The sequence below is a fragment of the Rheinheimera sp. genome (assembly GCF_965283995.1).
Classification (GTDB): domain Bacteria; phylum Pseudomonadota; class Gammaproteobacteria; order Enterobacterales; family Alteromonadaceae; genus Pararheinheimera.
The window spans coordinates 3,114,261-3,171,931 of the sequence record NZ_CBDIQG010000001.1 but is presented as its reverse complement, the minus strand read 5'-3'; the positions used below and the strand labels follow the sequence as shown (position 1 = coordinate 3,171,931).

Annotated in this window: 51 protein-coding genes and 1 riboswitch (2 of these 52 cut by a window edge); of the genes, 14 read left to right on the top strand and 37 right to left on the bottom strand. The window is 52.4% G+C overall.

Annotation, left to right across the window (positions count from 1 at the left end; all coding sequences use genetic code 11):
* A protein-coding gene (rlmD, locus tag ACQ66Q_RS14140; protein WP_430457393.1) for a 23S rRNA (uracil(1939)-C(5))-methyltransferase RlmD crosses the window boundary here: on the bottom strand, positions 1 to 439 show its start. Its footprint begins 884 nt before the window's first position; only the first 439 of its 1,323 coding nucleotides appear in the window; it begins with the start codon at positions 437 to 439; its stop codon lies beyond the left edge, outside the window.
* A 123-nt stretch (positions 440 to 562) separates the two neighbouring features.
* Here rlmD and barA point away from each other — a divergent pair, with 123 nt between their 5' ends.
* Positions 563 to 3,373, top strand: a complete 2,811-nt coding sequence (gene barA / locus ACQ66Q_RS14135; RefSeq protein ID WP_430457392.1) for a two-component sensor histidine kinase BarA — start codon at positions 563 to 565, stop codon at positions 3,371 to 3,373.
* 25 nt (positions 3,374 to 3,398) lie between these two features.
* Here barA and acpS read toward each other — a convergent pair whose 3' ends face one another.
* The 11 genes from acpS to rpoE all read right to left on the bottom strand — a co-directional run bounded on the left by acpS (position 3,399) and on the right by rpoE (position 12,608).
* Positions 3,399 to 3,776 carry a holo-ACP synthase gene (gene acpS, locus ACQ66Q_RS14130; RefSeq protein ID WP_377243583.1) on the bottom strand — a complete coding sequence of 126 codons (378 nt, stop codon included), beginning with the start codon at positions 3,774 to 3,776 and terminating at the stop codon, positions 3,399 to 3,401.
* A complete protein-coding gene (pdxJ, locus tag ACQ66Q_RS14125) occupies positions 3,776 to 4,507 on the bottom strand; it encodes a pyridoxine 5'-phosphate synthase (protein ID WP_430457391.1) in 732 nt (243 codons plus the stop codon). The genes acpS and pdxJ overlap by 1 nt, the downstream gene beginning before the upstream one ends.
* Before the next feature lie 38 nt (positions 4,508 to 4,545).
* Positions 4,546 to 5,250, bottom strand: a complete 705-nt coding sequence (gene recO / locus ACQ66Q_RS14120) for a DNA repair protein RecO (RefSeq protein ID WP_430457390.1) — start codon at positions 5,248 to 5,250, stop codon at positions 4,546 to 4,548.
* Positions 5,250 to 6,167, bottom strand: coding sequence for a GTPase Era (gene era, locus ACQ66Q_RS14115; protein ID WP_430457389.1), 918 nt, complete (start codon positions 6,165 to 6,167; stop codon positions 5,250 to 5,252). Before era ends, recO begins: the two co-directional genes overlap by 1 nt.
* Complete coding sequence (rnc, locus tag ACQ66Q_RS14110) at positions 6,160 to 6,831, bottom strand: ribonuclease III (RefSeq protein WP_377243595.1); 672 nt, start codon at positions 6,829 to 6,831, stop codon at positions 6,160 to 6,162. Before rnc ends, era begins: the two co-directional genes overlap by 8 nt.
* Positions 6,832 to 6,839: 8 nt before the next feature.
* A complete protein-coding gene (gene lepB, locus ACQ66Q_RS14105) occupies positions 6,840 to 7,703 on the bottom strand; it encodes a signal peptidase I (protein ID WP_377243598.1) in 864 nt (287 codons plus the stop codon).
* Between the two features lie 137 nt (positions 7,704 to 7,840).
* Entirely contained in the window at positions 7,841 to 9,640 is a 1,800-nt protein-coding gene (lepA, locus tag ACQ66Q_RS14100) for a translation elongation factor 4 (RefSeq protein WP_208931626.1), read from the bottom strand.
* A gap of 127 nt (positions 9,641 to 9,767) precedes the next feature.
* Entirely contained in the window at positions 9,768 to 10,301 is a 534-nt protein-coding gene (locus ACQ66Q_RS14095) for a SoxR reducing system RseC family protein (protein WP_430457388.1), read from the bottom strand.
* A gap of 105 nt (positions 10,302 to 10,406) precedes the next feature.
* A complete protein-coding gene (locus ACQ66Q_RS14090; protein ID WP_430457387.1) occupies positions 10,407 to 11,363 on the bottom strand; it encodes a MucB/RseB C-terminal domain-containing protein in 957 nt (318 codons plus the stop codon).
* 2 nt (positions 11,364 to 11,365) lie between these two features.
* Positions 11,366 to 12,007, bottom strand: coding sequence for a sigma-E factor negative regulatory protein (locus tag ACQ66Q_RS14085; protein WP_430457386.1), 642 nt, complete (start codon positions 12,005 to 12,007; stop codon positions 11,366 to 11,368).
* Positions 12,008 to 12,032: 25 nt separating this feature from the next.
* Positions 12,033 to 12,608: an RNA polymerase sigma factor RpoE gene (gene rpoE / locus ACQ66Q_RS14080; protein WP_430457385.1), complete on the bottom strand. Its 576-nt coding sequence runs from the start codon at positions 12,606 to 12,608 to the stop codon at positions 12,033 to 12,035.
* A gap of 258 nt (positions 12,609 to 12,866) precedes the next feature.
* Between rpoE and nadB the strand changes: the two genes are divergently transcribed.
* Entirely contained in the window at positions 12,867 to 14,468 is a 1,602-nt protein-coding gene (gene nadB / locus ACQ66Q_RS14075) for an L-aspartate oxidase (RefSeq protein ID WP_430457384.1), read from the top strand.
* A 64-nt stretch (positions 14,469 to 14,532) separates the two neighbouring features.
* Here the strand turns inward: nadB and ACQ66Q_RS14070 are convergent, their stop codons facing one another.
* From ACQ66Q_RS14070 to ACQ66Q_RS14060, 3 genes are read right to left on the bottom strand one after another with little or no spacing between them, the layout of a single operon-like run.
* Positions 14,533 to 14,826, bottom strand: coding sequence for a hypothetical protein (locus tag ACQ66Q_RS14070; RefSeq protein ID WP_430457383.1), 294 nt, complete (start codon positions 14,824 to 14,826; stop codon positions 14,533 to 14,535).
* A gap of 60 nt (positions 14,827 to 14,886) precedes the next feature.
* Entirely contained in the window at positions 14,887 to 15,375 is a 489-nt protein-coding gene (locus tag ACQ66Q_RS14065) for a hypothetical protein (RefSeq protein WP_430457382.1), read from the bottom strand.
* A 3-nt stretch (positions 15,376 to 15,378) separates the two neighbouring features.
* Positions 15,379 to 15,630, bottom strand: coding sequence for a succinate dehydrogenase assembly factor 2 (locus tag ACQ66Q_RS14060; protein ID WP_208931633.1), 252 nt, complete (start codon positions 15,628 to 15,630; stop codon positions 15,379 to 15,381).
* A gap of 82 nt (positions 15,631 to 15,712) precedes the next feature.
* Here ACQ66Q_RS14060 and ygfZ point away from each other — a divergent pair, with 82 nt between their 5' ends.
* From ygfZ to ACQ66Q_RS14040, 4 genes are all read left to right on the top strand, one after another.
* Complete coding sequence (gene ygfZ / locus ACQ66Q_RS14055) at positions 15,713 to 16,750, top strand: tRNA-modifying protein YgfZ (protein WP_430457381.1); 1,038 nt, start codon at positions 15,713 to 15,715, stop codon at positions 16,748 to 16,750.
* Positions 16,751 to 16,757: 7 nt separating this feature from the next.
* Positions 16,758 to 17,246 carry an FKBP-type peptidyl-prolyl cis-trans isomerase gene (locus ACQ66Q_RS14050; protein WP_430457380.1) on the top strand — a complete coding sequence of 163 codons (489 nt, stop codon included), beginning with the start codon at positions 16,758 to 16,760 and terminating at the stop codon, positions 17,244 to 17,246.
* Between the two features lie 150 nt (positions 17,247 to 17,396).
* The gene (locus tag ACQ66Q_RS14045; RefSeq protein WP_430457379.1) at positions 17,397 to 18,428 is read left to right on the top strand and encodes a DUF2804 domain-containing protein; all 1,032 of its coding nucleotides are present in this window, start codon (positions 17,397 to 17,399) and stop codon (positions 18,426 to 18,428) included.
* A gap of 93 nt (positions 18,429 to 18,521) precedes the next feature.
* Positions 18,522 to 19,019, top strand: a complete 498-nt coding sequence (locus ACQ66Q_RS14040) for a CreA family protein (protein WP_430457378.1) — start codon at positions 18,522 to 18,524, stop codon at positions 19,017 to 19,019.
* Between the two features lie 101 nt (positions 19,020 to 19,120).
* Here the strand turns inward: ACQ66Q_RS14040 and ACQ66Q_RS14035 are convergent, their stop codons facing one another.
* From ACQ66Q_RS14035 to xerD, 9 genes are all read right to left on the bottom strand, one after another.
* Positions 19,121 to 22,678, bottom strand: a complete 3,558-nt coding sequence (locus ACQ66Q_RS14035; protein ID WP_430457377.1) for a M1 family aminopeptidase — start codon at positions 22,676 to 22,678, stop codon at positions 19,121 to 19,123.
* Between the two features lie 10 nt (positions 22,679 to 22,688).
* Positions 22,689 to 23,570: an ABC transporter ATP-binding protein gene (locus ACQ66Q_RS14030; protein WP_430457376.1), complete on the bottom strand. Its 882-nt coding sequence runs from the start codon at positions 23,568 to 23,570 to the stop codon at positions 22,689 to 22,691.
* 106 nt (positions 23,571 to 23,676) lie between these two features.
* Complete coding sequence (locus ACQ66Q_RS14025) at positions 23,677 to 24,357, bottom strand: Fe2+-dependent dioxygenase (RefSeq protein WP_430457375.1); 681 nt, start codon at positions 24,355 to 24,357, stop codon at positions 23,677 to 23,679.
* A 63-nt stretch (positions 24,358 to 24,420) separates the two neighbouring features.
* The gene (locus ACQ66Q_RS14020) at positions 24,421 to 26,706 is read right to left on the bottom strand and encodes a catecholate siderophore receptor Fiu (protein WP_430457374.1); all 2,286 of its coding nucleotides are present in this window, start codon (positions 26,704 to 26,706) and stop codon (positions 24,421 to 24,423) included.
* Positions 26,707 to 27,107: 401 nt separating this feature from the next.
* Complete coding sequence (lysS, locus tag ACQ66Q_RS14015; RefSeq protein ID WP_430457373.1) at positions 27,108 to 28,634, bottom strand: lysine--tRNA ligase; 1,527 nt, start codon at positions 28,632 to 28,634, stop codon at positions 27,108 to 27,110.
* Positions 28,635 to 28,660: 26 nt separating this feature from the next.
* Positions 28,661 to 29,759, bottom strand: a protein-coding gene (gene prfB / locus ACQ66Q_RS14010; RefSeq protein WP_430457372.1) for a peptide chain release factor 2 whose coding sequence is annotated in 2 segments (ribosomal slippage) — positions 28,661 to 29,683 and positions 29,685 to 29,759 — 1,098 coding nt in all. Because the reading frame shifts where the segments join, the coding sequence is not laid out codon by codon here.
* 109 nt (positions 29,760 to 29,868) lie between these two features.
* Complete coding sequence (gene recJ / locus ACQ66Q_RS14005) at positions 29,869 to 31,593, bottom strand: single-stranded-DNA-specific exonuclease RecJ (RefSeq protein ID WP_430457371.1); 1,725 nt, start codon at positions 31,591 to 31,593, stop codon at positions 29,869 to 29,871.
* 5 nt (positions 31,594 to 31,598) lie between these two features.
* On the bottom strand, positions 31,599 to 32,330 hold the full coding sequence (dsbC, locus tag ACQ66Q_RS14000) for a bifunctional protein-disulfide isomerase/oxidoreductase DsbC (RefSeq protein WP_430457370.1): 732 nt from the start codon (positions 32,328 to 32,330) through the stop codon (positions 31,599 to 31,601).
* 14 nt (positions 32,331 to 32,344) lie between these two features.
* Positions 32,345 to 33,268, bottom strand: coding sequence for a site-specific tyrosine recombinase XerD (xerD, locus tag ACQ66Q_RS13995; protein WP_430457369.1), 924 nt, complete (start codon positions 33,266 to 33,268; stop codon positions 32,345 to 32,347).
* Between the two features lie 121 nt (positions 33,269 to 33,389).
* Between xerD and fldB the strand changes: the two genes are divergently transcribed.
* Complete coding sequence (gene fldB / locus ACQ66Q_RS13990; RefSeq protein ID WP_430457368.1) at positions 33,390 to 33,929, top strand: flavodoxin FldB; 540 nt, start codon at positions 33,390 to 33,392, stop codon at positions 33,927 to 33,929.
* Between the two features lie 158 nt (positions 33,930 to 34,087).
* Positions 34,088 to 34,175: riboswitch (cyclic di-GMP riboswitch) on the top strand.
* A gap of 124 nt (positions 34,176 to 34,299) precedes the next feature.
* Positions 34,300 to 34,671 (top strand): DUF3718 domain-containing protein, encoded by a 372-nt coding sequence (locus tag ACQ66Q_RS13985; protein WP_430457367.1) that lies wholly within the window; start codon positions 34,300 to 34,302, stop codon positions 34,669 to 34,671.
* A 26-nt stretch (positions 34,672 to 34,697) separates the two neighbouring features.
* Here the strand turns inward: ACQ66Q_RS13985 and ACQ66Q_RS13980 are convergent, their stop codons facing one another.
* Entirely contained in the window at positions 34,698 to 35,894 is a 1,197-nt protein-coding gene (locus ACQ66Q_RS13980; protein ID WP_430457366.1) for a winged helix-turn-helix domain-containing protein, read from the bottom strand.
* Between the two features lie 9 nt (positions 35,895 to 35,903).
* Positions 35,904 to 36,578, bottom strand: coding sequence for a tRNA1(Val) (adenine(37)-N6)-methyltransferase (locus ACQ66Q_RS13975; protein WP_430457365.1), 675 nt, complete (start codon positions 36,576 to 36,578; stop codon positions 35,904 to 35,906).
* Between the two features lie 145 nt (positions 36,579 to 36,723).
* Between ACQ66Q_RS13975 and srmB the strand changes: the two genes are divergently transcribed.
* Complete coding sequence (gene srmB / locus ACQ66Q_RS13970; RefSeq protein WP_430457364.1) at positions 36,724 to 37,980, top strand: ATP-dependent RNA helicase SrmB; 1,257 nt, start codon at positions 36,724 to 36,726, stop codon at positions 37,978 to 37,980.
* Between the two features lie 108 nt (positions 37,981 to 38,088).
* On the opposite strand, the gene ACQ66Q_RS13965 is transcribed toward srmB, so the two are convergent.
* The 4 genes from ACQ66Q_RS13965 to ACQ66Q_RS13950 all read right to left on the bottom strand — a co-directional run bounded on the left by ACQ66Q_RS13965 (position 38,089) and on the right by ACQ66Q_RS13950 (position 44,327).
* Positions 38,089 to 40,362, bottom strand: a complete 2,274-nt coding sequence (locus ACQ66Q_RS13965) for a DUF5916 domain-containing protein (RefSeq protein WP_430457363.1) — start codon at positions 40,360 to 40,362, stop codon at positions 38,089 to 38,091.
* A 160-nt stretch (positions 40,363 to 40,522) separates the two neighbouring features.
* Positions 40,523 to 41,821, bottom strand: coding sequence for an inosine/guanosine kinase (locus tag ACQ66Q_RS13960; RefSeq protein ID WP_430457362.1), 1,299 nt, complete (start codon positions 41,819 to 41,821; stop codon positions 40,523 to 40,525).
* A 93-nt stretch (positions 41,822 to 41,914) separates the two neighbouring features.
* Complete coding sequence (yaaA, locus tag ACQ66Q_RS13955; protein WP_430457361.1) at positions 41,915 to 42,697, bottom strand: peroxide stress protein YaaA; 783 nt, start codon at positions 42,695 to 42,697, stop codon at positions 41,915 to 41,917.
* A gap of 49 nt (positions 42,698 to 42,746) precedes the next feature.
* The gene (locus tag ACQ66Q_RS13950) at positions 42,747 to 44,327 is read right to left on the bottom strand and encodes a response regulator (protein WP_430457360.1); all 1,581 of its coding nucleotides are present in this window, start codon (positions 44,325 to 44,327) and stop codon (positions 42,747 to 42,749) included.
* Positions 44,328 to 44,596: 269 nt separating this feature from the next.
* Between ACQ66Q_RS13950 and tal the strand changes: the two genes are divergently transcribed.
* The 3 genes from tal to ACQ66Q_RS13935 all read left to right on the top strand — a co-directional run bounded on the left by tal (position 44,597) and on the right by ACQ66Q_RS13935 (position 47,542).
* Complete coding sequence (tal, locus tag ACQ66Q_RS13945; protein WP_430457359.1) at positions 44,597 to 45,550, top strand: transaldolase; 954 nt, start codon at positions 44,597 to 44,599, stop codon at positions 45,548 to 45,550.
* Between the two features lie 27 nt (positions 45,551 to 45,577).
* Positions 45,578 to 47,194, top strand: coding sequence for a glucose-6-phosphate isomerase (gene pgi, locus ACQ66Q_RS13940; protein ID WP_430457358.1), 1,617 nt, complete (start codon positions 45,578 to 45,580; stop codon positions 47,192 to 47,194).
* Between the two features lie 174 nt (positions 47,195 to 47,368).
* On the top strand, positions 47,369 to 47,542 hold the full coding sequence (locus ACQ66Q_RS13935) for a DUF3545 family protein (protein ID WP_208931659.1): 174 nt from the start codon (positions 47,369 to 47,371) through the stop codon (positions 47,540 to 47,542).
* Between the two features lie 188 nt (positions 47,543 to 47,730).
* Here the strand turns inward: ACQ66Q_RS13935 and ung are convergent, their stop codons facing one another.
* The 7 genes from ung to ACQ66Q_RS13900 form a co-directional block, all read right to left on the bottom strand.
* Positions 47,731 to 48,396, bottom strand: coding sequence for a uracil-DNA glycosylase (gene ung, locus ACQ66Q_RS13930; protein ID WP_430457357.1), 666 nt, complete (start codon positions 48,394 to 48,396; stop codon positions 47,731 to 47,733).
* Positions 48,397 to 48,399: 3 nt separating this feature from the next.
* Positions 48,400 to 49,686, bottom strand: coding sequence for a threonine synthase (gene thrC, locus ACQ66Q_RS13925; RefSeq protein WP_430457356.1), 1,287 nt, complete (start codon positions 49,684 to 49,686; stop codon positions 48,400 to 48,402).
* 81 nt (positions 49,687 to 49,767) lie between these two features.
* Positions 49,768 to 50,700, bottom strand: a complete 933-nt coding sequence (gene thrB / locus ACQ66Q_RS13920; protein ID WP_430457355.1) for a homoserine kinase — start codon at positions 50,698 to 50,700, stop codon at positions 49,768 to 49,770.
* A gap of 2 nt (positions 50,701 to 50,702) precedes the next feature.
* Positions 50,703 to 53,162 (bottom strand): bifunctional aspartate kinase/homoserine dehydrogenase I, encoded by a 2,460-nt coding sequence (gene thrA, locus ACQ66Q_RS13915; RefSeq protein WP_430457354.1) that lies wholly within the window; start codon positions 53,160 to 53,162, stop codon positions 50,703 to 50,705.
* Between the two features lie 202 nt (positions 53,163 to 53,364).
* On the bottom strand, positions 53,365 to 54,336 hold the full coding sequence (locus ACQ66Q_RS13910) for a diguanylate cyclase (protein ID WP_430457353.1): 972 nt from the start codon (positions 54,334 to 54,336) through the stop codon (positions 53,365 to 53,367).
* Positions 54,336 to 54,950, bottom strand: coding sequence for a chemotaxis protein (locus ACQ66Q_RS13905; protein WP_377243716.1), 615 nt, complete (start codon positions 54,948 to 54,950; stop codon positions 54,336 to 54,338). Before ACQ66Q_RS13905 ends, ACQ66Q_RS13910 begins: the two co-directional genes overlap by 1 nt.
* Positions 54,947 to 55,312: a response regulator gene (locus ACQ66Q_RS13900; protein ID WP_430457352.1), complete on the bottom strand. Its 366-nt coding sequence runs from the start codon at positions 55,310 to 55,312 to the stop codon at positions 54,947 to 54,949. The genes ACQ66Q_RS13905 and ACQ66Q_RS13900 overlap by 4 nt, the downstream gene beginning before the upstream one ends.
* Positions 55,313 to 55,641: 329 nt before the next feature.
* Here ACQ66Q_RS13900 and ACQ66Q_RS13895 point away from each other — a divergent pair, with 329 nt between their 5' ends.
* Together ACQ66Q_RS13895 and ACQ66Q_RS13890 are read left to right on the top strand one after the other, a co-directional pair.
* Entirely contained in the window at positions 55,642 to 57,384 is a 1,743-nt protein-coding gene (locus tag ACQ66Q_RS13895; protein ID WP_430457351.1) for an ATP-binding protein, read from the top strand.
* Between the two features lie 102 nt (positions 57,385 to 57,486).
* Positions 57,487 to 57,671 carry the start of a recombination-associated protein RdgC gene (locus ACQ66Q_RS13890; protein WP_430457350.1) on the top strand. The gene runs 721 nt beyond the window's last position, so 185 of the gene's 906 nt are visible here — the first part of the coding sequence; its start codon is at positions 57,487 to 57,489; its stop codon lies beyond the right edge, outside the window.

Here is a 57,671-nt window from a genome sequence, read left to right as displayed (position 1 = left end):
TTTTATCAAACCAGACACCGATGCGGGCTTTACGCCGATAGCCGGCAGCGTCCGCCGACAACGCCGGTTGCCACGGCAAATCACTGAGTTTCAGCTGATGTTGTAACAGCGCAGCGACGGCGTCCTGTTTTAACGCCAACGCTGACTCCGGCGCCAGATATTGCAACTGACACCCGCCACATAAAGCGGCGGAAGGACACAACGCTTTGATCCGCAGCGCTGAGGGCTGTAATACTTTTTGTACCACGGCGCGACTGTAGTCTTTTTTCTGTTCGGTGAAGCGGACCTGGACTTGTTCGCCCGGTAAAGCACCGTCGACAAAACAGATATTGCCCTGGTGCGTACTGATGCCTTGCGCTTCGTGATCCCAGCGTTGGATTGTCACAGCGCCATGTTGCGGCAAATTGGATTTTTTCTTTGTCTGATAGATGCTTACCATAATTTCGGGTCGGGCTCAGCCTGGAAAATTGACACCAGTTCCGGCACAAAACACCATAGGATTTTGCCGGAGCTTATGTCATGATAAATGATAGATAGCCCATTGTAGCAAGCAGCGCCCCAGATGACGAAAATTGCTTTACGCGATTGGATCCTGCTAATCACCTTATTGCCAACCCTGCTGGCCAGCGCCGGTCTTGGTGGCTATTTCAGTTATATGCGTTTCGCCGATTTATCGCGTAATCTGGCCGATCAGGCGAGCAATATCGCCGAACCTCTGGCGATCGCCTCGGCTTACGGCCTATTGGCCGACGACAAGGCTTATCTGCAACGATTGGTCAATGTAAGCCATCGGAAAAACTCACCACGGGTACGCACTATTGCTGTGTTTGACCATCGGCATCAGCTGATCGCCAGCTCCAATCTGCATAAAGATTTCGCTGATTTACATTTACCGGCAAAAAGCCTGTTACCCGACCTGCCGCAAATTGTGCAACAAGACAATTATTTGCTGATCCGGGCGCCAATCCAGCTGGAGAGCAGTGAGATCCAGGCGCTGGCGCTAAGCGCACGCAGCAATGATGCGCAGACCAGCCGATTGCTGGCCACTGAGGGCCGGCTCGGTTATGTGCTGGTGCAGGTCGACAAGGACAAGGTAATGCTGGCGCAGCAAAGTTCGATGCTGGTGACCATCTTGTTGGTATTGCTGGCGCTCAGTCTGGCACTGGTGCTGAGCCTGCGTCTGCTCAGCCGGCTCAGTCAGCCGCTGCAACAACTGATCCTGCAGATTGAACGTCTGGCCGAAGGCCGGTTTGAGAAACATCTGGATCAGCCCTTTATCGGCGAATTTGATCTGATGCGCCTCGGCGTCAATCAGCTGGCGAATGAGCTGAAACATTACAAAGACGAAATGCAGCATGCGGTGGACCAGTCGACCAGTGATCTGGTGCAGACCATGGAACAGCTGGAAATGCAAAACGTCGCGCTGGACATGGCCAGACGGAAGGCACAGGACGACAACAGGCTCAAATCCGAATTCCTCGCCAAGATGAGTCATGAACTACGCACCCCGCTCAATGGTGTGCTCGGCTTTACCCGGCAATTATTAAAAACCCAGCTGACCCATCACCAGCAGGATTATCTCAATACCATTCAGAAATCGGCCAACAGTTTGTTGTCGCTGGTCAACGATGTGCTGGATTATGCCAAACTCGAAGAAGGCCGGATGCCAATTAATCCGGAGCCTTTTTCGATCCGCGACCTGGTGTACGACGCGGTCGAACTGTTGTCAGTCAATGCGTTTGACAAGCAGCTGGAACTGGCACTGCAAATCGATGCTGATGTGCCGGATTCACTGATTGGCGATCCATTGCGGATTAATCAGATCCTGATGAACATCGCCGGCAACGCGATTAAATTTACTGAACACGGCAGCATTGTGATCCGGTTGCAGTATCAGCCCAGCACTGACGACGCGGTACTGCTGCATTTTGAAGTGCAGGATACCGGCATCGGCATCGCGCCTGCGCAGCAGGAGCAGTTGTTTCATGGTTTTGCCCAGGCCGACGGCAGTATTGGCCGGCGCTATGGCGGCACTGGTCTTGGTCTGATTATTTCGCAGCGCTTAGTCGCAGCGATGGGGGGCCAGATTGGATTCCACAGCAAGGCCACTGAAGGGTCGACATTCTGGTTCAGTCTGGCATTACCGGCCCATCCACTGAGTGCCAGCGACCCGTTGCCGGTCGCGTTATTAACTGGCAAAACTGTGCTGTACATCGAACCACAACAATACTCGCGCGAATCAACATTAAGTTTATTAAACAGTTGGGGTATGCAGGTCTCAGCTTGTGCGACGCCGGGCCAATTACAACAGGCGCTGGCGCACCAGGACCAGTTTGATATCGCGCTGATTGGCCGCACCGTGTCACTGGACCAGCTCAATCCGATCATTGAACTGATCAGGCAAATTAAACCGCATTGTCAGTATCTGTATCTGTTGGTGAATTCGTTGTCGCCAAACCTGCGTGAAGCCTTGCTGCAAAGCGGCGCTATGGCTTGTCTGGCCAAACCGGCACATCAACGCAAGCTGGCAGCCACACTGGCGCGGCCATACAACCAGCACCAGGCCGTTACGTTGCCGTCACCGACTGCGCCCAAAGCAAGGTTGCGGGTGCTGACGGTTGATGATAACGAGGCGAATCTGAAACTGATTAATACCTTACTCGGCGAGTTGGTTGAATCTGTCGATTCCGCCAGTCAGGGGGCAGAAGCCTGGCAACTGGCTTCGCATGTCCATTACGACATTATTTTTATGGACATTAATATGCCGGTCATGGACGGGATCAGCGCCTGCCAGCGTATCCAGCAAAGTTCGTTAAACGAAGACACACCGATCATCGCCGTGACTGCCCATACCTTGCCGGGTGAGCGCGAGCGGTTGTTAGGACTGGGATTCTGTGAGTTTTTAAGTAAGCCGCTCGATGAACAAATGCTGCAGTATACGCTGAAAGAATGTTGTCCGGCCTTTAGCCAGGCCAGTATGCAGCCTGTCTATGCGGCAACAGAGCCTGCGGCAGAAATTCCGGCCTTGCCGCAAAGCCGGCATGTTGATTGGGAGCTGGCATTGCAGCGCGCTGCCGGTAAAACTGAGCTGGCGCGGGAAATGTTGCAACTATTGCTGGCTAGTCTGCCGCAGACATTAGCAGACTTAGAAAAGTATCGGGAAAGTAATCAGCGCGATGCATTGATCCAGCTGGTACACAAGCTGCACGGCGCCACTTGTTATACCGGCGTGCCGCACATTAAAGCACTGAGTGAAACCATTGAAACTCAACTTAAAACCGGCGCCAGCCTGTTACAGCTGGAACCAGAATTATTTGATTTAACCGATCAGCTGCAGGATTTACTCGCCGAATCACAACAATGGTCGCATTAAAACAGGGTCGCAATAGAACGCAGCCTCAGGATTCAAAAATCACCGTTGCCATGGCAAAGGCCTGCTCGTCGCTGATCGACAACCAGGTCTGACGCAAGCCTAATTTCGCCGCTAAATCTGCCGCGGCGCCATGTAATTCCAGCATCGGACGACCGAACTCGTCGTTGCGGATATTAAAATGCTGAAAAGAAATACCACGGCCGATGCCGGTCCCCAGTGCTTTCGCTGCCGCTTCTTTGGCAGCAAAGCGTTTGGCAAAATAGCGGGCCGGCTGCGCATGAGCCTGGTAAATGACCTGCTCGTCCGCCGTCAGCACCCGTTCAATCAGCCGCGGCGAGCGCGCCAGACTTTGCTCAATCCGGCTGATCTCAACAATATCAGTGCCAAGACCCAGGATCGCCATTAGCGGCGCGCCTCCACCATCAGGCGTTTCATCTCTGCCACCGCCGGACCCAGACCAGTGAAAATCGCCTGCGCAATTAACGCATGGCCAATGTTCAGTTCATGCATTTGTGGAATGGCAGCAATCGGCTGCACATTATGCACATGCAAACCATGGCCAGCGTTGACGATTAAGCCAAGCGAAGCCGCATATTCAGCCGCTACGCGGATGCGCTCCAGCTCAGCTTTCTGCTGTTTGGGACAGGTGGCGTCGGCGTAAGCGCCGGTATGGATTTCGATATAAGGGGCGCCTGAGCGCGCCGCTGCTTCAATCTGGCGCTGGTCAGCGTCAATGAATAACGACACCATGATGTTGTTGTTGCTGAGCTCATCAACGGCAGTTTTGATACGGTCGAACTGACCGGCGATCTCAAGACCCCCTTCAGTGGTCAGTTCCTGGCGTTTTTCCGGCACCAGACAACAAAAGTGTGGTTTGAGTTCGAGTGCGATGCGCAGCATTTCATCGGTCAGCCCCATCTCAAAATTCAGCCGGGTCTGGATGGTCTGGCGCAATAAAAACACATCCCGGTCCTGAATATGCCGGCGATCTTCGCGTAAATGCACGGTGATCCCATCAGCGCCATATTGTTCTGCCAACAATGCCGCATGCACCGGCTCTGGATACTGACTACCGCGAGCCTGACGGACGGTGGCGACGTGATCGATGTTGACGCCTAAATAAATTGGTTGCATGAGATCTCCCTGACGCCTGCGGGCGTGATTTAAATGCGTTAATCCTGACGGAATAATTGTCGGCTATGCAGCGGTGCCTGGCCCAATAATGGCCGCAACAGCTGGCGGTTTAATTGTTTGGCGCAGCGCAGACTGCTGCTCTGCCAGTCAGCTTGACTGATGGCCAGTAAATCGGCGCCAGACCAGCCCTGCAGTGCGGCGACAAAACCATATTCGTGTTGCCACTGATAGCAGCCATCGTTTAGCAGTGGCAAACCTTCAGCATCAACACTGCAGTCCACCGGAATGCCCAGTTCCTGCAACAATGCCAGTTCAGCTTCGCGCAGCAGCTGCTCCAATAAAGGCCTGGCAGTTTGCGCGTTGCCTTGCAGTTGCAACTGCCACAACGCCTGCACACTGTGCTGATAAATCTCGAATAATTCATCGGCCTGTGTATTGGCAGGAAACAACCGGCAAATCAGTTCGTTCAGATACAAAGCGCTGAACAGCCATTCACCTTGCAGTGGCAGCGCGGCCTGTTGTTCTTCAATCCGGCGTACCGTGCGTAATTCGCCCTGACCACTGAGTTCAACCCAGCACAAACAAAACAGCGGCCATGTACTGCGGCCGCTGTGTTTTTTCGCTGGCCGGCGAGCAACTGCCCGCACTCTGCCTTGATTTGGTAGCAATAAATCCAGGATCAATTTCTGGTCCTGGAACGCAGTACTGTGCAGCAAGAACGCTGAGACTGCGCCTTCAGCCATTAATCTTCGCCGTAACCAAGACTGCGCAACGCACGTTCATCATCGGCCCAGCCAGATTTCACTTTGACCCACATCTGTAAAAACACCGGCTGCTCAAACAAATCTTCCATATCTTTACGCGCTTCAGAGGCGATGGTTTTTATACGCTCACCGCCTTTGCCGATCACCATGCGTTTTTGCGTGTCACGCTCAACCAGGATCAGCGCCGCGATATGGTAGTGTTTTTCTTCCCATTTAAAGCGTTCAATTTCCACCGTGACCGAATACGGCAATTCATCGCCCAGAAAACGCATCAGCTTTTCGCGGACGATTTCTGAGGCCATGAACCGTTGCGAGCGGTCCGTAATATAGTCTTCCGGGAAAAAGAACTCACAAGGTGGCAGCTGGGTGTGCACGATTTCGCGCAACTTACTGACATTAGTGCCTTTTTCTGCCGACAACGGCACAATTTCCAGAAACTGCAATTGTGCGCCAAGCCATTGTAAGTGCGGTAATAAATCTTCTTTGTCTTTGTACAAATCGACTTTATTGACCGCCAGGATCACTGGTTTTTTCGCCACGATCAGCCGGTTTAACACCATCTGGTCATCGTCGGTCCAGCGGGTACCTTCCACCACGAACACCACCAGTTCTACATCCAGAATCGACGTGGCAGCCGCTTTATTCATCAGTCGGTTAATCGCACGCTTTTCTTCACTGTGCAGACCCGGAGTATCCACATAGACCGTCTGGTACTTGCCAACGGTATCAATACCGACAATACGGTGGCGGGTCGTTTGTGGTTTTTTCGAAGTGATACTAACTTTCTGGCCAATCAGCTGATTGAGCAGAGTCGATTTACCGACATTTGGCCGGCCAACGATGGCGACCAGACCGGCAAAGGTATCACCGGCAGTTTCTTGTAACAGATCATTCATGTTTTAATTGCTCCAGGATGGCCTGAGCACAATCCTGCTCGGCTTTGCGTCTTGAACTGCCGCTGGCTTGCACCGCCTCACGTCCGGCCACAGTGCAGCGCACTGTAAAAGTCTGATCATGAGCGTCGCCTTCCACCGCTACCACATCATATTGCGGCAGCGCCAGACGCCGGCCTTGCAGGTATTCCTGCAACAAGGTTTTTGAATCTTTTTGTACGCCGGGTTCGATGCTGTGTAACCGGCTGCCAAACCACTGCAGGATCCGATCTTTACAGGCTTCAGCGCCGGCATCGAGATAAATCGCCCCTAACACGGCTTCCACCGCATCAGCCTGGATAGACTCCCGCCGCGAACCACCACTTTTCAGCTCACCGGGGCCAAGGCGCAGATGTTGGGCGATCTCAAGTTCTTTGGCAATTTCTGCCAAAGTCACGCCTTTGACCAAAGACGCCCGCATCCGGGTCAAATCGCCTTCACGAGTTTTGGGGAAATTCTGAAACAACGCCTCGGCGATGACCAGACCTAAAATGGCATCGCCCAGGAACTCCAGCCGCTCATTGTGCTGGCCTTTACAACTACGGTGCGTCAGCGCCTGCTCAAGCAGGGCGCTGTTGCTGAACTGATAACCGAGCTTTTTCTCAAGTTTACTTAAAGGAGGTAACATTCCCGACCTTATTTAATAGTGCCAAGGCGTTCAAACCGCACGCCAACCGGTACCCAACTAGGTAACCAGTGATTCGGATCTTCACTGAATTCAAAACTCATCCAGATAAACACCGCTTTGCCGACCAGATTCTGCTCCGGCACAAAACCCCAATACCGACTGTCACGGCTGTTGTCACGATTATCGCCCATGACGAAATAATGACCGTCCGGTACGACAAATTCGTTGGTTGCCACGCCTGGTTGACGGTAGTAATTATGGATCGGTTCCGGCAACATCGCATTTTGCAGGATGTCATAAGACTTCGTCAGATTCTGCTCGGTGAAACGTTTTAATGGATATGGTCCTAAGAAGAACTCACCTTCATTGTTAAATTCCTGCCGCAGCGGTTCCACCGTCGGACACGGCTGGTTACTGGCTTTGTCACAAGCGCGCTGAATAAACAACTGCTTGTTTTTATAAATAATTTTATCGCCTGGCAAGCCAATCACCCGTTTAATAAAATCGGAGGTCGGGTCTTCCGGATATTTAAACACGGCAATATCACCATGGTCAGGTTTACCGGTTTCCAGCAAGGTGCTGCGCCACACCGGATCTTTGACGTCATAAGAAAACTTTTCGACCAGAATAAAATCGCCAACCAATAACGTCGGCATCATCGAGCCAGACGGAATTTGGAATGGTTCGTAAATGAATGAACGGAAAATAGTGATGATGGCGATTAAAGGGAAAATATCCCGCGCCGTTTCCGCGGCATATGGCAGCGGCGCATCTTTTTCACGTTTTGGTTTGAACAGCAGCGTGTCAATTAACCAAATCAGACCTGACACCAGCGTCAGGACCACTAACAGAATTGCAAAATATCCAGCCATGAGATTAAGGTTCCTCGTTCAGAAAACGTTCTGAGCTTACTGAAAATTGCAGGGCGCTGGCGAGCGCCGTGATGGACTTTATTGTTACCAGCTGTAAGACCCGGAGCGCGGCATGGGCTGGCTCCGGGATGGGCTGCTTATTTCCCGACTTTCAGAATGGCGAGGAAGGCTTCCTGCGGGACTTCTACGTTCCCCACTTGCTTCATCCGCTTTTTACCGTCTTTCTGCTTCTGTAACAGCTTTTTCTTCCGACTGATATCGCCGCCATAACACTTGGCTAAGACGTTTTTCCGCAGCTGTTTGACCGTCGTCCGTGCTATCACGTGCGCGCCAATCGCTGCCTGAATGGCAATATCAAACATCTGGCGTGGGATCAGCTCTTTCAGTTTTTCCGCCAGCTCACGGCCACGGCCCTGAGCAAAATCACGGTGACTGATAATCGCCAGTGCATCGACGCGCTCACCGTTGATCAAAATATCAACCCGTGACATATCAGATACCTGGAAGCGTTTGAAGGCGTAATCCAGTGAAGCATAACCACGGCTGGTCGATTTTAACCGGTCGAAGAAATCCATCACGACTTCTGCCATCGGCAGTTCATAAACCACCGCAACCTGACGGCCGTGGTAGGTCATATTCATTTGTACGCCACGTTTTTCGATACAAAGATTGATGACGTTGCCTAAGTATTCTTGCGGTACCAGAATGTGCGCTTCGACGATAGGTTCGCGAATTTCGTCGATGTTACCAACCGGTGGCAGGTCACTTGGGTTGTCGACCATCACCAGCTCGCCGCCTTTAGTCAGCACTTCGTACACTACTGTTGGTGCGGTGGTGATCAGATCCAGATCGTATTCACGTTCCAGTCGTTCCTGAATGATTTCCATGTGCAGCATGCCGAGGAAACCAATGCGAAAGCCAAAGCCTAAGGCGCCGGAACTTTCTGGTTCGTAGAACAATGAAGAGTCGTTTAAGCTGAGCTTTTCCAGTGCGTCACGGAAATCTTCGTAGTCGTCTGAAGATACCGGGAACACCCCGGCATAAACCTGTGGTTTGATGCGTTTAAAGCCAGGTAACGGCTCTGTCGCGGCGTTTTTCGCCAGCGTCAGCGTGTCGCCGACTGGTGCACCTTTGATTTCTTTGATACCGGCGATGATAAAACCGACTTCGCCGGTGCTCAGAATACCGGTGTTGGTCGCTTTTGGCGTGAAGATACCGACTTTGTCGACTTCATACACGGCACCGCTCGACATAATTTTGATTTTGTCTTTGGCCTGGATTTTACCGTGTTTGACGCGGACCAGCGAGACGACGCCCTGGTACGGGTCAAACCAGGAATCGATGATCAGGGCCTGGGTTGGCGCATCCACATCGCCTTCCGGACATGGAATGCCTTTAACAATAGTTTCCAGCACATCTTCAATGCCAAGGCCGGTTTTGGCCGAACATTGCACAGCACCGATGGCTTCAATGCCGATAATATCTTCAATTTCTTCGGCGACGCGCTCAGGCTCGGCCTGCGGTAAGTCGATTTTGTTCAGAACTGGTAAAACTTCCAGATTCATTTCCAGCGCGGTGTAGCAGTTCGCCACCGTCTGCGCTTCAACGCCCTGACCCGCGTCGACCACCAACAAGGCACCTTCACAGGCGGCCAGCGAACGGCTGACTTCATAAGTGAAGTCGACGTGGCCCGGTGTATCGATAAAATTCAGCTGATAGGTTTCGCCATCTTTGGCTTTGTAATTCAGCGTCACACTTTGCGCTTTGATCGTGATGCCACGCTCACGTTCCAAATCCATGGAATCCAGCACCTGCTCCTGCATTTCGCGATCAGACAGACCGCCGCAGAATTGGATCAGCCGATCTGATAAAGTCGATTTACCGTGGTCGATGTGTGCGATGACCGAAAAGTTACGGATATGAGATATTTTAGACATTTTTTCCAATCAAAACTGAGCTGTAAAGCAGCAAGTGATATGGCAGGCGACATCGCCGCTGCCCCTTGCGGCAGATTAAAATTGCCGCGAATTGTACTCTAATTCCCAAATGCTTGCACTGTGTTCTTCATGCAGGCGCGCAGCCTGCCGGCTGTTGCAATACACTGATGTCTGGCAGGACCCGCACTAACTGCACCTGCAATTGGTCGGCACGGCCCGATTCAACCCGGCGCACACACCACAATGTCAGCGCAGTGCTGATAACAGCACTGCCAAGTTGCAGTAATTCGTGCCACGATTGCAGATGCCCCAGAGCCAAAGTGCAGATAAATACGCACAAAGGTAACAGGTAGACCAACAACGCTGACTGCAAGACAGCACCGGGTTCCAGACAAATCTCGACCTGCTGACCGGGCAGCAGGTCGGCGCCCCCCGCTAAAAACAACTGTTGCTGACGTACCGGCAACGCTTTTGCAACCAAACCACTACTGCAACTGTCTTGTTGTTGACAGCCGCTGCAGCTGGTCGATACCGGCGTTGACAGCCAGACGCCACCTGCATCCTGACGTAACACAGTCGCTTTGACTATCAGCCGTTGCGACGACGAAGTATCACTGGGGTGTGGGCTGTGGCAGGCTTTATCTTCAGGGGAACTGGTCATGGCATCTACCGGTACAGGAGAGACTGTCGATTTTAGAGCAGTGACAGGCTGAACTCAATGCTATAGCCGATAAAGGTCCGGCCATAGCATTGCAGACAAAGATGGTTATTCGACAGATGCAGCCAGCTTTGCCGCCAGCTCAGGTCGCAACGGTCCAATCACTGTCACATCTAGGTTTTGCTGCGTCGTCACCAGAATGGTCACGGCGCCATCACGTAGTTGCTGCTGTGGCAACCGGGCGGTGGGCTGCACAAACACGGAGATTTGATGCAAACCGTCACTGAGCAACCAGTTCGCCAGCACCGGCACACTGCGGGTACTGATTGGCGCCTGTTCGGCCAATAACTGATAACCAGGTGGGATCCAGTTTAATTTAAACTGGTCCTGCGGCGCCGGGCGACTGACCAGAGCGTGCGGTTGTTCCGGCAGCTGCGCGCTAATCAGGCTTTGCAGTTCAGGTGGCAAGCTGGTTTTTAATTGCAAATGCACCACCATCCAACGGTCCAGCACTTCGTTTTGTTCGTCGACAGTATCGACCCGCAGTGGAAAACCGGTTTCGGCGTCCTGCCACAACCAATAACTGTAACGGCTGGCATCGCGCGCGCTCAGGCGCAGTAACTGCGCGGTACGGCCCGACAGCGGTACACTGCTGCCTGGCACAATGTCATACAGCTGTTTGATCACAGCCAGAGGTTCGAACAATATCGCCGGTAGTTCTTTGATCGAGTCGTTTTGCGTCACGATGACCGGCGCATCCGGTGCAGCGTAATACACTTTGTCGCCGCGACGGAACGTATCAGTACCGACACCGTCTTGTAGCAATAACCGCTCCAGTTCAAGCGGCACAGACAAAGCGCCGGATTGTTCATGCAAACCATGTAACCAGCGATAGGTGATCAGCTGGTTTGGCCGAACCTGGACAAAAGACACGTCAAAATTGAATTTACGGACCGCTTGTTGGGTCCGTTCAAATTGTTGCCAGTCGTCGGCTTGCGCCGACAGACTGCACAGTGATAACAACAGGCTGACGGACAGCCTGCCTAACCAACTTCCCTGGCTCAATATCACTGCTGCTGACCTTTACCCTCGTCCGCTGCAGCGTTTTTCGCCTGCTGCGCAGCAGCCTGTTCCATCAGTCGGATTTGTTGTTGGCGTGCCTGCATCAGTTCCTGCAAACGGCGTTGTTGCTCCAGCTGCAACTGCTGTTGCTGCGGCGTAAAACGCGATTCAACCGAAGTCTGACTCAGACTGACCGGCGCTGCGACACCGCCGATTGGGCTGGTTTGCAATACCGGCAGCGGCGTGGTGAGCGCGTCGTCCGGTTTTTGTTGAGTTTGTTGCACACCGACCACAGCGATAAGCGCGACGCTGGCCGCAATTGCGCCCTGCATCAGCATTTTCCACCAGCCTTGATTAGCAGCAGGTTGTGAGCCTGTCACTGCGGTAGCTGCCACTGGCTGTAACACTGGCACAGTTTCCGCCACTAATTGATGGGCTTCTTCCTGTTCCAGCACTGCCGAGAACCGGTCGGCGAAGTTGATATCGAGTTGGGGCGTCAGTTCCTGCCTCAGCACAGTGCCTGCTAATTGGTAACGCAACCAGCTGGCCTGCAGATCAGGATCAGACAATAACAAGTCGAGCTGCTGCGCACTGACGCTTTGATTGTCACTGGCGGCGGAAAGCCATTCTTGATGTTCAGACGACATACTAATTCCTGTCTTCGTTGATAAATCAGCCAATAAGTGGCTTCAACTGGGTATCTATCGCTTCTCGGGCTCTGAAAATACGGCTGCGGACGGTGCCAATCGGACACCCCATCACTTCAGCAATCTCTTCATAACTCAGCCCATCCAACTCACGTAACGTAATCGCCGTGCGTAATTCTTCAGGTAACTTTTCAATGGTTTCGAACACCACCTGACGGATCTCTTCGGTCAGTAATAACTTTTCCGGTGAGTCCTGTACTTTTAATGCGTCACTGCCCTCATAAGATTCGGCATCTTCAGCATCGACATCAGTTGACGGCGGCTTGCGGCCGTTAGCAACTAGGTAATTCTTGGCGCTGTTTACAGCGATCCGGTACAACCAGGTATAAAAGGCACTGTCGCCACGAAATCCGGGCAGTGCCCGGTAGGCTTTGATAAAAGCATCTTGTGCCACATCAGCCACATCGCCGTGATTAGAGACGTACCTTGAGATTAAGTTCGCTAATCTGTGCTGATATTTTCTGACCAGCAAGTTAAAAGCAGCTTTATCTCCTTGTTGCACCCGTTGGACAATTTGCCAATCTAATTCTTGCTCGCTCATCTGGGAGCCATTCCCCTGTCTCATTACTGCTTTAAAATGTCATTGGCTCTTCTCAAGCGTATTCACTCAGATGAAGGGCGGCGGAAAAAGTTCGGTTTCACCGATAAAAAAGTTACAATAAAATGATCGCCATGCTGCTTTTCGGCATAAAAAGGCGTTTTTCGTTCAGATCATTTGCATTCTGCAGGCCGTCCGAACGGCGGCTAAAAGGCTACAGATCTGATTAAGATCCTGTTTTTTGTCGGGTAAGTGTATCGCATGCATCATCAAAAAGAACATCGCTGTGACGTTTTAATTGTCGGCAGTGGCGCGGCAGGCCTGAGCCTGGCGCTGCAGCTTGCACAAGATTTAAGTGTCATCGTGCTGAGTAAAGGCCCGCTGCGCGAAGGTTCAACTTTGTATGCGCAAGGTGGTATTGCCGCAGTGTTCGACGAAAACGACAGTATTGCCTCACACGTCAATGATACGCTGATTGCCGGTGCGGGCCTGTGTGAAGACGCTGCCGTGCAGTTTACCGCTGAAAACGCCAAAACCGCGATGGAATGGCTGATTGCGCAAGGCGTCCCTTTTGATCAGTACCGTGACGACGACGGCGTGCTGAAATATCACCTGACGCGCGAAGGTGGCCACAGTCACCGGCGGATCCTGCATGCAGCAGATGCAACTGGCCGCGCTGTGCAAATCACGTTGGTAGACCAGGTGCGCCGCCACCCCAACATCCGCTTGCTGGAAAACTACAACGCCATTGATCTCATCACCGATACCAAGCTGGGCCATGACGGCAATAAGTGCCATGGCGCTTATGTCTGGAATCGCGACAACGAGCAGGTCGAAGTGATTGCCGCGCGATTTGTTGCTCTGGCGACAGGCGGGGCCAGCAAAGTGTATCTGTACACATCCAATCCGGATGTTGCATCAGGCGATGGCATTGCGATGGCATGGCGTGCCGGTTGCCGTGTCGCCAATATGGAATTTAATCAGTTCCACCCGACCAGTCTGTATCATCCGGATGCACAGAATTACCTGATCACTGAAGCGATGCGCGGCGAAGGTGCTTATTTAAAACGGCCCGATGGCACCCGTTTTATGCCTGACTTTGATGAACGTGCCGAGCTGGCGCCGCGGGATATCGTTGCCCGCGCCATTGATTTTGAGATGAAACGCCTGGGCGTCGCCTGTGTGTATCTCGACATCAGCCATCAGCCGAAAGATTTTATTATCGAACACTTCCCGACTATTTACGCCAAGTGTTTAAGTGTCGGTATCGACATCACTAAACAGCCGATCCCGGTGGTCCCGGCCGCGCACTATACCTGCGGCGGCGTGATGACCAACCTGAACGGTCAGACTGATATTCCGAATCTGTATGCGATTGGCGAAGTGGCTTATACCGGTCTGCATGGTGCCAACCGGATGGCCAGCAATTCACTGCTGGAGTGTGTCGTGTTTGCCCAAAGTGCGGCGCGCAATATCCTGCAACAATGGCCAACATCAACAGCCACGCCGGAGTTGCCGGCCTGGGATGAAAGCCGCGTCAGTAACTCGGATGAAGAAGTGGTGATCACCCACAACTGGCATGAACTACGGATGTTTATGTGGGATTTTGTCGGCATTGTCCGTACCACTAAACGGCTGGAACGCGCGCTACACCGGGTTGAACTGCTGCAGCGCGAAATTCAGGAATACTACCGGCATTTCCGCGTCAGCAATAACTTACTGGAACTGCGCAATCTGACCATGGTTGCAGAACTGATTATCAAAAGCGCGATGCGCCGCAAGGAAAGCCGCGGCCTGCATTACACGCTGGATTATCCGGAGCAGGCGGCACATAGTAGCCCGACGATTTTAAAACCCGATTAATCTCAGTGCCTGTTGCAGCAAAAAGCCGGAACTCAGTTCCGGCTTTTTGTTGTGGTCCCAATGCCTATTCAGGCGTAGTGCTGTTAGCAGCTAGCGCCGGCTTTTTCCGGTATTTCAGAATTAGCATCACGACGTAAATCTGCAGCGCCGCAGTCGCCAGTTGACCAAGGATAGACTGCAACTCAAGATATTTTTCCGCATAGATATACAGACTGATGTTACCAATCGCAAAAGCGGCCCAGGTCAACGCCGGAACACCGGCAGACTCTTTGGTGCGGAGCAGATGAAACAGCTGCATTAAGGTCGCAACCGGAAAAATAATCGCCGGTATGTAACCGACCAGTTCAACAAAACTCATAGGAGCTCCTTGCTCGGAAAATAAAAAACGCGGTAGTACATTGCAGATCCCACACAGCGATTAACGCAACCATTGTGAGAGTCCGCGCAGCTCAGATGCTGCTTGCAATTGCCGTTGCTGCCAACGCAACTGGCAAAGAGTGCGGGCCAGCGTGCGAAAACCGCTTTCTGAAAAGGCGTCACGAAATAACCAGCATCGCTTGATTTGGCCGTCCGCTGTCTGCCAGACCAACCAGACCCCGAGCCAGCAAATCAAACTCTGTGCTAACAACTGTCCACCGCTGGGCTGCAGCACCGGCGGCTCTGCGGTTCTATAACGGCGCAGCTGTAATGCGGGTTCCAGCTTCAGTACCAAGTCTTTCTCCGCCTCAGTTGAAGCAGCCAACAGATAAAACACCGGCAGCCAACCGCATTGCAACCACCAGGGGGCTGCTGTTGATATATACCAGCCTGCACCAGACCAGGCAAACCAGAGTGCCAGCAACACCGTCAGCCAGCTTAGCCGGCGCGGCCAGGCTGAACTCTGCACCACCAGTTGCCGGCATTGCATTGGTTACACCCGAACCCGATTCAGGATCACTTGTACCAGCGCCTGTAGCTGTGGATCCGGCGCTTGCGCATGGCCCATAAACCAGGCAAACAGGTCTGGATCGTCACAGGCCAGCAATCGCTCAAAAATGTGTTTTTCCGGCTCAGTCAGGGCGTCATAACCGTGTTCAACAAACGGTGCCAGTAACACATCCAGCTCGAGCATGCCACGACGGCAGGCCCAGCGTAATCTTGGTTTAATCATCAATGTGGTCATAACATTCCTGTATTTACTGCGTTGAACTGCGGTGCAGCCCGAAGCCAAATTCTAACAAAAAATCCGGCCAGGGGTTGTGCTTTTGCCGGGAACACCCAATGATCTGGCCATTGTGAACGGTTTTGGTCGGGAGCCCGGCGGTTTTATGCAAAGTTTCTGGATGAGTGCTGAGCAACTGGCTCAGCTGTCAAATAATCTGTCTTCGGCCTTTATCAGCCCGCTGCCTGCATTTCATTTACTGAAAATCAGCGGGGCCGATCAACAAAAATTTCTGCAGGGCCAAGTCACCTGTGATGTGGCACAAATCAGTGCTGAACGTTTCCTGCGTGGCGCACACTGTGACGCCAAAGGCAAGATGTGGAGCACCTTCCACTTACTGCAAGCCGGCGATGATTTACTGTGGCTGGCATTTCGTGACGAACTGCAGGCCTCACTGCTGCAACTGAAAAAATATGGGGTCTTTGCCAAAATCAGCTTCACTGAAGTGCAGGACCAATATGCTGTGTTTGGCATCGGCGGTGCCGACAGTGCAGCCTTACTCAGCAAGCTGGGTTACCCGCAACCGGCCATTGGCCAGCAACTCACAGTGGCAGGTGGATACTTATTAGGTCTGGCCGCCGATCACTTTTTGCTGGTTTTAGCCATTGATGAAGCCAAAGCCCTGTGGCAACAGCAGCAGGCTTTCATGGCTGCACCCACCCGCTGGTTGGCGCAACATATCGCCCACGGTATCCCTTATCTGGAGCAACCCTTGCTCGGCGAATATGTGCCGCAGCAGCTGAATCTGCAGGCTTTGGATGCCATCAGCTTCACCAAAGGCTGCTATATGGGCCAGGAAATGGTGGCACGGATGAAGTACCTTGGCAAAAATAAACGCGCGATGTATCTGCTGCAGGCTAACACCGAGCATACGCCGGTGGCCGGCACCGATCTTGAGATCCAACTGGAGCAGAACTGGCGGCGCAGCGGCGTGGTCGTGAACGCGGTGAACATTCAGGGTCAGCTGCAGTTGCTGGCCGTATTACCGAATGATATCAGCCCAACCGACCATTTCCGGCTGGCGACAGAGCCGGATGTCAGCTTACAATTACAACCTTTACCTTATTCAATCACCCCCTGAGGTCCTCATGACTATTCAACACAACAAAGTCGTCGCCATGCACTACAGCGTCAGCGATGCCAATGGCAACGAACTCGACAGCTCTTTTGGCGCCGAGCCTTTAGTGTTTATTCACGGCACTGGTTCATTGATCAGCGGTCTGGAACAAGCACTGACTGGCAAACAGGCCGGTGATAAATTCACAGTTGCGATCGCGGCTGCCGATGCTTATGGCGAGCGTCACGATGAGCTGACACAGGCCGTACCACGTGCCCTGTTTGAAGGTATGGATGTTGCCGTCGGTATGCGTTTTCGCGCTGCCGGTCCGGATGGTCACGAGCAATCCGTGATTGTACTGGATGTGACCGAAGACGAAGTGGTTGTTGATGGTAATCACCCGCTGTCAGGTATTGATTTGACGTTTGAAGTCGAAGTCTTGGTGGTGCGCGATGCCACCGCTGATGAACTGGCACACGGTCATGCGCATGGCATGGACGGTCACTCCGGTCACGACTAATCGATCCGGCGGGCGGCCGGTTCCCGGCGGCCCGCTATCTTCCTGCCCATTCCTGCAAATACCTGCAGCACAAAATCCCAGCGCTGCCCCGCTTGGTCAGACCAGAAGAAACTGTTATAAACCAGACATCATCACTGCCGGATAAAGCCGATGTCGCCGTCTTTGAGTTACCAGCCCATTATCAGCCCTGCCCCAGCGACGCTGATTGACCAACATGGCAAGCTACAGCAAGGCCTGTTTGACGCTTCTGTTGCCAACCTGAACGTTGCCGCGTTCAGACTGCATTCGGTGATGGACAAACCGGTCAGCCGCTTGGCGCAGCATTTTGCCTATAAACAGTTTCAGTTTGTTTGTATCAGCGGCCCCGACTGGCTGCTCGCCGTCGCGATTGCCGATGTACGTTATGTTTGTTCCGGTTTTGCTTATCTGTATCAAAACAATCAACCAGTGCGCGAATTTGCGCTGCTGGCGCCGCTTGGCTTTGGCTGTCAGTTAAGCGCGTCGCCGCAGCAAGGTTTGGCTAGCATGGGCAAAGGCCAAAAACACTGGCAAATTAACTGCGCTGTGGAAAATTGGACATTACGCTGTCAGGCCAGTGGCTTAGATGCCGATTTAACACTGCATTTTGACCAGCAACGACCATTAGCCCTTGCGGCGCCAACCGGCTACAACGGCTGGACTTATACCGAAAAAAACAACGCGCTGCGTGTCAGCGGCAGCTTACGGTTAGACGGACAAACGCTTGATGTGCAGAGCGCCCGCGGCGGCATCGATTTTTCCGCCGGCTTTATGCGCCGTGAAACCAGCTGGCGCTGGAGCTCGATCAACACCATGCTGCAAGGCCAGGCTTTTGGTCTGAATCTGGCGGCTGGTGTCAATGAGACTGGTCTCACTGAAAATGCCTTGTGGTATGACGGCGAGATCCAGCATTTAAGCCCTGCCCGGTTTGAATTTGCCCGCGGTCAAAACACGCCATGGCGCGTGACGACATTATGTGGCGAAGTCGATTTAACTTTCACTGCCGATTTTTGCCGGCAGGAAAAACTGCAGCTTGGAATCCTTGCCAGTAATTTCCGCCAATATGTCGGACATTACAGTGGTACAGTGCGCTTACGCGATGGCCGGGAACTACAACTGCAGCATTGCCTGGGTCTGGCCGAAGATCACTATGCCAAGTGGTAAATCGCAGCCCGTTGCAAATATTCAATACCCCGGGATAACCGGCTTGGCCTGGCCAGAAGAGATAAAAAATACTGTTCATAAAAAGGAGTGACTATGAATTTTTACCCGCGCCTGCTTGCTGCTGCGCTGACCTTATCCGCGTTGACCGCCTGTTCACCAAAAGAAGTCGGCGACGTCAGCCTCGGGCTTTTTACCACCAAAGACATTAAAATTCAGACTTTTAACGACCCGGCGATCCCAGGTGTCACCTGCCATATCAGCCATGTTGAAGCCGATTTGTCGCTGGCTGATCCGTCTGATATGTCCATTGCCTGCCGCCAGACCGGCGAAATCACAGCCTCGATGTTGAGTAAAATTGATAAATCCAAATCCGGCGAAGTGGTTTTCACCGCATCAAAAAGCATCCTGTTTAAACATCTGAAGATCAGACGGATTTTTGATGCTGACAACAGAACGCTGATCTATCTGTCTTATTCGACCAAAGAAAGTGCCGGCAGCGACAAACACTCACTGACCACAGTGCCGCTGTGGGGCAGCAAAGCCTGGCAAGAGCTGGAAGCTCAGCAACAAGCCGCTAAAACGGTCAAATGATCGGTCTCGCGCCAGAACCGACAACCATTTGACCCGTTTGCTCAGTCACTCCCTGAAACAAGAAACCCGCCAGCTGGCGGGTTTCTTGTTGTCATCATCCGTTAGAGCTTGCGGATGTTATCTACCGCGTCGCGGTCAATCAGTTTGATTAGCGGGTCGACGCCAATGTAGGTGGTACTTTTGGGCACTACAACCCGAACTTGCTGTTTACCGGATTTCAGCCGGTGTTTTTGTAAATATAACAGCTGGTTATCGGCAGAGAATTCATCCGGATCTGCGCTGAACGCGCCGATATCGATGTCTTCATCCAGCGGCTGTTCGGTTTCGGTACCTTTGCCATCTGCACTGAGTCTGGCGGCCTGAATGGTTAAGTCCAGTTGCAGTTGGCCGTCCGGCAATTCGGTTTTCTGCACCTCAAGCAGCCGTAAATCATACAAAGTAATTTGCATAAATTGCTGTTCGATAAAGGCTTTGTCTTCGCTGCTGACGCCGGTGGTTAAGTGGCGCAGCAGATCCAGCGTAGTTGGATACGGGTTTTGTTTGTATTGGAACTCTTGCAAAAACGCCTGCAAGTTCGCGTCGAGCCGCTCTACACCAATCCGGTCTTTGATCGCCATCATCACAATGGAGCCTTTGCGATAATGGATATAGCCTTGCCCTTCAGCACGCAGCAGCGGTTCTTCAGCGACTTTTTCATCGGTGCGGCCACGTAAATAACGGTCCAGCTCATATTTCAGGAACTGACGTAACTTGGCCTGGCCATATTTGGTTTCCATCACTCTGAGCGCGCTGTATTGCGCCAGTGTTTCCGGGATCACGGCGCTACCCTGCACGTTGGCGCTGCCAACCTGATGGCCCCACCACTGGTGCGCCATTTCGTGCGCCGTGACGTAATACGGCATGTCGATGCTGTCTTCATTGCGCAAATCATTGATAAAACCAATGCCTTCGGAATACGGCACTGTATTGGCAAAGGATTGAGCAAAATCGCGATAGCCCGGGAACTCGATGATCCGCATCTGTTGGTGCTGATACGGCGAAAACGCTTTGTTGAAATAATCCAGCGAGTCCTGCATCGATAACATCATCCGGTCGACGTTCCAGTGATGCGAAGGATGGTAATACACCTCCAGTGACACGCCCTGATAATCCTGCTTCTTCACCGCCAACCGTGCCGACAGGAACGAGTAGAAATTAAACATCGGTGCATTCATTTCATAGCGGAAGTATTGACGACCATCCTGCTGCCACTGTTTCTTCAGATAACCCGGCGCCAGCGCGGTTTGATCCACCGCAGTCGAGACCGTGGCGCTGAACTGAATAAAATCTTCGGCGCGGCCAAAACCACTCTCTGTATAGCGGCTGCTGTCTTCCAGTTTATGCGCCCGCTGCACCGGTTCCAGACCGCGTTTACTGCGTTCATGCCGCTCCTGCAATTCAAATCCGGCGTTGTAGCCAAACTGCGGCAACAGTTCCATGTTATTGATAAAGGTGCCGTTTTCAACCACTGCGACATCGACATCGCCATCCTGGAACCCTGGGTTAGTGCGGCTCAGCACGAAGGTCATATCGATTGTTTGCCCCGGTTGTACCGGCGCACTGAATTCCAGCCACGCCGTACCCAGTCGGCTATCACGCGGACCTAAACTCGCCCCTGGCGCAATGATCTCCATGCTGCGGGTGTATTTCGGCCAGTTCACTAACATCTTCGTGACCGGTTTATCGAATTTATTGATCAGTGTCTGTTCGACCCGGGCATCGACGCGCCGTGCAACCGGATAAATATCGACAAAAGCTTCAACTTTGGTGGCAACCAGGATTGGATCATCAGCACCGGCTTTGTAAGCTTTTTCATAATCCGCCTGCAAATCCATCTGCTGTTCCGCAGTGTCATATTGATTCAGCACGCGGGTGTTGTAGTAAATCCAGCCACCGGTACTGACAAAGACCAGGCTGCCGAGCAAAATTACCGCCTGACCACCTGCACCAATCTGATACCGCAACTGCTGATAACGCACCGCCAGGCTTTGCGCCGGCCCGCGCTGGAACATACCAAACCCCAGTACAAACAAGATGGCAGTGAGCCCGCCCCAATACAGCATGTACCAGCTATGGCTCTCTAACGTCCAGCCAAAGCGGTTCAGATCGGAAAATGGTGCCGCCGGTGACGCGGCAAAATGCCACATGCGGTGGTTAAAGCCCCAGGCATCCAGCACCTGAGTCAGGATGAAATACACGACAAATACGCCCATACCGACATATTTGTTTGGGCTTAACACCTGGATCAGGAACGCCAGCACCACGGTCAGCATAAAGGGCAGAAAGTTGAAATACCCCAGCCGTATCAGGTATTGCAGCAAATCCAGGTCGTCAAAACCTTTGATCAACTGATAACTGATTGTTGTCAGGGTAAAAGCAAAGTACATCAACAACATGGCGGCACTGACGGCCATCAGCTTCGACAACCACAGCACCATATTGGCCACCGGCGTCGCGTCAATAATGTCGCCGATCCCCTGGGTGCGTTCACGCCAGACCACTTCTGCACAGTAATAAGTCAGGATCAGGACCAGCAATAAACCACTGGACTCTGTCACCAGTTCAATCATGGTTTGCGTCAACGGCCAATCAGCAGTGCCGTAAAAACGCTGCGGTGCGAATAAAGGCGCCAGCAAGTTAAAGATACAAATCACCAGTAAAATAAAAAACGGCGCGCTGAACACCACCTGTTTTAACTCAAAACGCAGCCGCGTCCAGAATTGCGCCAGTGCAGATGGTTGTTGCGCTTTGGTCTGCAAAGCACTAATCGCAAACTCCGGCACAGCTTTCCCGGCTTTCACTTTGCCGGCACGCGCTTTCGGTGTCAGCGCCAGTGGCTTGAACAAACCGCCGAACAGCGCCAGCAGCACGACGCCCACCGCCAGCCATAACAGCCGGTTCTGCAGCAGTACGCCGCTGAAACTAACACTGAGCGTATTCTTCTCGACAATAGTCCAGTACCGCGACACATCCGCAAAAGAGCGTAAGCCAAATGGGTCCAGTAAAGCGGCGATGGTGCGGTATTCCGGTGATTGCCCAAAACTGCCGGCGACCAGATACAGCACAAACACCACCACAGCCACCAGATACATGGCCTGCATTGATTTGAACTTACTGGCGATGGTGTAGAACAGGGCTGACAACACAAACAGCGACGGCAGCGCGAAAATCAGATAAGCATCAACATAATAACTGAGCACTGTCGGGCCAAAACGCGCCTGGTCGACCCAAGGCATTAAAGAGCCCAGCAAAGTGCCAAGCGGTACCATGGCAAACACCGTCACTAACACCAGATAAGCGCCAACAAAGCGGCCTAACTGGTATGACAATGGCGGCACCGGCTTGGTACAGACCAACTCTTCCATCATGCTGGTGTGATTACGCAGCGCCGTGCTGCTGACAAAATTCACCACCAGAAACATCGAAAAAATCAGCATGGTGGTGATAGTCCGGGTAATGGCAAAAGGTCCATTGCCCCAAATCTCGCCGCCGCCGCCAATTTGCACGTTGTCCGACGCCGTGGCAAAAAACGCCAGCAGGAAAAACAGCAATGACGTGACATAAAACGACGGCTGACGCTGATAATAGCGCCATTCAAACCGAATCATCTGCAAAAACATGGTGATGTCCTCACGCAGACTGGCGCTGACGCGCCTGATGCAAACAAGAGAAATACACGTCTTCCAGATTGGCCGCGCATGGACTGAAGCCTGCAGGTTGGCTGATAGCAAACACATTCAGCACAGTGCGACCGGCAAACAGACGCTTCGAGATCACCGGCAATTGTTGCTCTAACTCCAGAGCTTCGGCCTGGCTGACGGTTTTGGTCCAGACCTGGCCCTGTAACTCATCGACTAAGGTCAGCGGATTGCCAGTCAGCAGGATTTGCCCGCCCGCCAGCACTGCCATTTGCGGACACAGTTCGGCCACGTCATCCACGATATGCGTCGACAGAATAATCACTTTGTCTTCGCCAAGACTAACTAACAGGTTGTGGAAGCGGTTGCGTTCTTCCGGGTCAAGGCCTGCTGTCGGTTCATCGACAATCAGTAGCTGCGGGTCGCCCAATAGCGCCTGCGCAATACCAAAACGCTGACGCATGCCGCCGGAAAAACTGCTGACTGCTTTGTCTTTGTGCTGATACAAGTTGGTGTGCGCCAGCAGCGTTTCCACGGTTTCACGGCGGGATTTTTTCTCATTCAGGCCTTTTAAAACCGCCAGATGTTCCAGCAAATCAAAAGCACTGATACGCGGATAGACCTGAAAGTCCTGCGGCAAATACCCCAGCGTCTGGCGCAAGGCGTTCGGGTCTTTTAACACATCAATATTGCCAAACTGAATGCTACCGCTGTCGGCCGCCTGTAAGGTCGCAATCGTGCGCATCAGGCTGGATTTACCGGCGCCATTTGGGCCCAGCAGTCCATACATCCCTTTGGGAATAGTCAGACTAACATCTTGCAGCGCTTTGACGCCGTTATCGTAAGTTTTGGATAAATTTGTAATTTTTAGCATGGTCGCTCTGTTCCTGGCGAAGTAAGACCAGCACAGCATGCCAAAGGGCGTGACCGACGCCCAGTGAAATACCTTTACAAAGTGTGTCGAAAATTTCAGCGCCGATTTAAAGCTCAGCCCACATCCGGACCAAGTTGTGATAGTGCCCGGTCAGCGCCAGCACTTCGCTGCTATCACCTAATTGCTGACGCAGGCTTTGGATTTGCTGATCGAGCGAATACAACAAGGCGCGTTTGGCGTCGTCGCGGATTTGGCTCTGGCTCCAGAAAAAGCTGCAAACCCGTTCACCGCGGGTGACCGGCAGTACCTGATGCAGGCTGGTCGACGGATACAAAATCAAATCGCCGGCCGGCAGTTTGACCTGATGTTCGCCGTAAGTGTCGATGACTTGCAGCTCGCCGCCGTCGTATTCGTCCGGTTCCGACAAAAACAAGGTCGACGAGACGTCGGTGCGTAAACTCAAAGTACTGCTCGGTAAAATTCGCACGGCGCCATCGACATGCAGCCCATAATGCTCGCCACCGCTGTAAGCGTTAAACAATGGCGGTACAGTACGAAGCGGCAACGCGGCCGACAGAAACTGCGGGTGTTGATACAAGCGCTGCAAAATCAATGCGCCCAGCTCGCGCGCCAGCGGGCTGTCGACCGGTAACTGGCGGTTATGTTTGACTTGCGCCCCCTGTGGCCCCACTGTGGCCCGGCCATCGGTCCAGTCACTATGTGCTAGCAAACGGCGAAACTCGGCCACTTCAGCTTTGGTCAGAACTGCGGGAATATGTAATAACATCAAGCACCTCAATGGAAAAGGCAGCCCAACGGGCTGCCTATGTTCTATTTACCTTCGGTCGGATCAAAACGCAACATTCACGCCCAGCTTAGCCGAACGTGGTGCGCCCTGATGATAACGGCCGCCGCCGTTATTCAGTGACTGCACGTATTCTTCGTCCAGCAGGTTATACAGGTTGAACTGCACAGTGACGGTCGGGTTCACCTCATAGGTCGCCATCGCATCCACGACCCAGTAGTCCGGCACTTCCAACATTGAGCTCGTGGCCGCCACCAGGTTAGTGGTATTCGAACGGGCTACAGAATCCATGTAACGCGCCCCGCCGCCCAGTTTCAGTTTTTCCAGTGTGTAAGTCCCCCACACTGTAAAGGTAGTTTTTGGCGTCCACTGGATCACACCGCCATCAGTCGGTGCGCCGCTATATAAAGCGCCGCGGGTGATTTTCGGATTCATCAGCGCGATACCGGCATTCAGTTCAAAGTTCTGTAATGGAGAGCCGACCAGCGCCAGTTCCAGACCGCGTACGGTTTTTTCGCCGACCGGCACATAAGTGTTCAGGTCATCGCGCACCAGTTCATTTTTGTTGACCGTTTCAAACAAGGCTGCGGTAGCAAACAGGTTTTTGTCCAGTAACTGCCACTTGGTCCCGAGTTCCAGGTTGGTGCCTTTTTGCGGATCCAGCATTGGGTTATTCTGATTGGTTGCCGCAGTGCTCAGCGAGAAGTTGGTGCCGCCTGGTGGCAATTGCGACGTGGCATACGACAGATAAACCGAGCCATCTTCGGTTGGTTTATAGGTGGTCCCCACTTTGTAGCTGAGCAAATTGTCTGATTTACGCGCCTCCGAACCGACCAACGTCCCGACCGGGACGGTCTGTGGTGTAGCAGCCGCTTGCACGGTTATAAGGTTTGTATCGGTGTTGTAGTGTTCGGCACGCAGGCCGGCGCTAACTTGCCACTGCGCATTCAAATCAATGGTATCGAGCATATATAACGCGGCAGTACTGGTATTGCCGTCGGTTTTGGCGCCGGTGCGAACTGGTAATCCAAACACGTCTGCGGTCGATGGGTTATACAGATTGGCGTTGACCTGCGTCGTGCCGGTCGGCAGACCCAGCGTGTAGTTCAGCTGACTTTCAAAGCTGAATTCGATGCCAGATGCAATATTGTGCGTCAGCGCACCTTGTTGCAGCGTGGCATTCAGGTTGGTCTGGTTAATCAACAGCTGGTTTTGCTGGTCTTTGCCCTGGCGGTTACGGTTCACTGTCCAGCTGTTCAGGTCGGTTTTCGTCGCTGCCGGCACTGTGATGCCATTACCGGTATTGATGCCGGTCAGCACATAGTCCTGCGACGACACGCCATAACGACTGGTATTTTGCAGCTTCACGTTGTCGGCAAAATCGTGTTCAATACGCAGCGTCAGCATATCGGCAACGACGTGGTCAAAGTCGTTTTTGCTACCGTAAAAACTCTCCCGCTCTACTTTGCCAAAAGCTGGTGCCGTATTGTTCGGGAATGCGGTGGCAATCGCCTGACTGTAGAAGCCTTCCAGACCAATGGTTGGTACGCCGCCGTCCGGGATATTGTCCTGCTGCACATGCAACAGATTCAGTGTGGTGCGGGTTTCAGTGTTTAAGCCAAACGCCAGAGAAGTAGCAATACCGGTGATATTGTTTTCAACGACGTCACGCCCGGCGACACCGCTGTCCTGACGTAATAAGTTGACGCGGATGGCCGCGTTGTCGATCGCCAGCGTCTGATTCACGTCAGCACTGACACGTTTGTGTGACCCTGAACCGATGGTGGCGTTGCCGGTGATAAAGCTATCCAACGTCGCCGCTTTGCTGCTCATATTGATATAACCAGACGACGCACCGCGGCCGTTATCCACGCCGGCCGGGCCTTTAGCGATTTCCACTTGTTCAGTGTTAAAAGTATCGCGGCTGATAGTGCCCAAATCGCGGATGCCATCCACATAGATACTGCTTTGCGTATCAAAACCACGCATAAAAATCGAATCACCGGTTGCGGTGTTGCCATTCTCCCCCATCAGCATGGTAATGCCCGGCGTGTTGCGCAGGGTTTCTGACAAAGTGTTGGCTTGCTGTTGCTGGAACAGTTCTTTTTTCAGCACGACAATCGTCTGTGGTGTATCGAGCAACGGCTTCACCTGCTTGGCGGAGCTGGCCTTTTCGGCGATCAGTTCAGTTGAAATCGCGCTGCCTTTTACTTCTACTTCGGCCAGCTTACCAGTGTCCTGCGCGTAGGCGGCTGGCATCGCCAGCAGCAGTGCAGAGGCCAAAGCTGCCGGATAAGGTTGGTTATGTTTTTTCGAGTGAATAAATGACATCGTCAGGTCCCTTTTAATACAGCCGGTACGGCTTCTGTAGTTTTCGGGCGACATGTTATCGAGATCTATTCTCATTTGCAAATAGGAATTACTCCTATTCGTATTTTATTGTTAGACTTGCGCTTGTCCTTGGTTTTGTTCAGACGTTGTATAGCCAGCTATGAGCGAATTGCAGAAATACGATAACCGGTGCGCCGTACTTCGTTTGGTGCCACCCTACGGATGTTCAATGATCTGTAGGGGTAGGCCTTGCGCCTACCCGAATTTCTCGGACTGCGGGTAGGGACAAGCCCTACCCCTACACAATATCAACGTCCGCAACTGGCACATACCGAAACGCCTTGCGGATAACACATACAAAAAAACCACCCGCAGGTGGTTTTTTTCATCACATCAACAGCTTAGCTGCCGTGTTTATCGGTATGACGCATATGCGGGAACAGGATCACGTCGCGGATGCTTGGCGCGTCGGCCAGTAACATCACCAGACGGTCGATGCCGATGCCTTGGCCTGCGGTTGGTGGTAAACCGTGTTCCAGTGCAGTGACGAAATCTTCGTCGTAGTACATGGCTTCGTCGTCACCGGCTTCTTTTTGTGCCACTTGCTCACGGAACCGTTCAGCCTGATCTTCGGCGTCGTTCAACTCGCTAAAGCCGTTACCCAGTTCACGGCCACCGATGAAGAATTCAAAGCGGTCGGTGATCTCTGGATTGTCGTCGTTACGGCGCGCCAGTGGCGAAATCTCGGCTGGGTATTCAGTGATGAAAGTCGGTTGTAACAGCTTGGTTTCGACCAGCTCATCAAACACTTCCATCAGGATCCGGCCGTGACCGTAGTTGGCTTTCACTTCGATGCCTAATGACTTCGCCAGTGTCGCTACCGCTTCACGCGTGGTGAGCTGCTCCAGCTTCACTTCAGGGTTGTAGTGCAGGATAGATTCAGTCACTGACATGCGCGCAAATGGCTTGCCGAAGTCGAAGATATGGCCCTGATATGGCACTTCCGTGGTACCCAGCACCGACTGCGCCAAACCACGGAATAGTTCCTCGGTCAGGTCCATCAAATCATTGAAATCGGCATAAGCCCAGTAGAATTCCAGCATGGTGAATTCCGGGTTGTGCCGCGTCGATACGCCTTCGTTACGGAAGTTACGGTTCAGCTCAAATACTTTTTCAAAGCCACCGACTACCAGCCGTTTTAAATACAGCTCTGGCGCAATCCGCAGGAACATTTGCATGTCAAGCGCATTGTGGTGCGTCTCAAACGGACGGGCTGAAGCGCCTCCCGGGATGCTTTGCAACATTGGGGTTTCAACTTCTAAGAAGCCTTTGCTGTTAAAAAACTGGCGAATGTAGGCCACTGTTTTTGAACGGATTAAGAAGGTCTTGCGTGACTGGTCGTTGACGATGAGGTCCAGATAACGCTGACGGTAACAGGCTTCCTGGTCGGTTAAACCGTGGAATTTATCTGGTAACGGCCGCAGCGCTTTGGTCAGTAAACGGATCTCATCGAGCCATACGGTCAGTTCGCCGGTCTGAGTTTTGAACAGCGTGCCGCTGCCACCGACGATGTCGCCTAAGTCCCACTTTTTGAAGCCTTCGTTGTAGACATTTTCCGCCAGACTGTCGCGTGCGACATACAGCTGAATTTTGCCACCAACGTCCTGAATGGTGGTGAAGCTGGCTTTGCCCATGATGCGGCGCAGCATCATGCGGCCGGCCACAGTCACGCGGATTTTTTGCTCTTCCAGTTCTTCTTTGCTCAGATGCTCATACTGCGCCAGGATCTGGTCTGAAGTAGCATCACGGCGGAAATCATTCGGGAATGGATTGCCCTGTTCACGCAGCCCCGCCAGCTTATGTTTCCGCTCGGCGATCAGCTTATTGACGTCCTGATGTTCTTCAATCGGATTGTTCTGTTCAGACATGTTAAGTTCCTGATTTTAAGCGAAAATTACAAACCGGCTTTTAAGCTGGCTTCGATAAATTTGTCCAAATCCCCGTCCAGCACAGACTGGGTATTGCGCGTTTCAACGCCGGTACGCAAGTCTTTGATGCGCGAATCGTCCAGCACGTAAGAGCGGATCTGACTGCCCCAGCCGATATCCGACTTGGTGTCTTCCAGTGCTTGTTTTTCGGCATTTTGTTTTTGCAATTCAAACTCATAGAGTTTGGCGCGTAATTGCTTAAAGGCGTTGTCGCGGTTTTTATGCTGCGAACGGTCATTTTGACACTGCACCACAATGTTGGTCGGTAAGTGCGTGATCCGCACCGCAGAGTCGGTTCTGTTAACGTGCTGACCACCGGCGCCTGAGGCCCGATAAGTATCGATGCGCAGGTCGGACGGATTGATTTCGATTTCGATGTCGTCGTCGATCTCCGGCGACACAAACACCGAAGCAAAAGAGGTATGACGGCGGTTGCCGGAATCGAATGGGCTTTTACGTACCAGACGATGTACGCCGGTTTCGGTGCGTAACCAGCCGTAGGCGTATTCGCCGGTAAATTTGATGGTACAGCCTTTGATGCCGGCGACGTCACCGTCAGTAACTTCGTACAGTTCCGGGTTAAAGCCTTTGGCTTCACCCCAGCGCAGATACATCCGCATCAGCATGCTGGCCCAGTCCTGTGCTTCAGTACCGCCGGAACCGGATTGAATATCGAGGAAGCAGTTGTCCGGATCATGTTTACCGGAGAACATCCGGCGAAACTCCAGTTTAGCTAACTGGGCTTCGAGGTCAGCCAGTTCAGTCTGCGCTTCAACAAAAGTATCTTCGTCTTCGGCTTCGACCGCCAGCTCAACCAGACCGGCCACATCTTCCAGGCCTTGATCCAGTTTATCGATGGTGCTGACGATTTGCTCCAGTGCGGAACGTTCTTTGCCGAGCGCCTGCGCTTTTTCCGGATTGTTCCAGACCGCAGAGTCTTCAAGCTCGCGCGAGACTTCCTCTAACTTTTCTTTCTTTGCATCGTAGTCAAAGATACCCCCGAAGCACGTTAGTGCGTTCAGCTAAGTCTTTGATACTGTTATAAACTGGATTGACTTCAAACATGATTTTGCAAGGCGCCTGAAAAAATAGGCGCCGATTGTAGCAAAATTTCGGCGGCAGGTGCAGCCTTTTGCGGCTTTCCGGATGGCTGTTGTTGTGACAAAGAGCTGGTTCAGGCCGGCCACAGATGCCGCACCAGCAACTGTAGATTCTGCTGATCACGGAACTCATTGATATCCAACTGATACGCCAGTTCGACTTGCTGAATTTGCGGGTTGGGCCAGCTTTTGATATCAGCATTAAACCAAATCGCATCAAACAGCTTGCCGTCTGCGCCCTGTAACATCATTTTCAGATGTTTTTCGGCGAGTAAGCGTTGTTGCACCAGCTTAAAGCGGCCATGAAACACCGGCTCCGGAAACGCCTGGCCCCAGGGACCCGCATTTTGCAACAGCTGCGCGAGGCCAATATCCAGTTCCTGCGGCTGTAATTCACCGTCACTGTAGACCACTGCAGTTAAATGTTCCGGCTGGATAAAACGGCTGGCCTGCTTGCTTAAAGCCTGCACAAACACGTCAAACTGCGCTTCGGCGATGGTGAGGCCGGCAGCCATCGCATGACCGCCGAACTTTTTAATCAAACCCGGTTCAGCAGTCGACACCGCTTCGAGCAAATCGCGCATATGCACACCGGCAACGGAACGCGCCGAGCCTTTTAGTTCGCCATTGTCGCCACGGGCAAAAGCGATCACCGGTCGGTGCCAGGCTTCTTTAACGCGGCCGGCCAGAATCCCAATCACGCCCTGATGCCAGTCGTGCTGGTACAGGCACAGACAGGACGGCAAATCAGTACTTTTTAACGATAGGCGGCTGAGCGCAGCCATCGCTTCGGTTTGCATGCCCTGCTCGATTTCGCGCCGTTCCAGATTGAGGCTATCGAGCTCGGCCGCCAGCCGTCGCGCATTATTGATATCAGGCGATAACAAACAGGCGATGCCAATCGACATATCATCCAGCCGCCCGGCAGCATTTAAGCGCGGAGCCAGCGCAAAACCAAAATCCTGCGCCGTCAGCTTGGCTGCTTTGCGGTTCGCCACATCAATCAGAGCCTGAATGCCGGGGCGGACTTTGCCGCTGCGAATGCGCTGCAACCCCTGATGCACCAGAATGCGGTTGTTGTGATCAAGCGGAACCACGTCGGCGACGGTGCCGAGTGCGACTAAATCCAACAATTCGGCCAGGTTAGGTTCTGCCATCGCAGTAAACGCACCTTGCTCACGCAGTGCTGCGCGCAGCGCCAATAAAAGATAAAACGCGACACCGACACCAGCCAGCGCTTTACTGGGGAACTCGCAGCCTGGCTGATTGGGGTTCACGATCGCGTCGGCGTCCGGCAGTTCATGGCCAGCTAAATGGTGATCAGTGACCAGCACCCGCACACCAGCCGCCTTGGCGCGTGCCACACCTTCGATGGCGGAGATACCGTTATCGACGGTGACGATGAGTTCGGCGCCATGCTGCAGCGCCAGTTCGGCCATCTCGACCGACAGGCCATAACCATATTCAAAGCGGTTCGGCACCAGAAAATCGACATTAGCAAAGCCAAGCGCACGCAACCCAGCCAATAAAGTGGCCGTGCTGGTGGCGCCGTCGGCATCAAAATCGCCGACGATCAAAATGCGTTGTTGTGCTGCCCGCGCATCGAGCAGCAATGCCACAGCTGCGGGCATGCCTTTTAACAGCTGATACGGTAACAGTTGTTGTGCGCTACGCGCTAACTCGTGGTTATCGCTGATCCCGCGATGGGCATACAGGCGCTGAAGTACCGGATGCACCGGCAAAGAAAAAGCGGCCGGTGTCAGAACCGGCCGTTGTTGCAGGGTTTTGGCAAGGGTCATCAGGCTTATCGTTTCGCCAGTTGAGTCAGGGCCGCAGCCAGCGCAGCAGCTGGTTGATACCCTGGGATTAACGAGCCATCCGGCAACACCATCGCTGGCGTACCGTTGATGCCAAAGCTTTGACCAAGGTGATATTGCGCCGCGACATTGTTGTCACATTTCGCCACCGACACATCGCTGCCGCCTTTGGCTTTTGTCATTGCACCCTGCTTGTCTTTAGAGCACCAGATCGATTCCAGCGTACTGAACGTCTGGCTATTTTCACCACCACGCGGGTAGGCCAGATAATGAATGCTGATGCCGGCATCCAGATAATCCTGCATCTCGCTGTGCAGCTTGCGGCAATAACCGCAGTCCGTGTCGGTGAATACCGTCACGACGAATTTCTCATTTTTCGCTTTAAACTCAATGGCGGATGGTGTCATTTTGTTAACACCAGCCAACCGCATCGGCTTCATCACTTCTTCGTTGACGTGTACTTTATTTTTTAAATCAAATACTTCGCCCTGAATCAAATACTGGCCGTCGCTGCTTGCGAAGAACAGCCCACGATCAGTGAACACCTGCAGCAAACCGGGCACCGGCGCATTGGCCACTGACGTTGGTTTGATGCCTATTTCGGCCATGCGTTGCTGTAATTGTTGATCAGCCTGTAACGCAGCCGGCACGGCGGTAGTGGCCGCGACAATCGGCGCCGCCGGGAATGCCAGACATAAAGCGGCGATGATTTTTTTCATAGCAAATTCCTTGGTCATCCACGCGGATGATGTGTCTGATGTAACTGTTGTAACCGCAGCTGCGCGACATGGGTGTAAATCTGCGTTGTCGACAGGTCACTGTGACCCAGTAACAGCTGTACGACGCGCAGATCTGCACCATGGTTCAACAGGTGCGTCGCAAAAGCATGCCGCAGCGTGTGCGGTGATAACTCTGCGCTGATGCCGGCCACTTTGGCATAAAACTTAATCCGGTGCCAGAACGTCTGTCGCGTCATTTGTACACCTCGTTGACTCGGAAACAATACATCCGAAGGTTCGCTCAGCAATAACGGCCGGCCATGTGCCAGATAACGTTGCAGCCATTCGGCGGCTTCTTCACCAAACGGCACCAGCCGTTCTTTCGATCCTTTGCCAAACACCCGTAATACGCCCTGCCGCGGATTGACCTGATGCAACGTCAGGCTGACCAGCTCCGTTACCCGTAAACCTGAGGCATACAGCACCTCCAGCATCACCTTGTCGCGAAACTGGATCGCCTCGTTGAGGTCCGGCGCCGCCAGCAGCGCAGTGACGTCCGCTTCCGACAAAGACTTCGGCAGCGGCTGCCCTAATTTTGGATTTAAGACGCCGGATAGAGGATTCTGCGCAATGACGCCGCGCTGATGCAGCGTCTGAAAAAACCGCCTAAGACTGCTGAGCGCCCGTGCCGTGCTGCGAGGCGACAAGCCCCGGTCATACCGCGTGGCCAGATATAATTCCAGCAGCGCGCTGTCCGCCTGTGTAATCAACTGACCTTGTTGCTCGGTAAACAAAGCAAACTGACGCAAATCAGTGCCGTAGGCACTGAGCGTATGGCGGCTGACGCCATCACTGAGCCACAGATCATCGAGAAACTGGCTGATCTGCGCTTCCACGGCGTCACTTAGCAGCCGGACTTTTTTACGGGCATCCACCATTTAAAGCGCTCCCGACTGCACTTGGGTGCAGATGCCAGCTCTGCTACAATCGCCGCCTTGCTGCCGACCGTCAGATCGCCGGACACTTGTGCTGCCATAGCTTCGACTCAGGGTTTGAAAGATGAACATTGCCATATTCTACGGTTCTACCACCTGTTACACCGAAATGACCGCCGAAAAACTAAAAGTACTGCTGGAGTCAGATCCGGCACTGCCTGTTGGCAGCAGTGTATCACTGCACAATATCAAACAGCAGCCGCTCGTGCAGATGCAAGCGTATGACGTGTTGATCCTAGGGATCTCCACCTGGGATTTCGGCGAGTTACAGGAAGACTGGGAAGCGCACTGGGATGACATCAGCGGCGTCGATTTGAGCGGTAAAATCGTGGCGATTTATGGTATGGGCGACCAGATTGGCTACACTGAATGGTTTGTTGATGCGATGGGCATGCTCAGTGATGCCATCGCCGACCAGGACTGCCAGCGCATCGGCTTCTGGTCGACTGAAGGTTATCAGTTTGACAAATCGAAAGCAGTGACACCGGACGGTGAATGGTTTGTCGGCCTCGCGCTGGATGACGAAAATCAATATGACCAAACCGACGAGCGGCTACTACGCTGGACCGCGCAACTGGTCAGTGAGCTGACTGAGCTGGGCTAAACCGACTGGCACCGCTCTGCTGCAAGCCGCAGCGCAGTTGGTTTTTTACGCAAAAAACCGCTAACTGCCTGATTCAACTCAACGCAATATTGACCGAAAAAAGTGCACAAATGTTAAAATAACCCTTGCGCCAACAATTTTCTCTGCATAGAATGCGCGCAATCGAAAGGCAAGACAGTTGAAAGACTGCTCGCGCAAAGCTTCGGGTCTAAGGGTAGTGATACCTACGACAGCCGGGCTGCCATCCCACCATCACCGGGATGAAGATCAACAAAATGCCAGCGCGCTTTTGTATCTTTGCAGACTCTCTGCTTGCCTTTCATCGAATCCCCCCAGACTTTAGCTATGCCTGTTGGCACCGGAGTTAACGATGAATTTCAAGACACTGACTTTAATTGCTGTTGTAGTAAGCCCACTGTTCGCAATCGCTCCAGCCAGTGCTGATGACCAAATCGCACAATCTCTGTGTGCTTATGTCGCCGCAAACGATAAAAACAGCATCCGCAAGACTTTATCTGACAGCAAAATCCGCATCAAAAACGTCTATGACGGCATTCAGTGTGACGGTCTGCCGATGATCCGTTTCGCTATTAAACACAATGCCGCTGATGCTGCAGAATTTATTGTCAAACAGCTGCCAGGCAGCCAAGTGTCTAAATCAGGTGACGTGGAGTGGGCGCAAAGCAATGGTTTTGCTGCATCACCAATCATCGAAACGATCAAAGCACGCAGCGCCAGCTAACAGCACCGCCATTTTAGCGCAGAAGATCAGCCCGCACTGTGTCGCAGTCGCGGGCTGATTTCTTTGTTAAACCAATCGGTTAATTGACTTTCTGCCCGTACCAAGACCACTTCAGTACAACCATTAAAGCGAGCATAAGCCAGCAGTGCTTCGGCAAACTGCTGACAGAAACGGCTTTTGCCAAGCCATTGCTTGTCCAGCTGCAAATGCTGCAACAATAAGTGTTGCTCAATACGCTGCGCTTTCACATCGACCAGTCCCGCATAAGCCGCACCATAAAAGATCGGCAAGCTGTAATAACCAAACTGGCGTTTTTCCGCCGGGACATACACCTCCAGCTGATAATCAGCACCGAACCAATGCTGCAGGCGCTGACGCTGGATTAGGATGTTATCAAAGGGGTTTAGCAGATAAACCGCTGTCGCTCTCGAAGGGATTGGCCACTCTCCCACCTGACCATAATATGTCTGCCCCTGAAACTGAAAGCACTGTAACACTCCACTATGCGTCAACTCCTTGAGCAGTTGCGTCACCGGCGCTTTCATACCGGGTCGCAGATAGCTGATTTGTGCGGCAGTGCCGACCGCATGTGACTGCAAAAAACGCTCAATCAGATGACCGGCATATTCCTGTTCATCCGGCACGCGGCAATCAACGCCTGTCGGCAACACCCGCTCAGTCAGATCCAGCACTTTTTGAAAACGTTCGCGCCGCACCACCATCAACTCGCCTTGCATAAACAGCTGTTCCAGCGCTTTTTTGGCCGGTTGCCAGTCCCACCAGGGGCCACTGGCTTCATTGGTTTTGGCAAAATCTGCCGCTTTTAACGGCCCTTCAGCGCGGATCCGCGCCCGCACTTCGCGCATCTGCTGATGATCCGGCGCAAACCAGTGTTTTTGCCCTTGTTGCAATTGGGCTTTGCGATACAGGCTAAAACGGAAATCGCGCATTGGTAAAAAAGCCGCTGCGTGGGACCAGTATTCAAAAATCTGTTTTTGCTGCAGCAACTCATCCAGCCACTGCGGCTGGTAATTTTTGACCCGGTTAAACAACACATGATGATGCGCCCGTTCCACCACGTTGATCGAATCAATCTGCACATAACCAAGCTGCTCGATGGTTTGCAGTACACCGCTGCGGCCAGCCAGCGGTTTGCTCAGCCCCTGTCGCGCCAGCAACAACTGCAATAATTCCGGGTGGGCGAGCGGTAATGCAGTGGTCATCAGGATCCCTTAAAAGTTCAGGTAAAAATCCGCCAGCAACTGGCGATAAGCCGGACTATATTGCCCTTGCTGATCGCGGATCAGCAACTCCGGCATATGCGCAGTCGCCGTCGGGTGGCGCCCAAGCTCCAGCAGCGTCCGTGATGGCGCTTTATCCGGCTGGCTGCGAACTTGTTGCAGCCGCAATAAATGCCAGTCTGTGCCGAGCGCTAACGCGAGCAGCCGGCCTGCTTCTTCAGTCGGTAAAATCAGGCTGAACCGACCTGATGTTGCCAGCAGTTTTGCCGCAGTTTGTAATAATCCGGCAAAAGGCAGCTGGTCATTGTGCCGGGCCAGCTGTTTTTGCCGGTCCGGATTGGTTAAAGCCGCAGTGAAATACGGCGGATTTGACAGGATCTGCTGATAGCCACGCGCTGCCAAGTGGTCAGCGCTGCCGGGATAGGTTAAAATATCCCGTTCGATCACCCGGATCCGACTGGACCAGGGACTGGCCGCTGCATTTTGCCGGGCTTCTGCCGCTGCGGCGGCATCCAGTTCTACCGCGTCGATCAGTTGCTTTGGTCCCGTACGCTGCGCCAGCATCAGGCTCAGCACGCCACTGCCACAGCCAATATCGAGGCAATCCCCGGTGGCTGGCACTGACGACCAGGCACCCAACAGCAATGCATCTGTGCCGACTTTCATCGCACAGTGCTGATGTGATACAAAAAATTGTTTACAACGAAAGCCTGCAGCCATAGCGCCCCGCGCGAAAAACTGCAGTGTAACGGATGCCTCCGCTGTCAGTACAGCGTCGCTCCGCCTAAGTTAACCCAGAAGGTATTTGACTGTGACTGACCTGACGAGCCCGGATGAGATCCTCCGTTTTGCTGATTTTGATCTGGACCCAGCGCTGGCCCGCGCTTTAACTGAAGCTGGTTTTGAAAAACCAACTACCATTCAGCAACAGGCAATTCCGGTTGGCCTTGAAGGCCGCGACATTCTGGCCAGTGCTCCAACCGGGACCGGCAAAACGCTGGCGTTTTTATTGCCAGCCCTGCAATACCTGATTGATTTCCCGCGCCGCGAACCGGGTTTTGCCCGCGCTCTGATCATGACGCCAACCCGCGAACTGGCCTTTCAGATCTTTGAACAACTACAAATTCTGACCAAACACACCACGCTCAATTGCGGTGTGATCACTGGTGGCATCAACTATGGCAGCCACAAAGATACGCTGGAAAAAAATAACGATATTCTGGTCGCGACGCCGGGCCGGCTGATCGAGTATATGAACGAAGAAAGCTTCCAGGCCGACGAAGTGGAAGTGTTGATCCTCGACGAAGCCGACCGCATGCTCGATATGGGCTTTGTTGCCGAGATGGATCGCATCATTAGTGACGCCAAACGCCGCCGCCAGACCATGTTGTTCTCTGCGACGCTGGAAGGCGTGGCGATTGAACGTTTTGCCAAACGCGCCCTGAAAGAGCCGGTCACCGTTGAAGCCGAGTCGCCGCGCCGGGAAAAAGCCAAGATCCAGCAATGGATCCATCTGGCCGATGACGCCGAGCATAAGCTCGCTCTGTTGACGCATTTGTTGCAACAGCCCGAAATGACCAAAGTGATTGTGTTTATCAAAACCCGCGAACGGCTGGCCAGCCTCGCCGGCCAGCTGGAATCTGTCGGTTTAAAAACCTGCTGGTTACAAGGCGAAATGCCGCAGGATAAACGCCTGCTCGCGGTCTCACGTTTCAGCAAAGGCTTGGTGCGGATCCTGCTGGCGACTGACGTTGCCGCGCGTGGCCTTGATATCGATGACATCAGCCATGTGATCAACTTTGATATGCCCCGCACTGCTGATGTGTATGTGCACCGCATTGGCCGCACCGGCCGTGCCGGCAAAAAAGGCATCGCGATCTCTCTGGTCGAGGCGCATGACATTGATATGGTCGGTAAAGTAGAACGCTACACCGAGACCGCGCTGAAACGTCGCGTGATCGAAAGCTTGCGGCCAAAACACAAAGAAGCCAAACCTTCGACCAAAACCAAAAAGCCAAAATCAGTCGCGAAGAAAAAAGCACTGAAAAAAGCAGCAAAAGCCAAATAGGCGAAATACCGCTATCGACGTCATTTCAACACAATGCGCCTCGCCTGGCGCTTCAAAAGAAAAGCCGCGGATCCGCGGCTTTTTACTGCTCAAAACATTAAGCTTGTACTACAACATCCAGGCATAACTGAACTTGAGGAATACCGAGCGGTCGTCCCGGGTCAGCTGTTGGATCTCATCATCGCTGTAAGCATGATCGCTGTAACCGGCAAAAAACAAGGTCTGTGGATTCAGTTTGTAGCTGTACAGCAACTGCGTGCCGAGGTTTTTCTCACGTTCAGTCACAACGCCCTGATTATTCAGCGGGTTTTGTGTGATATCAGAATATATCAGCGCCAGACGCACGAAACTGCGCACCGAGAACTGATAACTCAGGCGTAAGTCGGTCAGATTGGCGGTGAACACTTCGGCGTTATCAGCATCCAGCGTACGGTAGGTGTGGCGTAGCGCAACCTGCGCATGGATATTGGCATTCCAGCGGATCTCAGGTGCAATTTCGAGCCCTTCGCCTAAGCGGTTATTGCGAAAATCCAGCTTGTCGCCCACTTCCGTTTCCACTTCGATATAAACACCGGACCACGGCTGCACCAAAGCAAAAGTACCAATGGTTTGTTCGGTAAACAGCTGGGTATTGGCGTCGACCACCAGACGACTACCATCAAGCCGGCTACCAACCCGGTCGCGTTCCGTCAGCATCAACGAGACTTCAGACTGCAGCGGGCCATGGACGATCAATTCAGCTTCCGCTTCTTTTTCTAACAGCTCACCGGCCTGACTGTGGCTGATATCCCAGTCGCCGCGCAGCTCAATATTGTTCCACCACAATGTATCGGAGAACCACTGATACGACGCACCATGCACCTGTTTGGTCCAGTCGGTCTGTGGCATATAGCCCATATCGGCGCGAAATTCTGCGCTATAGCCCAGATAACGGCTGTACCAGGCAAAGCTGCGGCTTTCATGCTCGTACGCCAGATATTGACCAACACCAGACAGATCGTCACCGAGGCGCAACTTCGCTTCGCCTGCAAACTGTGCCGCCAAGGCCTGCGGATAGGCGCTGTCACTGTGCAGCAACTGAGCAATCACTTTATCCTGTGCAGTGGCCTGATATTTCAGATCTACGCCGTGCACGTAGTTGTGGTAATCCTCACTGCTTCTGAGTGTGCTGATCCAACCCAGCGATAATTTGGGGTCCAGATCAAACCGATAGCGCAGCACCGCGTTGTCACTTTTTGCATCGATATAACCGACATCTGAACTGATATTGCCCGGCAAGATAAATGTGGTGTCTTTATCATTGGCCGCAAAGATGGCAAAGGATTGCTGGTCGACGCGGCCGGTTAACTTCAGGCCAGCATCCGGCGACGACACATTGCGGGTATAGACTAAATCCAGCGGTGAGCTGAAATAATCGGCGTTATCAAGGAAAAATGGCCGTTTTTCGTCAAAAAATAGCGCAAAAGTATCGTTCATCGACACTTGGGCTTCGTCAGCTTCTATTTGCGAAAAATCCGGGTTTAACGTGGCGTTCAGGCTGATGTCCGGCGTGATGCCCCATTTCAGATCCAGGCTAGGTTCGATATTCCGCTCGCTTTTCCAGTCGCTGTTGTGCTGCGGCTGTACTTCACGTTGTTGCTCCACGCCCATCACTAAAGACGGTACTAAGGTAAAATGATTGCCCTGACGAGCGCCATTGAAACCCTCAATGGTCTGCATCTGGCAAATCCAGCACGGATTTTCCCGTTCAATTTTGTTCGTGGATAAACGGTGACGCACATCGCGTGGATAAAATCTTAATAACTCAAGCTTCCAGCGCTGCATGTCGAGCCGGTCGTTAAAGTTCAGCAGGCGTAGCGGGATCGCAACTTCAATCTGATAACCGGTCGCGGTGATTTTACCGGCACTTTGCCAGATCCCGTCCCAGGCGTCGCTTTCCATCTTGGTGATTTCATTTTCAATCGCATCGCCCTGTACACCCAAGGCATTGATAAAAAACTGATAAGCCAGTTTATTGTCATTGTAAGTGTCGAGTTTGATGCCGACGCTGTCGTCATCCCACATCTTGTCGCGGTCGCGGTAATAAGCACGAATTTGGCTTGGATCCGGATCTTCGGCGACAAAGCTGATGTAAAAATATTCACCATCTTCCATCACCCGCGCCATGGTTCTTACTGGCGCCGGCGTGTTTTCACCAGGCTTGGTGTCATAAATAATCGGCATTTCGCGGGCTTGTTGCCACTGCGGCTCATTCAGATCCGCATCAATAACAATGGCCGGCGCCACGCGCGGGATCGACAGCGCTTCGGCTGCGAACAGCGTTCCCGGTGCGCCGGCAAGCAGCAGCAACGAGGCAAATAAAGGGGATTTCAACACAGGCATGCAACATCCATGGATAAAGAAAACGGCTGAACTGCGGCGACCAGCGCCGAAAAATCAGCCAAGTATAAGGAGTGGCGACGTCCTGTACAGATCCATGCGGTCAATACAAGGCAAAGCGCGGTTACCGGCCTTGCCTGTCATAAAAAGAAGGACGAATTACTCAGCGTTCCCAGTAGGCTTCTTCCAGACTGTCTTCCTTTTCCGGCAAGCCACGCGATAAACGCGGTGCACTTTGGTTCAGAATGGCGTAGCTGACGCGGTTAGCATATTTACAAATTTGCGCAAAGGACGAATAAGCCAGATAGCTTTGTTCGTGCTTGCTCGACAGCGGTAAAGCATGGCGGTGAAAATGATTGGCGGCAATATCGTGCAAAATGGCCGCTAACGCGCCATCACCGGCCCCATTGGTATTTTTGATCCGCTCTGGCCCGCCGAGATAAGGATCAATGTGTGAATACACCTTCATCGGCTCCGTACAATGTTTTTTCTGCATTGGCCGGCTGAATTCAAAGGCATTGTAGTCCGGTAAAGCACCGGATTTAATCGGATTGGTGGTTTCACGCCGCGCGCTGGCGTCGGTGTAACCGCACAGATACAAGCCTTCCGGACCAGCCGTCACCAGCACCATATCAGTCAGTTCGAGCGCGGCTTCGGCCGCCTGCAACGGATCTGTGATGCCGGTCAGCGCTGCCGCTTCCAATTCATTCATCGCCAGCATGTCGACATAATCCCGCACTGTGCTGAGGATCAGTTCGCGATGCTCTTCGACCAGATGTTTAGTTCCCAGGCTCATCACTACCGGCACACCATGGCGCTTGGCCAGTTCCAGCGTGCGCAGCATCGCCTGCTGGATGGGCTGGCCGCTTGCACGCAGCGGGTAAGCGCTTAACACCAACGCCGCGGCTTTGGCGATAATATCTTCCGGAATGGCGTCTGCACTCAGTTCATCCATCGCGCCCGGATCAATGACAAAAGTCCGCTCGCCATCCGGCGTGATCATGGTAATACCACGACCAATATCGCCGGCGACGCCGTGCAGATGGTTCATATCAACTTTGCTGCTGGTATGACACAGATAATGATATGCCGGCGAACCCAGCGCGATATTGGCTGACATGACGCCCAATAACACCGATTTGTCATCGGCCAGCACTGAGTAGTTGTGAATGGTATTGCCGATAGTACCGCCAGCGAAATGATCGGAAATGGCGGCACTTTGCACCAGTTCCTGATAAATCTGATCGGCTTTGCCGTGTTCGACCAGATTCGACAAGCCTTTGCCGATGCCGTATTTCTGCAAAAATTCGTCGCTGACATTGGCCAGAACATCGACGATAGTCTGATCCAGGCCGACCACATAAGTATCCAGCTCGGGTCTGACTTCAAAACTGGGTAATTGTGGTTTTGGCGAAGACACCGGGAAATAATGCTTCAGTTTACGGCGGCCGGGAAATTTCATAACGGATTCTCAGAGAAGGTCAGTCCAGTATTTTAGCAAAACTGACCGGTCACGGACTAGGGCAGCGCCCGCTTAATTACAGAACAGACAATGTTAACCGACGTCGGCTTCATCGCGTAAAAAGATCAGTTCATGCGTTTTGGACAACTCTGGACTAAATCGGTAGCCACCAACGCAAATCTGCTGCAAGGCTTCGATAGAATCCACTTTGTGTTCAATCACATAACGTGCCATCAAGCCGCGCGCTTTTTTAGCAAAAAAGCTGATGATTTTGTACTGACCATTTTTCTGATCTTTAAACTGTACGTTGATCAGTGGCTTCGCCAGCTGTTTTGCTTTCACCGCTTTGAAATATTCCTGCGATGCCAGATTCAATAAAAATGGCGCATTCAGCTGTTCAAGTTGTTGGTTTAAGCTATCCGTGATTTGATTGCCCCAGAACTGGTACAAGTCTTTGCCACGCGGATTGCTGAGGCTGGTGCCCATCTCCAACCGGTATGGTTGCATCAGATCGAGGGGGCGCAACACACCATACAAACCACTGAGGATCCGTAAATGTTGCTGGGCATAATCGAGCTGCGGATCTGTCAGGCTCTGCGCCTGCAGGCCCTGATAGACATCGCCGTTAAAAGCGAACAGCGCCGCTTTAGCATTGTCCGGCGTAAATGGTAAATGCCAGCTGCTAAAACGGGCTGCATTCAGGCCGGCAAGTTTGTCACTGATATGCATCAGCTGACTCAGGTCGGCCGGCGTCAACTCGCGACAAACGGCCGTTAATTCGGCTGCAGCCGTCAGAAAATCAGCTTGCGTCAACGGCAGTTGGCGCGATAACGGGGAAAAGTCCAGATCTTTTGCCGGAGAAATAACCATCAACATCGGTGCACATTCCTGAAGGTAAAACTGCGGGCGCGACTATAAGCTGCGATCAGGCCAGTTGCAACAACGTGTTCAGCTCTTTCATCACTGCAGCAAATCGTTTGGTGTTGCCTTCGTTCAACTCACTCTGTTCCAGGATCTCGACACAACGGCGTGCCAGTCGGGCTGTGTCTTTGGTCACACCACCAATTTTGCTGATAGTCTGCAGTAAGTTCAGCGCCAGACTTGGGTTGTAAGGCATGTAATCAAAGGCTTTGTTAAAAAATTCCAGCGCCCGGCCATAATAACCATTCTGATAGGCATCTAACCCATCATTGTTCAGGGTTTTGATTTCTTCCCGCAGATTGTCATGGGCTTTGTGTTCCGTCTGGATCAACACAGTCAGGGTATTGGCCAGTAAATCATCGTGCTCGGCCATCGCATCGAGTTCTTGCATGTATTCGTCGCTACGCGACAAATTACCGGCTTCGAAATAGGCTTTGGCTTTGTCCAGACAAGCTTCTGCGGTCAAGGGTTTGCCGGTTTGTGCAGCATCACTTTTAGCAAGCAACTCTCTGGCTTCATCGATGTTGCCACGTAACACGGCGACCCGGGCCCGGACAGCCATTTCTTCATGCAGATAGGATTCCAGCGAAAACCGCTTACCAATATTGGCCAGGATGTCATCTATTTTTTTGAAATGGCGGGTTTGTTCCAACTTATTCGCGTCTTTGGTCAGCTCCAGAATCGCTCGGGCGTAATTCAAAAAGTTGTCTGGTGTGTCAAAAATAGAGTAACGCGCGGCTTGTTGCAGCCGGGCATAAATTTTGACTGCATCCTCTTTCAAGCCATTGATATTCGCCAGATTTGCCAGTGCTTTTTGCCGTTGATAATTTTTTGGCGACAGCTTGGTGACATCATTGAGTGTGTCATAGGCATCTTTATATAGCTGACGTTTCAAAAACAGCCGTGACAACCAGTCCAGGGCTTCAACCCGGGTTTCATCCATCTTGCTGAGTTCACGCAGTTCAAATTCTGCTTCCAGCCAGCGCTGCTGACAAAACCTTGCAATCGCAAGACCAAGCTTGGCCCAAGCATAATCACGCCGCGCCAGAATGGTGATATACAGCTGCTCAGCAGCCTGATAATACTCAATTTCGAGCAGTAGTTCGCCGCGTAGCCGCAGTGCATACACTGCATAGTCCGGATCATTTTTCACGACCAGTTCACAAGAATTGGCCGCTTCGATAAACTTCTCTTCGGCGATCTCTTTATAAACCTGATGCAGCGCATGTTTGATTTCAAAAGCGCGCATCAAACGCTTTTCCAGTTGGATAAAAGAAAATGGTTTGAGCAGATAGGTGTCGGGCTGCAGTTCAACGACACCATGCACAATTTGGCGTTGGCTCTCGGCACTGATAATAATGAAGCAACAGCCAGGCTTGAGAAGTCGGAGATGTTTCAGCGCTTCAAATAGCTGATAACCATCTTTGCCCTCACCGAGGTTGAAATCGGATAAAATGAAGTCATATTGAATTTCAGTGCAATTCGCGATCGCCGCATTGGCATCGGCAGCGGCTGCAATATGTTCGAAACCAATTTTTTGTAGCATGCCTTTAATCGACGCCCGGACCGGATCGCAGTCGTCCACTATCAGTACTTTTTTCGATTTGTAAAATCTGGGATTCAAATGTTGCACTGCCCTAACAAATTGCGACCAAACTGCCGTACATGGCGCTGATTCCCGTGATAAGCCGGAGTAACCGACTGGAACCAACTATAGTAATGTGACAAAAAATCAGCAATAACCTCAGCAGAATTCTGTGAATTACCGCACTTTCTGTTGTAATATTCCTACATAATCACGCTTTTAAGCAGCATTCGTGCTGAAACCGCGACTAAAAATGGTTAAATAACAATATGACAACACTCCTCGAACAACTCAAAGCAGTCACTACAGTCGTCGTTGATAGTGGTGACCTGAACGCCATCGAACAATTCCGCCCGGTTGATGCTACCACCAACCCATCTTTATTACTCAATGCCAGCGCTTTAGATTTTGCCAAACCGTTACTCGCGGCTGCCGCAAGCTATGCAAAAAGCAAAACGGCAGATCGGGCTGAGCAGATCAGTATCGCCGGCGACAAGTTTGCCGTCGATGTGGGTACCGCCATTAGCAAACTGGTGCCAGGCCGCGTGTCTACTGAAGTGGATGCCCGCTTAAGTTTTGATACCGCAGCGACAATTGCTAAAGCGCATCAGCTGGTCGCGTTGTATCAGGAAAATGGCATCAGTAAAGACAAAATTCTGATCAAAATCGCCTCGACCTGGGAAGGCATTCAGGCCGCCCGTCAGCTGGAGCAAGAGGGTATTCAGTGTAATCTGACGCTGTTATTCCATCTGTGCCAGGCCCGCGCCTGTGCTGAAGCCGGCGTGTTTTTAATTTCGCCATTTGTGGGCCGCATTCTGGATTGGTACAAGGCCAGTACTGGTCAAAGCTATGACGCAGAAACCGATCCGGGCGTGATTTCGGTGCGCGAAATCTACCGCTATTTCAAACAGCACGGTCATCAAACTATCGTGATGGGCGCGAGCTTCCGTAACGTTGGCGAAGTGTTGGCGCTGGCCGGCTGCGACCGTCTGACCATCGCTCCTGCCCTGCTTGATGAGCTGAATAAACAAAGTGGCGAGTTGGTGGTGCACTTGCAAGATCAGGGCGTCACGACTGCGAAGCCTGCAGAATTGACGGAACAGGCATTCCGCTGGGCGCTGAACGAAGATGCGATGGCCACTGAAAAGTTGGCCGAAGGGATCCGTAAATTTGCCATTGACCAGCGCAAGCTGGAACAAGTGATCACTGCCGCGCTCGCGTAAGCGCGGCATTTTTAACAGGAGTTTATTATGTCGTCTGCAGTCTGGCGCGAATTGGCAGCGCTTGCCAAAGCCCCGTTGAACCTGCGTCAGGAATTTGCCGGTGATCCGCAGCGCGCTGAGCGTTTTACCGCCAAAGCGCTTGGTATCACTTTGGATTACTCGAAGAATCTGATCACGCAAGGCGTTTGGCAGCAACTGCTCCAGTTGGCCGCGCAAAGTCCATTACAGGCCAAACGCGCCGCGATGTTTGCCGGCGACAGAATTAATAACACTGAAGACCGCTCAGTCTGGCATGTGGCACTGCGTGCGCCGGCCGATCAGCCTTTACAACTGGACGGAGAAAATCTGCAGGCGCAAATTGCAGCCTGCCGCGCGCAGATGTACGCGCTGGTGGAACAACTGAACAACCGGCAATACCTCGGCTATCAGGGTGAACCTATTACCGATTTAGTCTGGATTGGTATCGGCGGTTCTCTGCTCGGCCCGCAAATGGCGCTGGAAGCTTTAACGCCGTATAACCAGAGCGCGGTTAAAGTGCATTTTGCCGGCAATATCGACGGCGCTGTGGTCAGTGATGTGGTGAAACCACTGAACCCGGCGACGACGCTGGTGTTTGTTGCATCCAAATCCTTTGGTACCGAAGAAACCAAGCAGAATGCGTTAGCCGTGCGCCAGTGGTTCCTCGACCAGGGCGCCGATAAAGCCGCAATTGCGCAGCATTTCTGGGCCACGTCTTCCAATATCAAAGCGGCTGCTGAGTTTGGCATCGACGCGTCGCATATCCTGCCGATGTGGGACTGGGTCGGTGGCCGTTATTCGTTGTGGTCGGCCATTGGTTTCCCATTATGCCTGACGCTTGGCGTCGCGCAGTTTGAAAACCTGCTCGCAGGTGCCCGCGACATGGATAGCCACTTCCGTGACGCACCGCTGGAACAGAATCTGCCGGTCATTCTGGCACTACTGGGCGTTTGGTATATCAATGGTCTGGGCTGTCAGGCCCAGGCGTTATTACCCTACAGCCATTACCTGCGTTTGTTGCCATCTTATGTACAACAACTGGATATGGAAAGTAACGGCAAGAGTGTCGACGTTGATGGCGCGGCATTGACCGCGGCGACAGCCCCGGTAATTTGGGGAGATGCCGGCACCAACGGTCAACATGCCTACCATCAGCTGCTGCATCAAAGTGCGTTAGCAGTGCCGGCAGATTTTATTCTGCCAGTGAAGGTCTCGCATCATTTGGCCGACCACCATCACCGGCTGGCAGCGCATTGTTTTGCGCAGTCGCAAGCCTTGATGCAAGGCAAAACCATTGCTGAAGCTAAAGCCGAAGTATTGGCGCAAGGTGGCTCAGAAGCTCAGGCTGAATTCCTGGCGCCGCACAAAGCATCGCCGGGCAATAAACCGAGCAACACATTGCTACTGCCGGAGTTGTCACCGTACTATCTTGGCGCCCTGATCGCGTTGTATGAACACAAGGTTTTTGTACAGGGCGTACTGTGGAACATCAACTCCTTTGATCAATGGGGCGTCGAACTTGGCAAGCAGTTATCGACACCGATTTATCAGGTGTTATCGGGCGCTGCCAGCCATGCTTTTGACAGCTCGACCGAGCAACTGATCAGCCAGTTTAAGCAAGGCTAAACTGCTGGATTTGCTTATTTTTTAGACAGAAAAGGAGCCGCAGGGCTCCTTTTTTTTCGCTGCCATTTCTCATTCATCTTCGCTTCATTTTTCTGTCATCGATGTATTTTATTTTGTCAAAAAATGTGGTATCAATTTGTTGAAAATAACAACAACAATGTAGCGAGGTGAAGTATGGAAAGCTTTGACGACTTACTGACTATGTTGGAACGACCAGCCGCGAAAAGCCGGCCGGTGAAGCGCAAATGGCGCGAGATCGAAGCCGTAAAGGAGCGGCAGCGTCTGAAAAAAGAGCTCGAAGATATCGACTGGAGCTTAGAAGACGACCTGTTTGAACAACTGATTTAACGTAAAGAGCCCGACCTTCACAGGTTGGGCTTTTTACTTTGAAACATTGCTCAAATAGCGCTCGCTGATTTGCCTAATAAAAAAGCCGGAGGAAACTCCGGTTTTTTATTTCTGTGAGCTTGTTGAAAAAGCAAATCCAGCTTCTCAGGCAAGTTGATGTTTACTGTAGGTGAACGATCGCGATCCCCTTACACCTGCCAATTCACCGGCGTTTTGCCCATTTCTGCCAATAGCGCATTGGCTTTGGCGAAATGACCGCAGCCTAAAAAGCCGCGATAAGCCGATAACGGTGATGGGTGCGGCGCGGTCAGAATGTGATGGCGGCTACCATCAATCAATTGCTGTTTTTTGATGGCAGGCGATCCCCATAGCAAAAACACCACTGGTTCTTCTGCTTTGGCACTGATAGCTTTAATCACATTGTCGGTAAAGGTTTCCCAGCCCAAATGACGATGCGAGTTGGCCTGATTCGCGACGACCGTCAGCACAGAATTGAGCAGCAATACGCCTTGACGTGCCCAGCTTTCCAGATACCCATGTGTCGGGATAACAAAATCCGGGTATTCGAGCGCCAGCTCTTTGTAGATGTTTTTTAGACTCGGTGGCACCGCAACACCGGGGCGCACCGAGAAACACAAACCATGTGCCTGATTTGGCCCATGGTAAGGATCCTGGCCGATGATGACGATTTTCAGCTGGTCAAAGCCGGTATACCGAAAGGCGTTGAACACATCAGCTTCCGGTGGATAAATCACCGTACCGGCAGCCCGCGCTTGTTTAACCGCCTCAACGGTCTGCTGAAAATACGGCTGCGTTTTTTCCGCGCCAATCACATCTTGCCAGGACAACTGCACTTCTTACTCCAGACTGAGCAACACTTTGCGCAATTCTACAAAATCCGCCGGCAGATCGCCCGCTAAACTTGGCTCACCGGCAACGGCCGCTAATGCAGGTGGTAACGCAATCGGGTTGCCAAGGATATTTTCGACCGATTCCTTAAACTTGGCTGGATGGGCAGTGCCTAAAAACAAACCGTATTCACCTGGCTGCAGTTCACGTTTTAACGCGCGATACGCCACCGCCGCGTGCGGCTCTGACAAATAGCCCAGTTGCGACAGCTGCCTTACACCCAGCTGAGTATCTTCCTCATCCACCACCTGCGTCGACAGCGCCGAACGATCGATCACGCCCTGTGCCAGCAAATCTTCGACCCGCGGCCAGTTATTCGGCGCGCTGACGTCCATCGCATTGGACAAAGTCGCGACTGTTTTATTCACTTGCCACTGCCCGCTTTGCCAATAACGCGGCACCGTATCATTGGCATTGGTAGCGGCAATCATCCGTTTGATCGGCAAACCCAAGGTTTTGGCGATCAGCCCCGCTGTCAGGTTACCGAAGTTACCGCTTGGCACTGAAATCACCAGCTGTTCGCGCTGCGCCGCTGTTAACTGCGCCACGGCTTCGAAGTAATAACAAACCTGGGCAAATAACCGGCTGATATTAATCGAGTTAGCGGAGTTGATATTAAGCCGGCCCACCAGATCGCGGTCGTTAAACACATCTTTCACCAGCGCCTGACACTGGTCAAAATCACCATCCACCGCCAGCGTATGGATATTGTCGCCGAGCGTAGTAAACAGTTTTTCTTGTAGTACCGAGATTTTGCCTTTCGGGAACAGGATCACTACCTGTACACCCGGTTGGCGATAAAACGCGTGCGCAACCGCAGCACCGGTATCGCCTGAAGTGGCCGTAACAATTGTAGTGCGGCTGACATTGGAGCGTTGCTGCGCAGCAAGCAGTGCGCGCGCCATAAAGCGGCCGCCAAAGTCTTTGAAGGCTAGTGTCGGGCCATGGAACAGCTCGAGGCAACCAATCTCTTCAGTGAGCGGCGCGACCGGTGCCGGGAAATAAAAAGCTTCGCCCAGCATTTGTTCCAGCTCGGCCAGTGGCAACTCATCCCCAATCAGCGCGTGCAGTAAATGGGCGCTGCGTTTAGCAAAAGGCATCGCCAGCAATGCGTCGACATCGACTTTTGGCCAGCTGGCCGGGAAAAACAAGCCTTGTTGTTCACCGAGGCCAATCCGCACCGCGTCTAAAAAACTGACCTGCTGGGCCGGTACTTTGATATTTCTTAACAACATAATATTTCCTGGAGCATTGCTGCTAAATCATTGAATTTATTGTTCTGCTATCGCTAATTACAACGCTAGTTGCAGGGCTAGTTACAGGGCGCGCGCCCCTGTGGTTGCCAGCCGGCAGATAAACGTCATCGCATCGGCATTTTTTTCATAATGTGCGGCCAGATAATCACGGGCAAATGCGGCCTGCTCTGCTGTACTGCAAAGCGCAAACAAGGTTGGGCCTGCGCCAGAGATACCGACATGACCAATACCCTGCGCCATCAACGCCGCCCGGATCGCCGGTAATTCCGGGATCAGCGGCGTGCGCGCAGGTTCTGCCACCACATCTTTTAACGCCGCAAAAGCTTCAGTTTCATCTTCGCTGTATAAAGCCGCGACAAAACGCGCCACAGTGCCGGCAAACTGGATACTGTGTTTTAACGTCAGTTGCTGCGGTAGCACCGCGCGCGCCGCTTTGGTCGAGAGCACAGTGCCCGGATAACTCAGCACCACCTGCCAGTGTGGAAACCAAGGCAGCTTGCGATAAAGCAGCGGGCTCTCCGGCAACATCAGTTGCAAACCACCATGCATCGATGGGGCGACATTGTCATAGTGCACGCCACCGCTGACGCCGCCTTCGCAGACGGCGGTCAGCTCCAGCAATTCGCGCTCTGACAACGGCTTGCCGAAATAGTCGTTGAAGGCATAACAAGCCACCACAATCGAACAGGCGCTGGAACCCAGCCCACTGCCAACCGGCAGATGCTTCACCAACCGCAGTTTCAGCCGGGGCAACTCCTGGCCGACTTTTTGCTCAAAGGCATAAAAGCTGGTTAAGACCAGATTATCGTTGCTGTCGCCCGGTAACTGGTGGACATAACGGCCCGCTAGTTCCAGCGACATGGTTTCGGCTTCACCGAGAATTTGTAACTCATCGCCGAGCAAAGTGCCGTCGACTGCTTCAAATGCTGCGCCGAGTAAATCAAAGCCAACCGAAAAATTCCCGGTGGAGGCCGGCGCAAAATACGACTTCATGCTCAAACCTCCTGCTGCCAACCGAGTGTGCGCATCACATCGCCAAACACACCAGCCGCAGTCACCGCAGCACCCGCGCCGTAACCACGCAGCACAAACGGAATGGGCTGGTAATAACGGGTATGGATCGCAAGTGCGTTTTCACCGTCTTTGACCTTCGCCAGCGGATGGTCCAAATCTAAGGCTTTGACCGCCACTTTGCATTGACCGTCGGCAATCTCACCGATAAACCGCAGCACTTTGCCTTGTGCCTGCGCAGCCGCTACTTTGGCAGCGTACCAGGCGTCCAATTCCGGTAATTTGGCCATAAAAGTCGCCACATCCGTACCCGGCGCAAAATCAGCCGGCAATACGCCTTCGACAGTGACATCGGCTAAATCCAACTCCAGACCGGCTTCCCGCGCCATGATCAGCAGCTTGCGCGCCACATCCATGCCGGATAAATCATCACGTGGATCTGGCTCGGTAAAGCCCATCGCTTTTGCTTTGGCGGTGACTTCAGATAAAGGCAGGCCTTTTTCCAGCTCGCCAAACAGGTAGCTGAGGCTACCGGACAAAATCCCTTCAAACGCCACCAGTTCGTCACCGGCGTTTAATAAACCCTGCAACGTGTCGATGACCGGCAAACCGGCGCCGACGGTGGTTTCATACAGGAAACGGCGACGATTGCGCTGCGCGACCTGGCGCAGTTCGCGATAGTAATCAAGGCTCGCTGTATTGGCTTTTTTGTTCGGTGTCACCACGTGGAAACCAGCCGCCAGGAACTGGCTGTACTGAGCTGCAATAGCCTCAGAGCTGGTGCAATCAACCAGCACCGGGTTGGTTAAATGATGTTGCTGCACAAATTTGTCCAGCGCCGCCAACGAGAACTGGCCAGTCGCCGATGCCATGTCCGCCTGCCATTTTGACAAATCAATGCCCTGCCCGTTTAACAGTAACTGGCGTGAATTGGCGATACCATACACACTCAAACGCACGTTGCGGTTTTGCAGGAACTGCTGCTGACGTTCAAACTGCGCCAGCAATTCACTACCGACGACGCCGCAACCGACCAGGAATACATCGATACTGGGCACATGGCTGAAGAAGTTCTCGTGACAGACTTTCACCGCATTCTGGCAGCTTTGCTGCTCAACCACGGCAGAGATGGAACGTTCGCTGGAGTCCTGCGCAATCGCGACTACGTTGACCCGCGCTTGTGATAACGACGCGAAAAACTTGGCGGCCACACCGCGATGCTGACGCATACCATCACCGACCAGGCTGACAATCGCCATATCGGTTTGAATAGATAAAGGCCGCAGCAGTTTGCCTTGCAGTTCCAGTTCAAATTCGGCTTCCAGTGCGCGTTTAGCCGCAGTTAAATCCAGCTGCGCGACACAGAAACTGATACTGAATTCGCTGGACGACTGCGTGATTAGATTCACCGACACCTGCTCACGTGCCATAGTCGCGAAAATGCGCGAGGCCATACCGACAACGCCTTTCAGGCCAGGGCCAGACACCGTGATCAGGGCCAGATGCTCCAGGCTGGAGATGCCTTTAACCAGGCTGTCGCCGCTGTTCTGGTTGTCGATACAGCTACCCGGCGCCTGCGGATTCAGCGTATTTTTGATGTAACAAGGAATCTGATAACGCGCCAGTGGGCCAATCGTTTTCGGGTGCAGCACTTTGGCACCGAAATAAGACAGCTCCATCGCCTCGTCATATGATAAATGGTCAATCAGCTTGGCATTTTTCACCTGACGCGGGTCTGCACTATAAACCCCATCGACGTCAGTCCAAATCTCACAAACCGAAGCACGCAGTGCTGCAGCGACGATAGCCGCCGAATAGTCAGAACCGTTGCGACCCAGCAGGCAAAGTTCGCCCTGCGCATTGCTCGAGACAAAACCTGCCAGTACATAAACTTGCGCGGCCTGCTTTTTCACCGCAGCGCCGAGGGCGATTTCTGAAGCAGCGACATCCGCCACGGCATTCAGATAATCACCCTGACTTTTCACACATTGCACCGAATCAAGCAACACCGCTTTGACTTGCTGTGCCAACAGTAATTCGGTCATCAGCGCGACACTGAATTGTTCGCCAAGGCCGAGTAACTGCGCCTTGATATGATCCGGGCAATAATGCAGCAACTCGACACCCTGTAATCTGTTGCTGAGCGTTGCATCTTGTGCTGCGACCACCGCCTGCAGACGTTGCTGCGCCGCGACGTCAATCACTGTAGCCGCGTCGGCCTGCATTTTCTGCAAACGTTGGCGCCAGCTTTGCAACGCATCCTGATAACCGGTGCCCAAAAAGGCCAGGTCAGTCAGTTCCACCAATAAATTGGTCACCCCATGCGGTGCAGATAAAACCAGTCCTACCGGCTCGGTCTGTGGCTGCGACCGCACAATAGCCGCAACTTCCAGAAACCGCGCCACAGACGCTAACGACGAACCCCCAAACTTAAGCACCCGCATTTTTTGCTCCTCAGATAAAACGCAAAAGGCCCGTGACTGTTGAGGTCACGGGCCTTTTATCAAGACAATACGCCGCCGACCTCCTACCCCGCAGGGCTGGTGGTAATAATCGTGGTGGTTGTATTGATATTATTGGTATATTTCATGCGTCTTATATGCGCATTGTTTTAGACGTCTGTCAATCTATATGTTCAAAATATTGTTAGTTTGCCTTCTTGTGATAGTCGGTCTCACCGGCCTGATAACAGCATACCCGATTCCGGCCTGAACGCTTAGCATTATACAACGCCATATCGGCGCAACGAATCAGATCATCATGCAGGAAATGTTGCTTCGGCACAAATTCAGCAACGCCAATGCTCAATGTGGTGCGGATGGTCTGCTGATTAAACAACATCGGATAGTCAGCAACTGCCCGGCAAATCCGCTCGGCGACTTCTTCCGCCCCTTCCAGACCCGTATCTGGCAGGATAATGCCAAACTCTTCGCCACCGTAGCGACCGAACAAATCGGAGTCACGTAACAGGCTACTGATAAAAGACGACAACTCGACCAGGACAAAATCGCCGCCCAAATGGCCATATTTATCGTTCAGATCTTTAAATTTATCCAAATCAAACAGGATCAGGCTCAGTGAATGCTGGTAACGCTGCGCGCGATGTATTTCCTGCTTCAGCTGCTCTTCCCAGTACCGGCGATTCTGTACTTTTGTCAGACCATCCTGCCGGTTGGCTTTTTCCAGTTCAATCAGCGTGCGGCTCAAGTGCTGCTGGTAGACAAAGGCGTCTGTCGCATCTTCAATCAGGATGCAAATCAGCGGTTGCTCGTGTTGGCCGGTACCCAACGGCAGCATGGTGCAATTCTGCGCCATGTACTGACTGCTGCTGGTGATAGGCCGCAAATGCGGCAATTTAAAAATATACTGACGCTGCTCCCAGCTGCTAAATGCCGGTGTTTTTAAATCCAGCACACTCATCAGCTTACGTTTCAGCCAGGCTTCGGGTAAATCGGCAAACACGCTGAACAGCGACTTCCCCAGCACACTGGCCAATTGCAGGTTGCCATGCCGTTCGATAAAAGCATTCAGATATTGAATATTGTATTCATCGTCAATAACAATCACGCCGCTGTTCAGGGCGGCGAGAATTGGGCTGCTCAACATCGCATGCGACATCAGTAGGCTTCCAGGATCCGATCCAGGATATGTTTAATGTTGGTCACTGCTTCGCCCGGAATTAACAGAATCATGTCGCAATTAAAGGAATGATCAATCAATTGATAACTGATATCCACTTTTAACGCGTGCTCCCAATGAAACGAGGTATTTTTCAATACATCGGCGACATTGCCATGCCGCGACGACAATATCCTAGGTGCAGAATATGACAAACTGTTTTCAATCTGACTGGCTAAACCGTTTAAGAAGGTCGTCGTCAAAATCGAGCTGATGTCGGTTAACATCTCGATCTCTGAAACATCCCCGGGTTCATAGCCTAGCAGCGTCGAGATTTTGTGCGCATTTTCCATTTTGTACAAAACAATGGCTTCACCACGCACACCTTCGTTGCCAAAGAAGCCCTGGCTGACCAACGCCGCTTCAGCATCCTGATAGCGGTTTTCAAACTCAGCCGGGATGTGCATGGCACCAACGAGGGCAATCGAAGGTACTTGCAAATGAACGAAAGTATTGAGGAAACGCGCCAGCTTATCGCTAGCCAATCCCATCGCCACGTTGATGATTTCCTGCAGGCAATCGCGCTGCTCTTCGCTGAAGCCCAGATTATTCATATGAAACCATACTGTTTCAGTACGCCATTGATTTTGTCTTCGTTCACTGGTTTTTGTACAAAAGCCAGTGCACCAAGTTCCATTACCCGCTTTTGCATTTCCGGCTGAATGTCCGCTGAGATCACGATGACAAAACAGTCGATGCCTTCGGCTTTAATCGCCTCGAGTACACCAACGCCATCCAGTTCGGGCATCGTCAGATCCAGAAATACCAAACCGATCTCCTGACTGCGTAACACAGCCAGAGCTTCAAGGCCATTGCCTGCGGTTTGGAACTCGGCATCAAAAGACTCTGGCAGACTCTTTCTCACTTGCTTGCGGGCTAAAATTGAATCGTCACAAATCAGGACTGGCAAAGCCATGCAGAACTGCCTCTGAATTTCTAATAATTATTTGAAGTTACGGGCAAAATATAACCACTTGCCCCTTTGATTGCAACATCCGATCATCACTCTGGATAAAATGAACTGAAGCTTTTTACCTGTAGCTGGCTCTCTTACCTAGCTGATTTGGACTATAGTTGGCCTGCGTCAGACGGCTACATGCATGACTGATACAGCAAGCTTCATACACGAGCACAAATTCTGTAGTAAAGTATTTTAATTATTGTTTTTTTTAGCTAATTTTATAGCATGTGCTGGTAGGCACTCTGCAGTAAGCAGCGGCGCGTTCAGAACTCACAGTATGTCAGATGCAACAAAAAAGTCTTTCGCGCAAGCTGCTGACCAAAGTGCTGTCAGTTTATTTCATCCTGACCTTTGTTGTAACGCTGGGCCAGATCGTCGCCGAGTACTTCAACACCAAAAACCATATTAACGGTGAGCTGGCGACGTTACAACAGACGATTTCCGGCTCACTCACCCGCGCCATCTGGGAACTCAATACCCAACAGGCGCTGATTATCGCCGACGGCTTGTTAGCCATCCCATCGATTGAAGGCATAATTGTGCGTGATGACAGCGGCGCTGTGATCACGCAGCTTGGCCAGTATGTCGATATCAGCGAGCGCTACAGCAATCAGCTAGTCAAAGAAGGGGTGCGACTGACAGAGCAACAAAGCGGCCTGTTTGGTTACACCTTTCCGCTGATATTTGAGTTCTCCGGCCGAGCCACTCAGGTCGGTGATGTCACCCTGTTCTCCAGCCGGACCATTGTGCTGGACCGGATTAAAGTCGGGATTTATTTCCTGATTGGCAATGCGGTATTAAAAACCACTTTTTTGATCATTCTGTTCTTAATTGCCTTTCGCAAACAACTGACACTGCCCCTTGCCGAATTAACTCAGCAAATTGAAGAGCTTGAGCTAGATAACCTTGAAGATACCAAGGTCGAAATCCAGCATGGCGACACCAATGAACTCGCCGTGATGGCCGATGCTTTTAACCGGCTGATCGCCCGGGTGCAGGATTACAAAGGTCAGCTGGAAAGCACGCAGAAGCAATTGCTGCAGAGCAACGAAAAACTTGACCAGCACAACCTGATCCTGGAACAAGAAGTCGCACGGAAGACGTCAGGCCTGAGTCAGGCGATGATGGACCTGCAACAGCAAAAGCAAGAGCTGGAAGTGAAGCAACAGGCACTGCGTGAGGAAATTGAGCGCCGTCGCCACACCGAAGATGCCCTGCGCAATAAACAAACTGAGCTGGAAAAACTGGTCAATGATTTACGCCAGGCGCAGGATCGGCTGGTACAGTCAGAAAAAATGGCCGCTTTAGGTGGCTTAGTTGCCGGTATCACACACGAAGTGAATACGCCGGTGGGCATTGGTGTTACGGCTACCAGCTTCCTTGCTGAAAAACTGGCTGCGCTGGAACACGCCTATCAGGAAAAAAGCCTGTCGCCTAAAGCGCTGGAGCATTTTATTGAAGAAGCCAAGCAAGGTACTGAGTTGCTGAACACCAATCTGGTGCGCGCTTCAGAACTAATTGCCAGTTTCAAACAAATTGCGGTAGACCAGACCAGTGAAGCGATCCGCACCATTCAGCTACAGGATTACCTGACTGAAATTATCCGCTCGCTACAGCCGCATTTTAAAAAGACCAAACATCACATTGAGGTGAATTGCCCGGAAAATCTGGTGCTGAGCTGCCCGGCTGGTGCAATTTCGCAAATTTTCACCAACCTGCTGATGAATTCTTTGATCCATGGTTTTGAAGATATAGACGAAGGCAACATCAATATCACCGTCATTGATGAAGGCAATATCGTCGACATCAACTACAGTGACAATGGCAAAGGCCTGACACCAGAGCAGCTGGAAAAATTATTCCACCCGTTTTTCACTACCAAACGCGATCAAGGCGGCAGTGGTCTTGGTACCCATATTACCTATAATCTGGTCCGTCAAACACTCGGCGGCAGTATTCAAGTCCGTAGCGAACCGGGCCAGGGTCTGGCCTACCATATCCGTTTTCCAAAAGTGCTGAAACGTTAACCAATCGACAATCCGGTGGCGGCGCTTTGTGCTGTCTGCCGGTTGTCGCCCCTGACTTTCCGGTTATACTGACCGTCTTCTGAGTTCCGGACCTGACTGACTATGTGGTTTAAAAACCTGCGCGTATACCAAATTACTGAACCGTTAAACCTCAATATTGAAAAGCTGGATACAGCGCTGGCTGAACATAAATTCACGCCTTGTATGGGCCAGGATGCACTAAAACTGGGCTTCACCTTTCCGCTGCACCCAAGCATCAAAGCTTACGCCCACCAGCTCGAGCATTT

Excerpts from the sequence above, each read along its gene's own strand:
- ACQ66Q_RS13895 (WP_430457351.1), top strand. The coding sequence starts at position 55,642 with ATGCAACAAAAAAGTCTTTCGCGCAAGCTGCTGACCAAAGTGCTGTCA.
- tal (WP_430457359.1), top strand. The coding sequence starts at position 44,597 with ATGACAACACTCCTCGAACAACTCAAAGCAGTCACTACAGTCGTCGTT.
- ACQ66Q_RS14095 (WP_430457388.1), bottom strand. The coding sequence starts at position 10,301 with ATGACCAGTTCCCCTGAAGATAAAGCCTGCCACAGCCCACACCCCAGT.
- yaaA (WP_430457361.1), bottom strand. The coding sequence starts at position 42,697 with ATGTTGATGGTTATTTCTCCGGCAAAAGATCTGGACTTTTCCCCGTTA.
- ACQ66Q_RS13965 (WP_430457363.1), bottom strand. The coding sequence starts at position 40,362 with ATGCCTGTGTTGAAATCCCCTTTATTTGCCTCGTTGCTGCTGCTTGCC.
- ACQ66Q_RS13985 (WP_430457367.1), top strand. The coding sequence starts at position 34,300 with ATGAATTTCAAGACACTGACTTTAATTGCTGTTGTAGTAAGCCCACTG.
- ACQ66Q_RS14025 (WP_430457375.1), bottom strand. The coding sequence starts at position 24,357 with ATGTTATTACATATTCCCGCAGTTCTGACCAAAGCTGAAGTGGCCGAG.
- xerD (WP_430457369.1), bottom strand. The coding sequence starts at position 33,268 with ATGGTGGATGCCCGTAAAAAAGTCCGGCTGCTAAGTGACGCCGTGGAA.
- rnc (WP_377243595.1), bottom strand. The coding sequence starts at position 6,831 with ATGTTACCTCCTTTAAGTAAACTTGAGAAAAAGCTCGGTTATCAGTTC.
- recJ (WP_430457371.1), bottom strand. The coding sequence starts at position 31,593 with ATGACCCTTGCCAAAACCCTGCAACAACGGCCGGTTCTGACACCGGCC.
- thrA (WP_430457354.1), bottom strand. The coding sequence starts at position 53,162 with ATGCGGGTGCTTAAGTTTGGGGGTTCGTCGTTAGCGTCTGTGGCGCGG.
- ACQ66Q_RS13935 (WP_208931659.1), top strand. The coding sequence starts at position 47,369 with ATGGAAAGCTTTGACGACTTACTGACTATGTTGGAACGACCAGCCGCG.
- fldB (WP_430457368.1), top strand. The coding sequence starts at position 33,390 with ATGAACATTGCCATATTCTACGGTTCTACCACCTGTTACACCGAAATG.
- ACQ66Q_RS14035 (WP_430457377.1), bottom strand. The coding sequence starts at position 22,678 with ATGTTTTTGCAGATGATTCGGTTTGAATGGCGCTATTATCAGCGTCAG.
- barA (WP_430457392.1), top strand. The coding sequence starts at position 563 with ATGACGAAAATTGCTTTACGCGATTGGATCCTGCTAATCACCTTATTG.
- ACQ66Q_RS14050 (WP_430457380.1), top strand. The coding sequence starts at position 16,758 with ATGACTATTCAACACAACAAAGTCGTCGCCATGCACTACAGCGTCAGC.
- lysS (WP_430457373.1), bottom strand. The coding sequence starts at position 28,634 with ATGTCTGAACAGAACAATCCGATTGAAGAACATCAGGACGTCAATAAG.
- ACQ66Q_RS14070 (WP_430457383.1), bottom strand. The coding sequence starts at position 14,826 with ATGAGTTTTGTTGAACTGGTCGGTTACATACCGGCGATTATTTTTCCG.
- recO (WP_430457390.1), bottom strand. The coding sequence starts at position 5,250 with ATGGCTGAAGGCGCAGTCTCAGCGTTCTTGCTGCACAGTACTGCGTTC.
- ACQ66Q_RS14040 (WP_430457378.1), top strand. The coding sequence starts at position 18,522 with ATGAATTTTTACCCGCGCCTGCTTGCTGCTGCGCTGACCTTATCCGCG.
- rpoE (WP_430457385.1), bottom strand. The coding sequence starts at position 12,608 with ATGAGCGAGCAAGAATTAGATTGGCAAATTGTCCAACGGGTGCAACAA.
- acpS (WP_377243583.1), bottom strand. The coding sequence starts at position 3,776 with ATGGCGATCCTGGGTCTTGGCACTGATATTGTTGAGATCAGCCGGATT.
- ACQ66Q_RS14020 (WP_430457374.1), bottom strand. The coding sequence starts at position 26,706 with ATGTCATTTATTCACTCGAAAAAACATAACCAACCTTATCCGGCAGCT.
- ACQ66Q_RS13910 (WP_430457353.1), bottom strand. The coding sequence starts at position 54,336 with ATGTCGCATGCGATGTTGAGCAGCCCAATTCTCGCCGCCCTGAACAGC.
- ACQ66Q_RS13900 (WP_430457352.1), bottom strand. The coding sequence starts at position 55,312 with ATGGCTTTGCCAGTCCTGATTTGTGACGATTCAATTTTAGCCCGCAAG.
- ACQ66Q_RS14085 (WP_430457386.1), bottom strand. The coding sequence starts at position 12,007 with ATGTCGTCTGAACATCAAGAATGGCTTTCCGCCGCCAGTGACAATCAA.
- pdxJ (WP_430457391.1), bottom strand. The coding sequence starts at position 4,507 with ATGCAACCAATTTATTTAGGCGTCAACATCGATCACGTCGCCACCGTC.
- dsbC (WP_430457370.1), bottom strand. The coding sequence starts at position 32,330 with ATGAAAAAAATCATCGCCGCTTTATGTCTGGCATTCCCGGCGGCGCCG.
- thrB (WP_430457355.1), bottom strand. The coding sequence starts at position 50,700 with ATGAAGTCGTATTTTGCGCCGGCCTCCACCGGGAATTTTTCGGTTGGC.
- era (WP_430457389.1), bottom strand. The coding sequence starts at position 6,167 with ATGAATGATCTGTTACAAGAAACTGCCGGTGATACCTTTGCCGGTCTG.
- ACQ66Q_RS14060 (WP_208931633.1), bottom strand. The coding sequence starts at position 15,630 with ATGACCACATTGATGATTAAACCAAGATTACGCTGGGCCTGCCGTCGT.
- ACQ66Q_RS13980 (WP_430457366.1), bottom strand. The coding sequence starts at position 35,894 with ATGACCACTGCATTACCGCTCGCCCACCCGGAATTATTGCAGTTGTTG.
- ACQ66Q_RS13975 (WP_430457365.1), bottom strand. The coding sequence starts at position 36,578 with ATGAAAGTCGGCACAGATGCATTGCTGTTGGGTGCCTGGTCGTCAGTG.
- ACQ66Q_RS13960 (WP_430457362.1), bottom strand. The coding sequence starts at position 41,821 with ATGAAATTTCCCGGCCGCCGTAAACTGAAGCATTATTTCCCGGTGTCT.
- lepB (WP_377243598.1), bottom strand. The coding sequence starts at position 7,703 with ATGGCTGGATATTTTGCAATTCTGTTAGTGGTCCTGACGCTGGTGTCA.
- ACQ66Q_RS14065 (WP_430457382.1), bottom strand. The coding sequence starts at position 15,375 with ATGCAATGCCGGCAACTGGTGGTGCAGAGTTCAGCCTGGCCGCGCCGG.
- ACQ66Q_RS14030 (WP_430457376.1), bottom strand. The coding sequence starts at position 23,570 with ATGCTAAAAATTACAAATTTATCCAAAACTTACGATAACGGCGTCAAA.
- nadB (WP_430457384.1), top strand. The coding sequence starts at position 12,867 with ATGCATCATCAAAAAGAACATCGCTGTGACGTTTTAATTGTCGGCAGT.
- pgi (WP_430457358.1), top strand. The coding sequence starts at position 45,578 with ATGTCGTCTGCAGTCTGGCGCGAATTGGCAGCGCTTGCCAAAGCCCCG.
- ACQ66Q_RS14045 (WP_430457379.1), top strand. The coding sequence starts at position 17,397 with ATGTCGCCGTCTTTGAGTTACCAGCCCATTATCAGCCCTGCCCCAGCG.
- ACQ66Q_RS13905 (WP_377243716.1), bottom strand. The coding sequence starts at position 54,950 with ATGAATAATCTGGGCTTCAGCGAAGAGCAGCGCGATTGCCTGCAGGAA.
- lepA (WP_208931626.1), bottom strand. The coding sequence starts at position 9,640 with ATGTCTAAAATATCTCATATCCGTAACTTTTCGGTCATCGCACACATC.
- thrC (WP_430457356.1), bottom strand. The coding sequence starts at position 49,686 with ATGTTGTTAAGAAATATCAAAGTACCGGCCCAGCAGGTCAGTTTTTTA.